The following is a 57,671-nucleotide window of genomic DNA, read 5'->3' as shown; positions in this document are numbered from 1 at the left end:
AACTTCAATTTTCTTTTTCGCTCTGTGGGGAGCTCAGTATGGCTTATCTGCTTTAGCAGGTGGTCTCATTGCTGTACTCCCTAATTTTGTATTCGCAACCCTTGCTTTCTCTCATGCGGGAGCTAAAGCGTCAGGAAAAGTCGTTTGGATGTTTTTCTTGGGGGAAGCGGTAAAGTTGCTGCTAACCATTGTGTTGTTTGCCATCGCATTTGGCATGCTAAAAACGCCATTTATGCCGTTATTTAGCTGTTATTTGTTGGCATTACTAATACCTTGGACAGCCCCTTTATACTTCAAGCAAAATTAAGTGAGATTAATCATGGCGACAACTGGTGAAGCATTAACTGCTTCCGAGTATATCCAGCATCACCTGACTAATGCGAAAATGTGTTCTGCCGATGGCGGAATTGCTTTTAACTATGCATGTCAAGATGCCGGGTTTTGGACTTGGCACATTGACTCACTTTTGTTTTCAGTAGGTCTTGGGGTTCTATTTTTGTGGGCATTCTTCAAAGTAGGACAAAAAGCAACAACTGGCGTTCCAGGTAAATTTCAATGTTTCGTTGAAATGTGCGTGGAAGGTGTAGATAAAATCGTTAAAGACTCATTTCATGGGCGTAACGCTGTTATAGCACCATTAGGTCTGACTATCTTTGTCTGGGTTTTCCTGATGAATTTAATGGACTTAATTCCAGTTGACTTTGTACCTGAAGCCGCAAACAGATTTTTAGGTGTTCCTTACCTTAAAATTGTACCAACAACCGACTTAAACGTAACTCTTGGTTTAGCCTTGAGCGTGTTCGCGTTGATTGTTTTTTACAGTATTAAAGTAAAAGGATTTGGTGGTTTCACAAAAGAAATGACCTTACAACCTTTCAATCATTGGTCTTTGATTCCAGTAAACTTAGTATTGGAAACAGTGACTTTGATTGCGAAGCCGATTTCATTATCACTTCGTCTGTTTGGTAACCTGTATGCAGGTGAGTTGATCTTTATTCTGATAGCACTGATGCCTTGGTGGGCTCAGTTTGCATTATCAGTGCCTTGGGCTATTTTCCATATTTTGGTTATTGTGCTGCAGGCGTTTATCTTCATGATGCTTACGATTGTATATCTAAGCATGGCACATGAAGAACATTAATTTAATAAAATTAGTTATTTATCGGAGATAAAATGGAAACTGTAATTAGCTTTACAGCAATAGCTGTTGCGATCATGATTGGCTTAGCAGCGCTAGGTACTGGTATTGGTTTTGCTATCTTAGGTGGTAAATTCTTAGAAGCTTCAGCTCGTCAACCAGAACTTGCTCCAGCATTACAAACTAAGATGTTCATCGTAGCTGGTCTACTTGATGCGATCTCAATGATTGCAGTTGGTGTTGCATTATTCTTCGTATTCGCTAACCCATTCTTAGGTCAATTAGCTGGCTAATCGCCCCCTTAGAAGGAGTTGTCGTTATGAGTATTAACGCTACCCTGCTAGGCCAAGCGATTTCTTTTGCACTCTTCGTGTGGTTTTGCATGAAGTTTGTATGGCCGCCATTGATGAACGCTATCGAAGAACGCCAGAAGAAAATTGCCGATGGGCTAGCTGATGCAGGACGTGCTGCAAAAGATCTAGAGTTGGCTCAAGCGAAAGCTAATGAGCAACTAAAAGAAGCGAAGGCGACTGCTAATGAAATTATTGAGCAAGCTAATAAGCGTAAAGCTCAAATAGTTGAAGAAGCGAAAATTGAAGCTGATACAGAGCGTGCGAAAATCATCGCTCAAGGTCAAGCTGAAATTGAAAACGAACGTAATCGCGTTAAAGATGACTTGCGTAAGCAAGTTGCTACTCTTGCTGTAACAGGTGCAGAGAAAATTCTTCAACGTTCGATTGATCCAGAAGCTCACAGTGACATAGTTAATAAACTTGTTGCTGAAATTTAATTAAGGAATCGGAGTTATGGCTGAAATAAGCACCATTGCTCGTCCTTATGCAAAGGCAGCTTTTGATTTTGCTGTTGAACATAAAGCAATTGAAGATTGGGCAGAAATGCTGAACTTCGCGGCATTGGTTAGTGAAAACGAATCAATTCAACCGTTGCTTGGTGGTTCATTGGCTAGTGCTAAACTTGCCTCACTATTTATTGAAGTATGTGGTGAGCAGGTAAACGCACAGGGTCAAAACCTTATAAAGGTTATGGCTGAAAACGGTCGTTTAGAGATACTGCCAACAGTCTCTCTACTTTTTGCTGAGTACCGCAATGAATGGGCAAAAGAAGTTGAAGCAACTGTTGTTTCAGCGACTGAGCTAAGTTCTGAGCAGGAAGAGCAAATTAGTGTTTCTCTTGAGAAACGTCTCGCACGCAAAGTTAAGCTGAATTGTAGTGTAGATGCATCGCTTATTGGCGGTGTAATTATTAAATCAGGCGACTTAGTCATTGATGGCTCTGTTAGCGGTAATCTATCGCGCTTGTCTGATAAGCTACAATCGTAATTGGGAGTTTGAGCATGCAACTGAATTCCACTGAAATCAGCGATCTGATTAAGCAGCGGATCGAGCAGTTCGACGTCGTTAGTGAAGCTCGCAACGAAGGTACAATCGTTGCAGTAAGTGACGGCATCATTCGCATTCACGGCCTTGCCGATGTAATGCAAGGTGAAATGATCGAACTGCCTGGTGGCCGTTTTGCAATCGCGTTGAACTTAGAACGTGATTCTGTCGGTGCCGTAGTAATGGGTCCTTATGCTAATTTAGCAGAAGGCGCAAAAGTTAAAACTACTGGTCGTATTCTTGAAGTACCAGTAGGTCGTGGTTTATTAGGCCGCGTTGTTAACACCCTTGGTGAGCCAATTGATGGAAAAGGACCAATCGACAACGATGGTTACTCTCCTATTGAAGTGATTGCTCCTGGTGTTATTGAACGTCAGTCTGTAGATCAACCAATCCAAACTGGTTATAAAGCCGTTGATGCCATGATCCCTATTGGTCGTGGTCAACGTGAATTGATCATTGGTGACCGTCAGACTGGTAAAACAGCGATGGCTATCGATGCAATTATCAACCAGAAAGATTCAGGCATTAAATGTGTATACGTAGCGGTAGGGCAAAAAGCTTCTACAATCGCTAACGTTGTACGTAAGCTTGAAGAGCACGGTGCATTAGCTAACACTATCGTTGTAGTTGCAACAGCTTCTGAAGCTGCAGCATTACAATACTTAGCACCATACTCTGGTTGTTCAATGGGTGAATACTTCCGTGACCGCGGTGAAGATTCTTTAATCGTATATGATGATCTATCTAAGCAAGCAGTTGCTTACCGTCAGATCTCTCTACTATTGAAGCGTCCACCAGGACGTGAAGCATACCCAGGTGATGTATTCTATCTACATTCTCGTTTATTAGAACGTGCTTCACGTGTAAACGAAATCTATGTAGAGAAATTCACTAACGGTGAAGTAAAAGGTACAACCGGTTCTTTAACTGCGTTGCCTATTATTGAAACCCAAGCAGGTGATGTATCTGCATTCGTACCGACTAACGTAATTTCGATTACTGATGGTCAAATCTTCCTTGAAACTGACTTATTTAACTCAGGCTTACGTCCTGCTGTTAACCCAGGTATTTCAGTATCTCGTGTTGGTGGTGCGGCTCAGACTAAGATCATTAAGAAACTGTCTGGTGGTATTCGTACCGCGTTAGCACAGTATCGAGAGCTTGCTGCGTTCTCACAATTTGCATCTGACTTAGATGATGCAACTCGTGCTCAACTTGAGCATGGTGAGCGTGTTACCGAACTTATGAAGCAAAAGCAATATGCTCCTATGAGCATTGCTGCCCAAGCTATCTCAATCTTCGCAGCTGAAAAAGGCTACTTGAAGAGTGTTGAATTAAGTAAAATCGGTAGCTTCGAAGCTGCTCTGCTTTCATTCATGAACAGCGAACATGCTGAGCTTGTTAATACTATTAATGCTTCTGGCGATTACAACGCAGACATTGAAAGTCAATTAAAAGCGGGCATGGACAAGTTCATTGAAACCCAAACCTGGTAATAATTATCGAGGTGTCTTTGGGCACCTTCGGTCCCAGATTGGAGAGTAGAAATGGCCGGCGCTAAAGAGATTAAAACCAAGATCGCGAGTGTTAAAAACACTCAAAAGATCACTTCTGCTATGGAAATGGTTGCTGCCAGCAAAATGCGCAAAGCGCAGGAACGTATGGCATCTAGCCGCCCGTATGCAGAGCATATGCGTAAGGTGATCGGTCACGTAGCGCAAGGTACTCTTGAATATAAACATCCTTATTTGGAAGTTCGAGATGCCAAGCGGGTTGGTTACATTGTTGTGTCAACCGACCGTGGCCTTTGTGGTGGTCTGAACGTCAACCTTTTCAAAAAGGTTGTATCAGACGTGAAAAACTGGAAAGAACAAGGGGCAGATGTTGAATTTTGTCCTATTGGCGCACGTAGTGTTCAGTTTTTCAAAAGCTTTGGTGGAGATATCTCTGCCCATGCCTCAGGTTTAGGCGATGCGCCTAAGTTAGCCGATTTAATCGGTACCGTGAGAGTTATGCTTCAAGCTTACAACGAAGGTAAATTGGACCGTCTGTTTATTGTATTTAACAAATTCGTTAATACAATGACCCAGACTCCTGTGATCGAGCAGCTGCTACCTTTGCCTAAATCGGAAGAAGAAGTAGCTAAGTATCCTTGGGATTATATTTACGAGCCAGATCCAAAAGATATTTTGGAAGTTTTACTGACACGTTATGTTGAGTCTCAAGTTTACCAAGGTGTTGTTGAGAATATTGCGTCTGAACAAGCTGCCCGTATGGTAGCGATGAAGGCAGCAACCGACAACGCAGGCGATTTGATCAGCGATTTGCAGTTAGTTTACAACAAGGCACGACAAGCCGCGATTACGCAGGAATTGTCGGAGATTGTTTCAGGCGCTGCAGCGGTTTAGGTTAGGTAACGAAATCAAGTTTAGAGGATTAATCATGAGCACAGGTACTGTTGTCCAAGTAATTGGCGCGGTTGTGGACGTAGAGTTTCCACAAGATTCTGTACCTCAGGTATATGACGCTCTGAAGATCACAGGTGAAGGAACTTGTAATGGTTTGGTGCTGGAAGTTCAGCAGCAACTAGGTGGTGGTGTTGTTCGTGCCATCGCTATGGGTTCTTCTGATGGTCTGCGTCGTGGTCTAGAGGTCGTAAACTCAGGTTCACCAATTTCTGTTCCGGTTGGGGTTGCAACCCTTGGCCGTATCATGAACGTATTGGGTGAGCCTATCGATGAATGTGGCGACATTGGTGAAGAAGAGCGTTATGAAATTCACCGTGAAGCTCCTTCATACGAAGATCAGTCAAGCTCAACAGAACTTTTAGAGACTGGTATCAAGGTTATCGACCTTGTATGTCCTTTCGCTAAAGGTGGTAAAGTTGGTTTGTTTGGTGGTGCTGGTGTTGGTAAAACCGTCAACATGATGGAATTAATCAACAACATCGCAAAAGCACACTCAGGTCTTTCTGTATTCGCTGGTGTTGGTGAGCGTACTCGTGAGGGTAACGACTTCTACTACGAAATGAAAGATTCTGGCGTTCTCGACAAAGTAGCCATGGTATATGGTCAAATGAACGAGCCTCCAGGAAACCGTTTACGTGTAGCATTGTCAGGTTTGACAATGGCTGAAAAATTCCGTGACGAAGGTCGTGACGTACTGTTATTCGTTGATAACATCTACCGTTACACCTTGGCCGGTACTGAAGTATCTGCACTGTTAGGTCGTATGCCTTCTGCAGTAGGTTACCAACCAACACTAGCTGAAGAAATGGGTGTTCTACAAGAACGTATTACTTCAACTAAGTCTGGTTCTATTACCTCTGTACAAGCGGTATATGTACCTGCGGATGACTTAACCGATCCGTCACCAGCAACAACCTTCGCTCACTTAGATGCGACTGTTGTACTGTCTCGTAACATTGCTTCGCTAGGTATTTACCCAGCGGTTGACCCATTGGATTCGACTTCACGTCAATTAGATCCATTAGTAGTTGGTCAAGAGCATTACGATGTAGCAAGCGGCGTACAAACTGTACTTCAACGCTACAAAGAGCTGAAAGACATTATTGCTATCTTGGGTATGGATGAATTATCTGATGAAGATAAAACAACTGTATTCCGCGCACGTAAGATTGAGAAATACTTATCTCAACCTTTCTTCGTAGCAGAAGTCTTTACAGGTTCTCCTGGTAAGTACGTTTCTCTTAAAGACACTATCCGTGGCTTCAAGGGCATCTTGAGTGGTGAGTTCGATCACATTCCAGAGCAAGCGTTCTACATGGTTGGTTCAATCGACGAAGCTGTCGAGAAAGCTAACAAAAAGAAATAACTGAGCATTAGCTTAGTATTTTAGGAGATCTTGATGGCAGCCATGACAGTCAAACTTGATATAGTAAGTGCAGAGAGCAGCATGTACAGCGGTGAAGTAAGCTTCTTAGAAGTGAGCGGTACCGAAGGTGAGTTAGGCATTATGCCTAACCATGCTCCTTTGCTAACTAAGATCAAACCTGGCATGGCGCGCATGATTAAGCAAGATGGTAGTGAAGAAGTGATGTATCTTTCAGGTGGTATCCTGGAAGTACAACCTGATTCAATTTCTGTTCTTGCTGACGTCGCTATGCGTGCCAATGATATTGATGAGCAAGCTGCACTTGAAGCTAAGCAACGTGCTGAAGCGAATATCGCTAACGCAGGTGCTGACTTCGATTATGAAGCTGCAACAATCGAATTAGCTAAATCTTTAGCTCAACTTCGTGTTGTTGAAACCATCAAAAAGAACATTGCCAGATAAAGGTTATTGTTTTAAAAAGGCGACCCTAGGGTCGCCTTTTTTGTGTCTGATGTTTAGTTCTGAAACAAATGATCTTCAAAATTCATATATAACAACCTCTGTAAACCTTCATTTAAATATCTTAGTTTCCAGCTTCAATAAAACTGCGTTAAAATAACCACAATTATAGTGAATAGTAGTTCAAGGAAACCTGATGTCATTAAATGTAGTTATTCTAGCCGCTGGTAAAGGAACACGGATGCGTTCTGACTTACCAAAAGTTCTTCACCCTATTGCGCATAAAAGTATGGTGCAGCACGTTATAGATACGGCAAACTCATTAGGCAGCGAAGCTATTCAGCTTGTTTATGGTTACGGCGCAGATAAATTACAGAATGCGTTAGGCGAGCAATCTGTTAATTGGGTGCTACAAGCAGAGCAGTTAGGTACAGGTCATGCTGTGGCGCAAGCAAACCCAAATATTAGTGATGACGATACCGTTCTTATCCTTTATGGAGATGTACCGTTAATTCAACAGTCTACTCTTGAAAAATTATTAGCAGCTCGTCCGCAAAATGGTATGGCAATTTTGACGGTTAATTTGGATAACCCAACAGGTTATGGTCGTATTGTTCGTGAAGGTGGCAACGTAGTCGGTATTGTTGAGCAAAAAGATGCCAATGCTGAGCAACTACAAATTCAAGAAGTGAATACTGGCATTATGGCTGTGCCAGGTAAACAACTTAAATCTTGGTTAGGTCGCTTATCAAATGCCAATGCTCAAGGCGAATATTACTTAACCGATATTGTTGCCATGGCAAAAGAAGATGGTGTAGCGATTGATACAGCTCAACCTGAGTCAGCTGTAGAAGTTGAAGGTGCTAATAATCGCGTTCAATTGGCACAATTAGAGCGCGCTTATCAAGCCCGAAGCGCTGAAAAGCTAATGCTTGAAGGTGCGAACTTGCGTGATCCTGCTCGAATTGATATCCGCGGTGATGTGAGCGTGGGTATGGATGTGATGATTGACGTTAATGTTATTTTTCAAGGTAAAGTTACCTTAGGTAATAATGTCACTATCGGTGCTGGCGCCATTTTAATAGATTGCGATATTGCAGATAATGCTGAAATCAAGCCTTACTCTATCATTGAAGGTGCCAAGCTTGGTAAAGCTGCAAGTGCAGGGCCATTTGCCCGATTACGCACTGGCGCAGAACTTAAACAAGATGCCCATATTGGTAACTTTGTTGAGATGAAAAAAGCCGTATTAGGTGAAGGTTCAAAGGCGGGTCACTTAGCATATTTAGGTGATGCTAAAATTGGTTCCGGAGTGAACATAGGTGCAGGTACAATTACGTGTAACTATGATGGTGCTAATAAGTTCTTAACGACTATTGAAGATAATGTATTCGTTGGTAGTGATTCGCAACTCATTGCGCCTGTGACTATTGGAAAAGGCGCCACATTAGGTGCAGGTTCTACTATTGCTAAAGATGTGGGTGAAGGTGAACTTGTGATAACTCGCGTTAAGCAACGTCATATTAGTGGATGGGCAAGACCTGTTAAACTCGCTAAATAACATAGAAATTTAAATCACCTTTATCTAAACGGTCTGTTAAATAACAGGCCGTTTTTTTATGTCTGCTGTAATCAGATAAAAATTAATCGAAATATTGTTAATAAAGTTTCGATTGATTATAATTATCTTTCGAAACGAAACTTATGGTTAATATGAACAAACGTAATACTCAGCAGCGTAGACATAATATTATCAGTATTTTATCTCAACAAGGTGAGGTAAGTGTTGATGAGCTTTCGTTACGCTTTGAAACTTCTGAAGTCACTATTCGAAAGGATCTAGCGACTTTAGAAGAAGCTGGACTGTTATTACGTCGTTATGGTGGCGCAGTTGCTGTTCCAGATGAAGCTACACAACAATTCAGCGCTAAAATTGCCCCGAACAAGTTATCGATAGCTAAAAAGGCTGCGCAATTAATCACGGATCATAACCGCATTATCATTGATAGTGGCAGCACCACATCTGGTTTAATCCAGCAGTTAGATACTAAACGTGGCTTACTGGTGATGACTAACTCATTACAATTAGCAAATTCTGTCAGAGAGCTAGAAAAAGAGCCGACATTATTGATGACCGGTGGCACTTGGGATCCGCATTCAGAATCGTTTCAAGGCCAAATCGCTGAGCAAGTTTTACGCTCGTATAATTTTGACCAATTATTTATCGGTGCTGATGGCATTGATCTTGAGCGTGGAACAACTACGTTTAATGAGCTAACAGGGTTAAGTAAGGTAATGGCTGAAGTATCACGCGAAGTCATTGTCATGCTTGAGTCAGATAAATTTGGCCGCAGGATCCCTAATCTTGAGCTAGCTTGGGAAAACATCAGTGTTTTAGTTTCTGATGATAGATTACCAGCAGAAATGATCGACAAAATTACTCAACATGGTGTCAAAGTGTTATTGGCCCCGTACAAGAAATAAACCAAATAAGATTTATATTTAAGTATTAAAAATAGGTATTAGCATATGTGTGGGATTGTAGGCGCGGTAGCGCAAAGAGATGTAGCTGAAATTTTAGTTGAAGGCCTAAAGCGCCTTGAGTACCGTGGATACGATTCAGCTGGTGTTGCAATTATTAACCAAGGTGAACTTGGTCGCACACGTCGTGTAGGTAAAGTGCAAGAGTTAGATGACGCTTTAGCTAATGAAGCTTTAGCTGGCGGAACTGGTATTGCTCACACTCGTTGGGCTACACACGGTGAACCAAGTGAACGCAATGCTCACCCACACTTATCTGATGGTGATATTGCCGTTGTTCATAACGGTATCATTGAAAACCACAATAAGTTACGCGATATGCTTAAAGGGTTGGGGTATACCTTTGCATCAGATACCGATACAGAAGTGATTTGTCACTTAGTTCACCATGAATTAAAAACAAGTGAAACATTACTTGCAGCTGTTCAAGCGACAGTTAAACAACTTGAGGGTGCTTATGGCACGGTTGTGATTGACCGTCGTGATAGCGAGCGCATGATTGTTGCTCGCAGTGGGAGTCCATTAGTTGTGGGTTATGGTCTGGGTGAAAACTTTGTCGCATCTGATCAATTAGCATTACTACCAGTAACTCGCTCATTTGCCTTTTTAGAAGAGGGTGATGTCGCTGAAATTACCCGCCGTGAAGTCCATATTTTTGATGTTGATGGCAATGCGGTAGAGCGTGAAGTTAAAGAGTCTGAAGTGACTCATGATGCTGGTGATAAAGGTGAATACCGCCATTACATGCTTAAAGAAATCTATGAGCAACCAACTGCAATAGCTCATACACTTGAAGGCCGAATAGCAGCAGGTAAAGTGTTAGATTCAGCATTTGGTGAAAATGCTGCTGAATTCTTAAAAGATATCAAGCATGTTCAAATCATAGCTTGTGGTACAAGTTATCATGCCGGTATGGCAGCACGTTACTGGCTAGAAGATTGGGCCGGCGTGTCTTGCAACGTAGAAATTGCATCAGAGTTCCGCTATCGCAAATCTCACATGTTCCCGAACAGTTTATTAGTGACTATTTCGCAATCAGGTGAAACCGCAGATACATTAGCAGCTATGCGCTTAGCAAAAGAGATGGGGTACAAAGCAACGCTAACCATTTGTAATGCTCCTGGCTCATCATTAGTGCGCGAATCAGATATGGCTTATATGATGAAAGCGGGCGTCGAAATTGGGGTCGCTTCAACTAAAGCCTTTACAGTGCAACTTGCTGGATTACTAATGCTGACAACAGCGATTGGACGTCATAACGGTATGACTGAAGAGATGGAAGCTGAAATAACTCAAAGCTTGCAATCTATGCCTGCTAAAGTTGAACAAGCACTAAGTTTAGATGATGCCATTGCTGAATTGGCAGAAGATTTTGCTGATAAGCATCATGCATTATTCTTAGGTCGCGGCGATCAGTACCCTATCGCAATGGAAGGTGCGCTTAAGCTTAAAGAAATCTCATATATTCATGCCGAAGCTTATGCATCGGGTGAGTTAAAGCATGGCCCATTAGCGTTAATTGACGCTGACATGCCTGTTATTGTCGTTGCGCCAAATAATGAATTACTCGAAAAGCTTAAATCAAATGTAGAAGAAGTTCGTGCTCGCGGTGGGTTAATGTATGTATTTGCCGATAAAGATGCAGAGTTTGAATCTGACGACACAATGAAGGTTATTCCTGTACCACATTGTGATGAGTTTATGGCGCCATTGATTTACACCATACCATTACAGTTACTGTCTTATCACGTGGCCCTAATTAAAGGTACAGATGTCGACCAACCACGTAACCTTGCTAAATCTGTAACTGTTGAATAAGCCTGAATAGCCTTATTTATCTATTTTAAGCCTCCTTATTGGAGGCTTTTTTATTTCTATCATCCGCAAAATAGCAGTTTTTCTGTGATTAACTTTCAAAATTGATGTTTATTGATCGCTTTTATTTCGTTGAACAACTCGATTCTTTTTATCCTTTGGTTTAACTAAAGCTCTTGTGTTGTTTTATTTTTGTGGTGCTTGTTTTTGTTATGAGTACATGTGGTTTTTGCGGTTGATTTTTTGTTGATACATTTGTTGTTTTTGGGTTGCTTTTAAGCCTGTTTTATATGGTTTTTTTCATTTAAATATTATTGTTATTTTTGAGGGTACATAACACTTGAGTCTGCTTTAAACGAAGATACACTGCAGGCAACTACACGTTTAATGAGTTCAAAATGTATGGAAGTTTTCATCAGTTTATTAGGTATGTGTACCTTAATCGGTTTAGCTATTTTATTGTCTGAGCGTCGCAGTGCGATTAAACCAAGAACGGTTATCGGTGCGTTAGCCTTTCAAGTAGCCTTTGGTGCTTTTGTTATGTATTTACCCATGGGCCAGAGCATGCTTGATGCGGCATCAAATGGGGTGATGCATGTCATTAATTATGGCAATGAAGGTCTCGCTTTTGTTTTTGGCGATCTGGCTAAGTTTGGTGTTGGCTTTATCTTTGTCATTAACGTGCTATGTGTTGTGGTCTTTATCAGTGCCCTGATAGCCGTGCTGTATTACCTCGGTATTATGCAGCTTATTATTGGCGTTATTGGCGGCGGACTATCAAAACTACTAGGTACTAGCCGCGCAGAATCTCTCTCTGCGACAGCAAATATTTTTGTTGGCCCTATCGAGGCGCCATCTATGGTTCGCCCTTTTGTAAAGCATATGACTCGATCTGAATTATTTGCCGTCATGACAGGTGGTTTAGCTTCTGTCGCTGGTGGCACCATGATTGGTTATATCCAAATGGGTGTTGATATTAAGTATGTGCTAACAGCTGCCTTTATGACGGCACCGGCAGGGTTATTGTTTGCCAAGTTGATGTGGCCAGAAACTGAAACGCCGCGTAATGACATTAAAAAGGTGATGGAAGAGCAAGAGGATAAACCAACAAACGTCCTTGATGCAGCAGCTAATGGCGCAGCAATGGGGATGCAGCAGGTACTAGCCGTATCAGCACTATTAATCGCATTTGTAGGTCTTATCGCCATGGTTAATGGCTTAATTGGTGGTATTGGTGGCTGGTTTGGATATAGCGAGCTGACGATGCAAGCTATTCTTGGCTACTTTTTAGCGCCGTTAGCTTGGATTATGGGAGTGCCTTGGAGTGAGGCTACTCAAGCTGCATCATTCATCGGTCAGAAAATGGTGATTAATGAATTTGTTGCCTATATCGACTTCTTAAAAGTGTCTGATGATTTATCAGAGAAAACTCAAATTATCATTAGCTTTGCATTGTGTGGCTTTGCCAATTTAGGGTCGTTAGCCATGGTGATAGGTGGTTTAGCGGCATTATGCCCTGAACGTCGTCATGACTTGAGTGCAATCGGTATGAAAGCCTTAATTGCTGCAGCGCTTGCCAACCTAATGAGCGGCACTATTGCTGGCTTATTATTTAGCTTAGCTAACTAACTTAGCGAATTAGCTTGGTAAATAAACTTAGTAAAAAAATAGATTAAACCTTATGCCTGTTAGGTAAACAGGCTTTATCGGAGTAATAAGATGACACCACATATCAATGCCCCTGAAGGCGCATTTGCTAAAACAGTATTAATGCCTGGCGATCCGTTGCGCGCTAAATACATCGCTGACAATTTTCTTGAAAATGCGGTTTTAGTGACAGATGTTCGTAATATGCTGGGTTATACCGGTGAATTTAATGGTAAGCGTATTTCGGTTATGGGATCTGGCATGGGGATCCCATCGATTTCTATTTATGCCAAAGAGCTGATTACTGAGTATGGTGTTGAAAACATTATTCGTATTGGTTCTTGCGGGGCTGTTAGTGACAAAATCAAATTAATGGACGTTGTTATGGCAATGGGAGCCAGTACTGACTCAGCTATTAACCGTACACGTTTTGCTAACACTGATTTTGCCATGATTGCGGACTTCAACTTGCTGCGTTTAGCTGCTGATGCTGCCGAAAAACAAGGTGCTAATTACCATGTGGGTAATTTGTACTCTTCTGATTTATTTTATAGTGATGATGACACCCGTTACGACCTAATGGAAAAATACGGCATTTTAGGTGTCGAAATGGAAGCTGCTGGCTTATATGGCGTAGCTGCAGAATATGGTGCTAAAGCGCTCGCAATGATGACGGTAACAGACCATTTAAGACAAGGTTTACATTTGACCGCTGATGAGCGCCAGCAAACCTTAAATGACATGATTAAACTTACCCTAGAAGCGGTAAGCCATTTAGATTAAAACTGTTGAATTTAAGTCGTTTGTAAGCTTTGATTTAAGTTTAATAATTAAAATGCCACTAGCAGTCTTTACAAACTATCAGTGGCATTTTTGTTTATTCAATAAATCATAAAGTATCTAAGTGAATGTTGAGGTTATCTCATCCCTAAACTAGCGACACTGCTATCTTGAGTGTATTGAATGGCTTGTGCGCATAAGCTTTTCTTTTGATTATCATCAGATGAATTGAATTGTGAAATATAACGCTCTAATTCATCGCTCGTAGTTTGCGTCATCATCATGTCTTCGATACTGGTTTTATATTTTACTGCCATTAGCTTTTTGATTATATCGGCTTTGGTTGCTGATTCTTCAGAATCAATATCGCTATAAAATACATCGCAGACCATTAATCCAGCCATGCCAATCGCATCATCAGTTGAAAGTTGTTGTGCAGCAGATGCTGATCCTATAAGTACACAGCTAATGACAGCTGCAGAGAGCAATCTTTTCATTTGTTACCTCTATTAAAGCTAAACTCTTCTAAAAAGTTGAATTCATTTTTAGCAAGAGTAACTAAATAGCTATATCTATATTGTTACTGAGCTCTATAGCTTGGTCATTTTTAGTCTTTTTTATCTATTAAAGGGGCTGAAAAGCAATTTATGCAGCAGTTTTGCTGCTAAATAGAGCAAAATCGCTAGATGTAGGTTTTTACTATATGGGCAATTACATGGGTAGGCTTATTGGTAATGTGCTGTCTGATGTTGTGTTTCACACTTTATGGTATTGAAGTTTTTGTGTTAGTGGTATTTGTCGTAATTGTCCGATAGTTTTTAATGAGTATTCCAAGCATAAGCATCAATGGTTTTATAACGCTTAGACCTTTCATTAATTTAAAGATTAAAATGCCGTTTAAAAATCAATCGGTATTTTTGTTTCTTACTAGTCAGCGAGCTACTAGCTACTAGCTTTTATAATGTTAAAGCGGTTTAAAAACCAAACTTGCCGTTAGTATTTTTCCATTCGCTTTCTGCAGGGATTGGTTCGATGGTGTCCCAGTGCTCTACAATCTTGCCATTTTCCAGGCGAAATAAATCATAAAATGAAACATGTTTGTTCATAAAGGTGCCTTCGCTAATGGATAACACAAAGTTACCTTCACCTAGTATTTTATGGTTTTTACTAACAACCATAGGCATATTGGCTGCTGCGAGTTCACCTAATGCCTTGCCTAAACCACTAAGTCCATCAGCAATACCTGGATTATGTTGTATGTAGGCATCGTCTTCATTATCAATGAATTGATTGATCTTAGACATGTCGCCATTCATAAGAATCGTTTTGACAAAGTCAGCCACAATGGCTTTATTCTCATCAGTTTTGTTTAAATCAGTTATTTCTGTAGCACCATCCAGTTGGGTTCTTCCGCTGGCATTTGCAGGGGCTATTTCTTGTAAGTTGTCCCAATGTTCAACAATTTTACCTTCTTCAAAGCGGAATACATCAAAGCCTGCTTTAGGGCCAAAGAAATTATATTCTGTGTGAGTGAAGGTGTAATCACCATCTTGAAATGAGCGTTTAACACTTGCCTTAGCGCTACCTTCTGGAAGTTGTTGTAATACTGCGCCAAAACCCGCTAAACCATCTTCTACCGCTAAATTATGTTGGATATATTTTTCAGGATTGATGTACCCAATGGCTGATTGATCACCTGTCTCAATGCTTGAGATAACGGCAACAGTTTTTTCTTTATTAGACACTTTGCTAGACATTGTAGATATCTCCTGGGTAGCGGAACATGCGATTAAACTCATTATGCTTGCAGTGATAAGAGTATGTTTGAATAGGGTAGAAACTGTTTTCATTGTTTTGTCCTCTGTTTGCTTGAGAACAATATTAGAGAAGCAAGGTGAATGTTGGCAGAGTGTATATGAGTGTAAAAATGGTGAATATCGAACTTCAGAGAGCTTTAATACTTTTATGCTAACTGTTTTAAAAACTGACTTGGTGTAGTACTAGTTTGATTTTTAAAGTATTTAACGAAATTACTAGCATCTTCAAAACCAAAGTCATATGCGATTTGTTGAGATGGTTTTTGGCTAATAACAATATGACGCTTGATTTCTACAACAGTAAAGGCATCGATCATTTGTTTGGCTGTTAAACCTGTAGCGAGTTTACAAATTTGATTTAAGGTTTTGTAAGTGACATTAATTTGGTTTGAATACCAGTTTGCATCACGGGTTTTACGCGTGTTTTGTTGCATTAGCTCGAAAAAGCGCGCCAGCTTTATACTTTGTTCTTGGGATAATTGGTCGTGTTTTGCTTCTGGTCTAAGTCGATGGAGTATTAACGCCAATGCAGAGAATAAATACATCACTACTAGTTGTTCTGTTTGTGGCTGATTTATTTCGGCTATCATCTCATTGATTAAGGTTTCGGTTCTATGACATGTCTGTGCATCTAATTTAAGTTGTGGCGAGTGTTGTTGATTGAGGTGGGTGGGAGTGTATTTGGGCAGGCGCATATTGGCATGCACATGATCAAGAAAGGCTTGTGTAAAAATAAGTACCTTACCCTGTGGCTTTGAAGAAAAGTCAAAGGCATGAACCTGTTCTCGTTGGACGAACAACAGTGAACCTGCTTCAAATGGGTAGTTATTGAAATCCACCATATGCTCCCCTTCACCCTGCTCAAAATAAATGAGCATAAAGAAATTTACTCTATGGGGGTGCTGTGGATTATGATCAATATCCGTTCTTTGGTATATCGAAGCTAAGTCGATAACTTCCAGTTCCTCATCATCAGATTGTTGATGATTAAAACCAATATTGGGTATATTCAATATATAACTCCACTTATTTCAGAGTAAAAGTGTAGTGGATAGCGCCATAGTCTAGCAACTTATTAAACTCTCTAAGGTTATGTCTGTTAAATAAGGACATTTATTACTTCATGGTGACTTTGCCACCAATCATTTTATAAGCTGGGGTTCCGCGAACTAAGGTATCTCGAGCAAAAGGAGTTTCACATTGTGGACACACACAAGGTGTTTTAGTGTAATCATCAACAATCCGTTCTTTAAAACACTTAACTAATGCGCCTTTGCCACCTTTACGATATTTAAATAGTTGGGTTTTGCATTTAGCACAAAATATATCAACGGTGCGGGTCGGTCCTTTAGCATTTGGTTTAGCCAAAATAACTCCTAATATGGTTAAGGATTAAATGGTAAATCAAACGCAGTAGAGTTGATAGTGACTAGAACCGATAACCAAAATTGGCGGTTACAGTATTCGTATCAAACTTCTGGTAGGTATAAACCAAAGAAAACTCATAATTTGATGTAAAATCATATCGCCAACCTAATGCTGCTAAGGCACCAATACCTTCATTATCTGTATCTACATTTTCATCGTCATATCTTAAATTTGCAATGACATGATATTGGGCTGCACCTAGCTTAAATAGAAAAGAAGAGCGTTGTGAAACTGGAGTTGAATATACGGCTGCTAGACGAAGACTAGATACTTTATCAATATAAGCGCTGGTTAGCGGAGATAAAACAATGGAGCCTGTTATTTTTTGGTACATGTAGCCTATTTCGCTTCCCCAACTAGGGTTGAATTGATAACGGTAAGCGACTTCATAATGATGTTTTAAGTTTAATCTCTCTTCATCAAACCCATGCACTTCAGCCCATCGAGATACGCCTAAGCCACCACCTAAACTGATAACGTGGTGCGAGTCGTCAATAACTTCCTCTGCTGTGGTCAAAGAAGGAATTAGCAACGTCATGATGAGGAAAATGTATCTCACTTTAAGTGTCCTTGAAATATCAGCCTTAAAAATTGGCGTGCCTTTATATCAAGGTTAAAAGTCAGTTAGCATGTCATTGACGAAGTAGTTTTTTGTTGATGAAACTATTTGCCTGATTAAATTAAAAAGCCTTCAATATCATATTGAAGGCTTTATAATTTCGAACTATTTAGTGACAATTTTATACAATCGTATTAACCAAATTCACCACTAACATAACCCTGAGTGCGTGAGTCTTGCGGGTTATTAAATACTTGGTGTGTCTCACCTTGCTCTACTAATTCACCCATCCAGAAGAACGCAGTTCTATCTGAAATTCGTTTAGCTTGGTTCATCGAGTGAGTCACAATAACAATGGTGAACTTTTTACGTAACTCATCCATCAACTCTTCAATTTTATGAGTTGCGATAGGATCAAGTGCACTGGTTGGCTCATCCATTAAGATAACTTCTGGCTCCATTGCAATAGCACGGGCAATACATAAACGTTGTTGCTGACCGCCTGAAAGACCAAATGCTGGTGTATTTAAACGATCTTTCACTTCTTCCCATAGTGCTGCACCGCGTAATGAGTCTTCCACTACTTGGTCAAGTACCGCTTTATCTTTAACCCCTTGGGCTTTAAGTCCAAATGCGATGTTTTCATAAATGCTCATTGGAAACGGGTTTGGCTTTTGAAAAACCATACCAACGCGCATTCTAAGCTGTTTAACATCAACATCTGCGTAAATATCTTCACCTTCAAATGCCACTGTACCGGTAATTTTTACCCCAGCAACTAAATCATTCATTCGGTTTAGGGTTCTTAGTAGGGTTGATTTACCACAACCAGATGGCCCAATTAGTGCCGTTACCTGACGAGACGGAATGTTAATTGAGATATCTTTTAACGCGTGGTTCTCACCGTAGAATAAGTCTAAGTTGTTTACTTGTAATTTGTTCATTATCTGGCCTTTATATAACACGACTTTTTACGTGTTATTTACTGTTCGTTTTATGAGTACTGCGTGCTTTGTGCACATATCTCATGATGTAATGACTATTTATTGCCGATTGTTTAAGGCGTTTAAGTAAATAGTGATTAGATTTATTTATTTAATCGACCTGCAATCACTTTGGTCGCTAAGTTCAGCATTAATACGAGTACAATCAAGATGGTTGCAGTCGCATAAGCCTGATCCCACTCATGTTGAGTAAATAACTCTTGAGTTAACTTATATAAATGAACAGTCAATGTTCGGCCTGAATCCATTACAGAGTCAGGTATTTGAGTCACCATACCGGCAGTTAAAAATACCGGTGCTGACTCTCCAATTACACGGCCAGTACTTAAAATGACTGACGTAACAATGCCTGGTAATGCGCTGGGTAAAATTAAACGCCAAATGGTGTAAATCTTACTACTACCTAATGCGTAACCACCTTCACGGTAGCTCATCGGTACTGCCATTAATGCTTCTTCAGTCGTACGGATAATTACGGGTAAAATCAGCATGGCTAACGTCAGTGCCCCCGAAAGGATTGAGAAGCCTAAACCTAAGGTAGTGACAAAGAATGTCATACCGAATAGGCCATAAACAATTGACGGAATACCAGCTAATGATTCAGTACAAAAGCGAATAACCTGAACAAACTTGCTACCAGGCGCTGCGTACTCAGTAAGGTAAATAGCCGTCATAATGCCAATCGGTGCGGCGAAAGCTAATGAAAGCAATACCATATAGACCGTTGAGACTATCATCGCCCAAATACCAGAAGCTTCACCAATACGAGTGTAAGAACTTGTAATGAACTCCCAGCTTACATGGCTTAAACCATTTGAAAGAATGTGCCAAACAACCCACAACAGAAATAAAATGGTTACACCTGCTGCAGCCCAAATAGCGCCATGCAGTAATTTATCTTGGTTCTCTCTCGACAGTAATGACTTCGAGTTTGATTGAGTAAACTTAGACATGATTAGTACGCTCTCTTGCGATTTAGATATAGCAGTGAACCGTTAAGTAGCACAATAAAAGCTAATAACACGATTCCTGTTGCATACAATGCACTTGAATGGATGCCAGTTGCGTATGACATTTCCATTGCGATGTTTGCTGTTAATGTTCTCGCTGGCTCAAGGATTGAACCAGGCATTGCTGGAGCGTTGCCCATTACCATAATAATGGCCATGGTTTCACCAATTGCACGTGCAACACCAAGTGCCACACCCGTTAAAATGCCACTTTTAGCTGCAGGAATTAATACTTTAAAAATACTGTAAACATGTGATGCCCCAAGTGCTAATGCACCTTCTTTATAAACAGAAGGTAAGGCTCTTATTGAGGTCTCTGAAATAGTAATGACAGTTGGCAAAATCATGATTGCCAATACTATGATTCCTGCTAATAGGGTGTTACCAGCAGGAATATTAAATAGGGTTTCGATAGCTGGGACAATAATCACCAACCCGAAAAAGCCGTAAACAACAGATGGAATACCAGCGAGTAGTTCAACAGCGGGTCTAACGAGATCAGCTAACCATTTGGGAGCAATTTCTGCGAGGAATACCGCAGTAAGAATTGCGATTGGAACACCAATCATAACGGCGCCAGCAGTAGAGATGATTGAGGCGACAATCATCGGGAGTATGCCATATAACGCTGGTGGCAACCATTCTTTACCTGTTACAAACTCAGTAACGCCTGCTTCTTTAAATGCGGGTAAACCTTCGTTAAATACAAACCATCCAATGGTGGAAACAGATAGAACGCCAACCATAGCGCAACATAGGAATAGGCCATGAAAGAAGATTTCTTTAATGTCTATGGCGTTTTTAGGTGCAAGTTGCAGTCCTTGTGGTTGGACTTTAGTTGCTGTATTCATCATATGCCTCGAGGTCGTACTGATGATTAAATAATTTTAATATTTGTTAGAAACTACAAAAGAGGAGCATAAGCTCCTCTTAAGATATTTCGTTCAATAATTACTGAACGCGGATGTAACCTTCTTCAGCAACAATGCTTTGACCGTCATTTGACATGATGAAGTCTAGGAAGCCTTGTGCATTTGGATGTGGCTGGTCATTCACTAATACGATGAATGGACGAGCGATTTGGTAGTCGCCAGCTGCGATGTTTTTATCAGTAGCTTCAACACCACCAACACTAAGAGCAACTAAAGAGTCATCAACTGAACCTAGTGAGATATAACCAATAGCAAATGGGTTGTTAGCAACGATTGTTTTAATCATGCCGTTACCGTTACCTACTTGAGCAGTAGGAGTAATAGCCGTTACTTTATGGCCGTTTACTGTACGTTGTAAGTCCATGATTTCTTCGAAAGCACCACGAGTACCTGAACCGTTTTCACGAGTTACTACAACGATAGGACGTGCTTCGCCGCCAACTTCGCTCCAGTTTTTGATTTCACCGCGGTAGATTTTTGAAATTTGATCTTGAGTTAAGTCTTGAACAGGGTTTGCTTTGTTTACTGCTGCAGCAATACCGTCACGAGCAATAACGATTTCTTTTGTATTGTCGTTTAGTTCATTTTCTTTAATGTTACGAGAAGACATACCAATCATGCTGGTGCCGTCTTTCGCAGCACGAATACCTGCAGAAGAACCTGTGCTTTGCACTTCAACGTTCTTTTTCGCTGTGTTTTGATAATTCTCTGCTAGCACTTCCATAACGTGTGCAACAGATGTTGAACCAGATACTGTAACTGTACCAGCTTGAACAAGAGGTGCCGTCATTAAACCAACAGCAGTTAATAAACCAATCACTTTTTTCATCACAAGTTCCACTTATTATTTGGACTTAAATTTGTACTTAAATACCCGTCTTGGATATTGGAAGTTAGGGTGCTTCTTTCAACGCTGTAATTTGAAGCGAGTGCATTAAGACAGATCAATATGACAGTTAAGTTACAATGGAAAATGTCGCTATCTTTTCTATAGGTGGTATCTAAGCTGATGTTTTTGATATGTTATTTAACTGTTAAGGTTTTATCTTTATTAACTATAATTCAGTAAAAAGTTATCAGGCTTTCTTAAATCAACTTAAACGTCGCAAGATATTACTTATGCTGGCTGGTGGTGCTGTTTGGATCTTGCAGGGGCGTAAATAAAAGTTTTGTGTTAATAGTCTTTTAAGTCTATTTTAAGTTTGGTGGCGCGATAAATGCTATATTGTGCACAAATTAATTCTCACTAATTATTTTATTAAAGTTTTATTACAGTCGAGCTTAATTATCGATTTAGTTATAAAACTCACAAAGCTTATAACTTTGTCTTTTATTCCTGAAAGGCAAAACATCAAAACACTCTAACTTAATTTCTTAAAGGCGGGCTTTATGACAACCGAGATGATCATGATTGGAATGTCTATTCTGGTTGTTATTGGCATTCTATTACATCATCCGTCTCGAACTCTTGGTATTCCGTCGCTATTTATTTTTATGGGTGTAGGGCTGTCACTGGGCAATGGTGAATTTAACTTTGTATATGACAACTTAGAGAAAACCGCATGGATAGGCGGGCTGGCTTTAAACGTGATTGTATTTGTGGGTGGTTTGAATACTTCAACAGCAAAAATAAAGGTGGCTTATAAAGAAGGAGGTGTTCTAGCTTCGTTCGGGGTTATTTTTACGACAATAATCTTTGCAACCATTTTATATTTATTGCTCGATTTTGACTTTATTATTTGTTTACTCTTTGCGGCTGTGGTTTCTTCTACCGATGCGGCTGCGGTATTTTCAATTCTGGAATCTAAAAAGCTTAAGTTAAAAGAAGAAACCGATACTGTGTTGGAGTTTGAATCAGCAACCAATGACCCAGTTGCTATGTTGATGGTGATTGTATTAACTGAAATGGCATTATCATCAACTCAATCGGTATCACTTTCTTCACTTAGCCTCGATTTGGTTACTCAGATCTTAGTCGCAGTCGTTGCAGGGTTCTTAATCGGCAAAATTGCGGTTACTTTATTGAATAAAATTAGTTTATCTGAGTATGGTTTGATCCCTGTATTTGTCTTAGCCAGCTTTATCATTGCTACCTATGGTGCAGATTTATTAGGCGGTAATATCTTATTGGCTTCTTATATAGCAGGTGTGGTGATAGGCAATGGTATTAAACGTGGTCAACAAGTTAACTTGCACTTCTTTAATAGCTTGTCTTGGCTGGCACAGGCATTGATGTTTATTGTGTTGGGACTTCAGATTTTCCCACAAACATTAATGACAGTATTTTGGGCTTCAATTATCCCAGGTTTATTATTGATATTTGTAGCAAGGCCTTTAGCCGTGCAGATGTGTTACTTACCTTTTGTAAAAGCAAGTTGGAAAAAGCGTCTATTTATATCAATGATTGGCTTAAAGGGGGCGACACCTATTGTGTTTGCACTTATACCGGCGGCTGCAGGTGTACCAGGTGCTATTGATATAGTCCATATGGTGTTCTTTTTTGTCTTGTTCTCTATCTTCATTCAAGGCGGTGCAATAGCGCCATTAGCGAATAAGCTCGGCTTAGAGAAAGAGACTCCGCCAAAATAGTAGCAATCTACTAATTACACATTAAATTGAGGTTATGCTGTGGCAGCATTAGCCAAATCATTAGCCTCAATTTTATTCCAAACTTTGTCATGAAAATAAAACACTACAGTGTTTACAGCTGGCTCAATCAAGGCGACGGCTCCACCAATAACAATGCTGCCAGTTAATAAATAAGTGATAGTAAAGGCAACGCTAAAGTGCAAAATAGCAAATGTGATAGTCTTTTTCATGAGATAACCCTCGTAAGTAATATTGTTTAATCGAATTAATGATAACAATTCTCATTACTATTTAAAGCTTTTTTTATCAATTACAACAAAAGGCTTATTCGATTAGGATTTAAACCATCTTTTAATGATGTGAAAACATCTGCAAATGAGAGGGTCCCATTTATTAATGGCTTATAGATTTATTAATGGCTTATAGATAGTACAAGTTGGTGTTTTGGCAGGAATTGCGAATATTTGTTCAGATAACAGCTTAAACCCTCCCAATTAATGAGAGGGTTATCCTATGATAGGATTAAGCAGGCTGTATATGGACTAATGCTTTATTAGAGTTAATAGTGCCAAGGAAACTTAGAAAAATCTTGATCGCGCTTTTCAAGAAATGCATCACGACCTTCTTGAGCTTCGTCAGTACCATAAGCTAGACGTGTCGCCTCACCAGCAAATAGTTGTTGGCCAACCAATCCATCATCAGGCAAATTGAATCCGTATTTAAGCATGCGCATTGCTGTTGGTGATTTACTGTTGATTTCTTTTGCCCACGATAAGGCTTCGGTTTCTAATTCAGCATGAGGAATTGCACGGTTAACCATCCCCATATCAAATGCTTCTTCTGCTGTGTAATTAAAACCAAGGAAGAAAATTTCACGGGCACGCTTTTGACCAATCATTTTAGCTAAATATGCACTGCCATAACCAGAATCAAAACTACCAACGTCTGGATCTGTTTGTTTAAATACGGCGTGTTCTTTTGACGCTAATGTTAGGTCGCAGACCACATGTAAACTATGGCCGCCGCCAACAGCCCAACCTGGTACAACCGCGATAACCACTTTAGGCATAAAGCGAATAAGGCGTTGTACTTCTAATATATGTAAGCGGCCCATACGTGCAACATCAGGTTTGCCTTCTTCGACGCCTTCATATTTATAACCGTCTTTGCCACGAATACGTTGATCACCGCCAGCACAGAAAGAAAACTGCCCTTTGGCTGATGGTCCATTACCCGTTAGTAATACACAGCCAACATCAGACCACTGGCGAGCATGATCTAAAGCGGTATAAAGCTCATCAACGGTTTTTGGGCGAAAAGAGTTAAGACAATCAGGACGATTGATTGCAATACGAACCGTACCTTGGTCTTTGGCGCGATGATAAGTGATGTCTTCAAAGTCGAAGCCATTTACAGTGTCCCAAAGTGTTGGGTCAAATATATCAGAAACCTGTTGTGTCATTTTACTAGCCTTTTTCAATCGAATATCCAAAGGCTAGGCTGAATTAAATCTCAGGTCAATTGACAGATGTCAGGAAAGTTAAATTTATATTTTATCGCAGATTAATTGCAGGTTTTCTTTGCCAAAAATAGGGTGTCTTGCACCAAAACCGCAATACTCACTATCAAAAGCAGCAACTGTGCTGTTATCAGTAAAAATAGCTTTAAATTCTAAAGCCTCTTTTGATGTTAGTCTTTCGAGAACACCAGACGGCATAGAAATCACTTTATCGCTCTTTCTAATAATTTTAGTGCCTGTCATCGACGTCACTTTTTCATCAGCGCTGTCTAGTACCGATTGAATTTCAGCAATCGGTTCATCTAACTTATCTGTTTCAGTCGCAAAGTAGTAAATAACTGCACCAATCAGTGCAATAAGGATCCAACCTCTCATCATTTAGTCCAATTAAAGTGAATAACCATGAATAATACGAGTATAATATACTCAATTAACACTCTATACACGAGTGTGCAGCAGTTGATAGTGTTTTTTATTTAAAACCGATAACTTATTTCGGCAACTGCTACTTATTTTGCCCCTTTTATGAGTAGTAAGGCATTAAGATGACCCAAGAATCTACACCTAAAGATTACGCCAAACAAAAACGGATTAAGATTCACCAACCCGACGCTAGTAAGGCTGACAGATTTAATCCAAGTAATAGTATTTATGTGCGCGCCGTAACTGGTTTGTGGACCACAGTAAGAAGGCGTATTGGTTGGGCAACAATGTCATTTTTCTTAATATTACCTTGGCTACCTTGGGGTGACAGACAGGCTGTTTGGTTTAATTTAGCTGAGCAGAAGTTTCATATCTTTGGGCTGACTATTTGGCCACAAGATTTAACCTTGTTGGCAGCACTATTTACTATTGCAGCATTTGGCTTGTTCTTTGTTACGACTTACCTTGGCAGGGTGTGGTGTGGCTACACATGCCCACAAACCGTTTGGACGTTTATTTTTATTTGGTTCGAAGAAAAATTTGAAGGAGCACGTAATAAACGAATCAAACTAGATCAAATGCCATGGAGCTTTAATAAGTTATGGCGAAAGACAGCCAAACATACCTCCTGGATCCTCATTTCGTTATTAACCGCAATGACATTCGTGTCTTACTTCGTACCCAGTCGTGAAGTGTATGTAGATGTATTCACCCTGAATGCCGACTTAAGTATTTATTTCTGGGTGGTCTTTTTTACCTTTGCTACATATGGAAATGCAGGTTGGATGCGTGAAATTATGTGTATTCACATGTGCCCGTATGCTCGTTTTCAAGCTGCTATGTTTGATAAAAACACATATATAGTGGGTTATGACACTAAGCGCGGTGAAACAAGAGGGCCAAGATCTCGTAAAGCTGACCCTAAAGAAATGGGCTTAGGTGACTGTATCGACTGTGACTTATGTGTTCAAGTTTGCCCAACAGGTATCGATATTCGTAATGGTCTTCAATATGAATGTATAAACTGTGGTGCTTGTATTGATGCTTGCGACACAACAATGGAACGTATGGGCTATGACAAAGGCTTAATTAGTTATACCACCGAAAATAAGCTTGAAGAGATCAAAGAAACCATCGTAAGACCGAAGCTTATTGGTTATGGGGTGGCATTAACTGTGATGATCTTGGTATTCGTTTATGCCAGTGCCACTATTGCTCCATTACGGATGGACGTTATTCGAGATAGAAATGCACTTTATCGGATAACCAATGATGGTCTAGTTGAAAATACCTATACCTTGAAGTTGCTTAATAAAACCGAGCAAGCACAAGAATACCAACTTTCAATGGACGGTTTAGATTCATATGAATGGAATGGACCGAACCAAGTTGCAGTTAAAGCTGGTGAAGTTCTGACATTACCTATTAGTATTGCCGTTGATCCCGGTTTATTAGAACGAACAGTCACTAATATTAACTTAGTGGTTACTGCAACTATCGAAGGCAAGGTCGTTATAATCAAACAAGAATCAAGATTCTTTGGTGAGTAAATGACGTTATAGCAAGAAAAAGGGACTGTTTAGTCCCTTTTTTATGCGTTTCGTTTGAAAAAGCGGCTGTCATTCATATTTCTGTCATTTTCTTTCAAAAAGCCCTTGCGGTGTTTCATAATCTCCCTATAATGCGCATCCACTGACACGGCAGAGCGCAACAGCGAAACACTGAGTCAGGTTGATTTGAGAAGGTTTTAACCACTTCAAATTAACGGCAAAAAGAAGTTTGAAAAAACACTTGACGCCAACGAGGGAAAGCGTAGAATACGCATCCCTGACCAACACGGTCAACGCTCTTTAACAATCAAACAAGTAAATCTGTGTGGACACTCACAGGTGTTGAGTTAATCGAAATTGTCACTTAGGTGGCAATCAAAATTATTATCAATGTAACGATGAGTGTTCATAGCAATATGTAACAAACAGGATGTAGATTCTTCCGAGTCTGCATAATGTAATCAGAATTCATTGAGCCGAGACTTAGTCTCAAAAAACTTTAATTGAAGAGTTTGATCATGGCTCAGATTGAACGCTGGCGGCAGGCCTAACACATGCAAGTCGAGCGGTAACAGGAAGAAAGCTTGCTTTCTTTGCTGACGAGCGGCGGACGGGTGAGTAATGCCTAGGGATCTGCCCAGTCGAGGGGGATAACAGTTGGAAACGACTGCTAATACCGCATACGCCCTACGGGGGAAAGGAGGGGACCTTCGGGCCTTTCGCGATTGGATGAACCTAGGTGGGATTAGCTAGTTGGTAAGGTAATGGCTTACCAAGGCGACGATCCCTAGCTGTTCTGAGAGGATGATCAGCCACACTGGGACTGAGACACGGCCCAGACTCCTACGGGAGGCAGCAGTGGGGAATATTGCACAATGGGGGAAACCCTGATGCAGCCATGCCGCGTGTGTGAAGAAGGCCCTAGGGTTGTAAAGCACTTTCAGTAGGGAGGAAAGGTAGTGGTTTAATACGCCATTACTGTGACGTTACCTACAGAAGAAGGACCGGCTAACTTCGTGCCAGCAGCCGCGGTAATACGAGGGGTCCAAGCGTTAATCGGAATTACTGGGCGTAAAGCGTACGCAGGCGGTTCATTAAGCCAGATGTGAAATCCCCGGGCTCAACCTGGGAATTGCATTTGGAACTGGTGAACTAGAGTCTTGTAGAGGGGGTAGAATTTCAGGTGTAGCGGTGAAATGCGTAGAGATCTGAAGGAATACCGGTGGCGAAGGCGGCCCCCTGGACAAAGACTGACGCTCATGTACGAAAGCGTGGGGAGCAAACAGGATTAGATACCCTGGTAGTCCACGCCGTAAACGATGTCTACTCGGAGTTTGGTGCCTTGAGCACTGGGCTCCCAAGCTAACGCATTAAGTAGACCGCCTGGGGAGTACGGCCGCAAGGTTAAAACTCAAATGAATTGACGGGGGCCCGCACAAGCGGTGGAGCATGTGGTTTAATTCGATGCAACGCGAAGAACCTTACCTACTCTTGACATCCAGAGAATTCGCTAGAGATAGCTTAGTGCCTTCGGGAACTCTGAGACAGGTGCTGCATGGCTGTCGTCAGCTCGTGTTGTGAAATGTTGGGTTAAGTCCCGCAACGAGCGCAACCCCTATCCTTATTTGCCAGCGCGTAATGGCGGGAACTCTAGGGAGACTGCCGGTGATAAACCGGAGGAAGGTGGGGACGACGTCAAGTCATCATGGCCCTTACGAGTAGGGCTACACACGTGCTACAATGGCGTATACAGAGGGTTGCAAAGCCGCAAGGTCTAGCTAATCTCACAAAGTACGTCGTAGTCCGGATTGGAGTCTGCAACTCGACTCCATGAAGTCGGAATCGCTAGTAATCGTAGATCAGAATGCTACGGTGAATACGTTCCCGGGCCTTGTACACACCGCCCGTCACACCATGGGAGTGGGCTGCACCAGAAGTAGATAGTCTAACCTTCGGGGGGACGTTTACCACGGTGTGGTTCATGACTGGGGTGAAGTCGTAACAAGGTAGCCCTAGGGGAACCTGGGGCTGGATCACCTCCTTACCTATACGACTAACTTGATGTTTGTTGAGTGTTCACACAGATTGCTTGTTACTCCTTTATGGAGTTGAGCGAAATGCGCCGCCAGCCGGTTAGCATTGTTCTTTAACAATTTGGAAAGCTGATAGTATTTAATTGCATGAGTCTGTCATGTTAATTAATTACAAATCGTATTATTGGGAAGTTAATCCCTTTTCGATAATACATTGAGTTCTCAAAACACTTTATTAAGTGTCTTGAATATTCTAAAAACTAAGGCGAATTTGTGTACTCGTAAGAGATGCAAATTAGTAATAAACCAGCTAGTTACGATACGACTGTTAAGGCTATGGGCTTTAACAACAGTTTGTTTCTTTTAGAAACTTATTTGGGTTGTATGGTTAAGTGACTAAGCGTATACGGTGGATGCCTTGGCAGTCAGAGGCGATGAAGGACGTAGTAACTTGCGAAAAGCGTTGGCGAGCTAGTAACAAGCATTTGAGCTAACGATGTCCGAATGGGGAAACCCGGCCACATAAGTGGTCATCATAACGTGAATACATAGCGTTATGAGGCGAACCTGGGGAACTGAAACATCTAAGTACCCAGAGGAAAAGAAATCAACCGAGATTCCCCTAGTAGCGGCGAGCGAACGGGGATTAGCCCTTAAGTCTATGGGGTGTTAGTGGAATGTGTTGGAAAGCACAGCGGCACAGGGTGATAGCCCCGTACATGAAAACTAACCATAGATGAAATCGAGTAAGGCGGGACACGTGACATCCTGTTTGAATATGGGGGGACCATCCTCCAAGGCTAAATACTCCTGACTGACCGATAGTGAACCAGTACCGTGAGGGAAAGGCGAAAAGAACCCCTGTGAGGGGAGTGAAATAGAACCTGAAACCGTGTACGTACAAGCAGTGGGAGCGGTTCTTGAGACCGTGACTGCGTACCTTTTGTATAATGGGTCAGCGACTTACATTTTGTAGCGAGGTTAAGCGAATAGCGGAGCCGTAGGGAAACCGAGTGTTAACTGCGCGTTTAGTTGCAAGGTGTAGACCCGAAACCGAGTGATCTAGCCATGGGCAGGTTGAAGGTTGAGTAACATCAACTGGAGGACCGAACCGACTAATGTTGAAAAATTAGCGGATGACTTGTGGCTGGGGGTGAAAGGCCAATCAAACTCGGAGATATCTGGTTCTCCTCGAAAGCTATTTAGGTAGCGCCTCGAGCGAATACCACTGGGGGTAGAGCACTGTTAAGGCTAGGGGGTCATCCCGACTTACCAACCCTTTGCAAACTCCGAATACCAGTGAGTACTACTCGGGAGACAGACGGCGGGTGCTAACGTCCGTCGTCAAAAGGGAAACAACCCAGACCATCAGCTAAGGTCCCAAAGTTATTGCTAAGTGGGAAACGATGTGGGAAGGCTTAGACAGCTAGGATGTTGGCTTAGAAGCAGCCATCATTTAAAGAAAGCGTAATAGCTCACTAGTCGAGTCGGCCTGCGCGGAAGATTTAACGGGGCTAAGCAATACACCGAAGCTATGGGTTTGCTCTTATGAGCAAGCGGTAGAGGAGCGTTCTGTAAGCGGTTGAAGGTGAAGGGGTAACCCACACTGGACGTATCAGAAGTGCGAATGCTGACATGAGTAACGATAATGGGGGTGAAAAACCCCCACGCCGAAAGACCAAGGGTTCCTGTCCAACGTTAATCGGGGCAGGGTGAGTCGACCCCTAAGGCGAGGCCGAAAGGCGTAGTCGATGGGAAACGGGTCAATATTCCCGTACTTCTGCTAACTGCGATGGAGAGACGGAGAAGGCTAGGCTAGCGCGGCGTTGGTTGTCCGCGTTTAAGACTGTAGGCTGTTCACTTAGGCAAATCCGGGTGAACACTAGGCTGAGAGTTGATGACGAGTCCCCAAGGGGATGAAGTAGTTGATGCCATGCTTCCAGGAAAATCTTCTAAGCTTCAGGTTAGTAGGAATCGTACCCCAAACCGACACAGGTGGTCGGGTAGAGAATACCAAGGCGCTTGAGAGAACTCGGCTGAAGGAACTAGGCAAAATGGTACCGTAACTTCGGGAGAAGGTACGCTGCTGGCGGTGATGAGACTTGCTCTCTAAGCTGCTGGCAGTCGCAGATACCAGGTGGCTGCAACTGTTTATCAAAAACACAGTACTGTGCAAAATCGCAAGATGACGTATACGGTATGACGCCTGCCCGGTGCTTGAAGGTTAATTGATTGGGTTATCTTCGGAGAAGCTCATGATCGAAGCCCAAGTAAACGGCGGCCGTAACTATAACGGTCCTAAGGTAGCGAAATTCCTTGTCGGGTAAGTTCCGACCTGCACGAATGGCGTAATGATGGCCACGCTGTCTCCAGCCGAGACTCAGTGAAGTTGAAATTGCGGTGAAGATGCCGTATACCCGCGGCTAGACGGAAAGACCCCGTGAACCTTTACTATAGCTTGGCACTGAACATTGAACCTACATGTGTAGGATAGGTGGGAGACTTTGAAGCTTCGTCGCTAGATGGAGTGGAGTCAATCTTGAAATACCACCCTTGTAGTTTTGATGTTCTAACCGCGGCCCCTTATCGGGGTTCGGGACAGTGCCTGGTGGGTAGTTTGACTGGGGCGGTCTCCTCCCAAAGAGTAACGGAGGAGCACGAAGGTTGGCTAAGTACGGTCGGACATCGTACGGTTAGTGCAATGGCATAAGCCAGCTTAACTGCGAGACATACACGTCGAGCAGGTACGAAAGTAGGTCATAGTGATCCGGTGGTTCTGTATGGAAGGGCCATCGCTCAACGGATAAAAGGTACTCCGGGGATAACAGGCTGATACCGCCCAAGAGTTCATATCGACGGCGGTGTTTGGCACCTCGATGTCGGCTCATCACATCCTGGGGCTGAAGTCGGTCCCAAGGGTATGGCTGTTCGCCATTTAAAGTGGTACGCGAGCTGGGTTCAGAACGTCGTGAGACAGTTCGGTCCCTATCTGCCGTGGGCGTTGGATGATTGAAGGAAGCTGCTCCTAGTACGAGAGGACCGGAGTGGACGAACCGCTGGTGTTCGGGTTGTTATGCCAATAGCATTGCCCGGTAGCTACGTTCGGAATCGATAACCGCTGAAAGCATCTAAGCGGGAAGCGAGTCCTAAGATGAGTCATCCCTAGGAATTTAATTCCTCTAAAGAGCCGTTCGAGACTAGGACGTTGATAGGCAGGGTGTGTAAGCGTTGTGAGGCGTTGAGCTAACCTGTACTAATGACTCGTGAGGCTTAACCATACAACCCAGATAAGTTTTACCAGAAATGAGTCCAATCATTTCTTGGCACTGCCTACATCCATGTAGGTGTATCTGAGTTGATGGTAACTAGATTTATTACAAAAGACTTAGTGAAGAATTTAAAGCGCTTAATGAAGTGTGAACTCAAAGAAACAAACCAGCTTTCCGAATTTAGTTAATTGCGACAGCAGTTAACAGCCAAATTTGCTTGGTGACAATAGCATTGTGGTACCACCTGATCCCATCCCGAACTCAGTAGTGAAACGCAATAGCGCCGATGATAGTGTGGGGTCTCCCCATGTGAAAGTAGGTCATTGCCAAGCGCCTAATACGACGAACCCCGCTACGATGTAGCGGGGTTTTTCTTTGCCTGAAAAAAAGTAAACTGCAGGTTTAGACACATCACCAGCTGATAGTGTGGTTAATATGCCCATGTATCCTTACAAGGATTATAAAAGTCAGTCATAACCAAGTGCCTAACTTCTCTTAATCGAGAGCATAAAGCTTGTTACTCACGTAACGGGCTTTTTTGTGTCTAAAATTTGTGATTTGTCAGTTCTGTTTGATGAATACGGATCATATGGGATTCTAATTTTGAGGCAGGCTATTAATATTAACTAGCTTCTCACTACTCTTTAAGTGAGTAGAACGCGAAATCCCTCGGCGCTTGAATATTTTTAAATCATCAACGATGTACATTGATGAATAGTCTATATTTATCAGACAAATGAACTACAAACTCGCTATGTTTTGCCTGAAAAGACTTTTATGGTTGTTGATTGTTGTTGTCTTTAGTATGTTACGTAAGCGGTACATTCTTATTAACAATTAGTGGTGTTATTTTGCCAAAGCGACCTTCTTTTTCACTATCTTTTTTAGTGCCCTTTTTTCTATGTTCACTGTACTTATTATTAGTCAGCGGTGAGTTTTATTATGAAAAAGAAGAACTACGTTCAGAATTAGCCGAAAATGAGTCTGCTCAAATTCAAAAAGATTTATTTAGAATGATCCATGTAGTTGAATCTGCTTTAGCAATTCAAGATATTTCTAGAATCGAGCAAGAAGTCTCTTTAATTTCAACAGACAGTAATATGATGGTATATGTCATATTGGATGCATCTAGCCGAATAAAGTTTGCTAATCACGTTATATGGCGTGAGAGTGATGCCAAAAATGTCATTGAAGGATACTCCGATGCGCGACATCAAGAGGTGGTAGCAGCTGAAACAGCATTCTTTAATATCAATTATGATCGCCTTTCCATCCAAGCTTATTACCCCGTTAATACCGCAGCAAAATACAGTTATTCCAGTGCTGTTGATGTTATTTATCTTGAATATGATATTTCTTCATTGATTGCAGACGCTTCTGATCAGCTTCAAAAAAGGTTTATCTATATCTGGGGGGTTGGCGGCATACTAGTTATTTTCTTTTGTTGGGCTCTATATTGGCTACTTGTAAGACCAATCAAGCAACTTACTAAAAGAGCTAATAATGTGCTTCAGTTTAAGCCTGATAAAACCAGAATTAATTGTTTAGTAGAAGAGGTATATTGCCTTGGTGAGTCACTCCTTAAGGTTGAGAAACACCTTATAGAAAATAATAAAAATGTAACTAACTCAGAGCAACGATGGTTATATTCTATAAGCGGTAATAGTAATGGAATTTGGGACTGGAACACTGATACTAATGAAGTGTTTATGTCTGATAACTGGAAAGAAATATTAGGTTACAGACCTGACGAAATAACTAATTGCTATGAATCTTGGGAGACGCGCTTACACCCAGATGAAAAGAATACCGTGCTGAGGGCAATAGAAGACTGTTTAGCTGGAAACACCTCCCATTATGAAAGTGTTCACCAGTTACAGAACAAATCTAATGAATTTATTTGGGTGTTAGATAGAGGGCAAATCATACAGTGGGATGAGCAAGGAAAGCCCATTCGAATGATTGGCTCTATTACAGATGTCACTCTAGAACTTAAGAATCAGAAAATCACTGTCGAAAGGCAAAGCCATGTTGGGGTGTCAGATATTATTGATAGAGAGGCTTTGGCAAATGAGCTATTTGATTTGCAAGCATATGCTCGAAAATCGAATCAACATTGCACTATGCTACTGATCAATCTCAGTAATATTAAATTGGTCAATGAAGCTGTTGGTGAACAGTTAGGTGATCGATTATTGATGCAAATATCAGCAAGACTTGCCGGTGCATTTTCTGCTAGTTGTCTACTGAGCCGTTTAGGTGATGATGAATTTGTCATTGCAGCCAAGAATTTAGGCACGAGTCTAGAGCATGCCAATAAACGAGCTTTATCACTTGCCAGCGAAGTGCGTCAGGTTGTGGGAAGAAGTTTTACTTTATCAGGACAAACAGTATCTGTATTCACTAAAGTGGGCATGGTTGTGTTTGATGGTAAGGAGTCTTTAGAGCCCAGCCAGTTATTGTCTCGTGCAGATAAAGCGCTTGGTAAAGCCATAGAAAGCCAAACTAATGCTTGTGTGTTGCATAGCTTACAGCTTGATGGGAGTCACCATGAGCCTCAAAAGCTACAACAAGAATTGAAGAAAGCGATTAAACAGAAACAAATGTCGTTAGTGTATCAACCGGTTGTTGATATTGAAGGGAATACGGAAAGCGTTGAAGTATTAATGCGTTGGTATCACCCTGAGTTTGGTTTTATCAGCCCTAAGCAATTTATTCCGGTTGCAGAATTATCAAACTCTATTTTTGAATTAGAACTATGGATGTTAGACGAAGTTTGCTCATTCATCGAGAGTTTACAAAGAACAGAAATTACCTGTCCGTGCTTTTCAATTAACATATCTTCAAGACACTTCCATCAGGATATGTTTGTACAAGTTATTCAAGCCAGAATTCAACAGCATAATATTAGCCCTGAATTTATTCAGTTTGAGTTATCTGAAGATATATTTTCGATTAATGCGGCTACAGCAAAAGATAAAATATTGAGCTTACAGCGTGCGGGGGTTCGTATTGCCTTAGATGACTTTGGTTCCGGCCTATGTCCATTGCATCGACTGCATGGCATCCACTTTTCTCAGGTAAAATTTGCAGCTAACTATATTAAAGATATTACAATCTCTGAAGAGTCTCGAAATATATTTACATCGTTGATTAATCTAACTAATCAGCTTAAATACCCTGTGGTGGTAAAACAAATTGAAGATCGTCAACAACTCACGACCTTAACTCAATTAAAAAGTAATTTATTCCAAGGGTATGTTATTAGTCGTCCATTGACTCAGCAAGATATCAAGCACTTGCTAGAGTCTGAATTGACTTTAAGTGTGGTTTGGAAAGTGCCTTTTAATTAAAGACTAGCCATTAGGAGTGTTTCTGTATTAATACTGTTCTAGGAAGGTGATTAAGGTTCGTAAAGCTTGATTACGGGCATCATCGGCTTCAATAAATACTTCATGTTGGCAGTTAGCTATTCGGCGGATCTGACAATGCTTATTCTCAGCTCTATTTTGTGCTGCATTATCTACAATTTCATCATCAAGAGCCTGTAAAACCATTATTGGTTTAATACTTAACGCTGCAGCTTTTGTTGCTCTATCTGCGGCATCCATTGCTTCTAGTAACCAACGGTTTGTTGGTGAGCCTAACTGGATGTTTGGATTTTTCTGAAAGACATCTAGGATTTGTTGATATCGATTAGGGCTGTTAGTGAGATGGTTTTTTTCAAATGCAACGGGCTCATAATCCGCTCCACCTAAGACATAGTTGGGCTGTTTATGAGGTTGTTTATCACTACATGTATCAAGTAAACCTGCTAATGAACGGATAAAGGCCTTATTAAATGGCAGTTTGATACCATACATTGGTGCTGAGAATACCGCGGCATTAAAGGTTGCTGGATATTGCTCCATATATAAGGTGCCAATGGTTCCGCCCATTGAATGCCCAACAAGGTATAAGTTGTCATGCTTGTTGGGTATGACTATTTGTTCAATAAAGTCATTTAAGTCATCGATGTAGGTTTGAAACTTATCAATATGCCCTTGATGGCGATTTGTGGCCATTCTTGATGACAAACCTTGGCCACGATGGTCCAAAATATAAATGCTATAACCATGCTGATAAAGGTCAAACATCAACTCTTTATATTTAAGATAGCTTTCAACTCGACCACTACTGATGACAATAGCTTTTGAGCTATCAGAATGTTGAATGTAAGCAAAAGCTAGGGAAACGTCATTTTTTTCCAGTGTAGATTGGGTAACTGATTGCCAGAATTGTTGTTGCTCATCATTATTTAGTTGTTGTTCTGACGAAAAAAGCACTATGGATACCTCTAGTTTATGACGTATTAATTGAGATTGTATATTGAAGACTGGAGCAGTGTAGCAAACTAATGTGACCAGTTTTAGATAAAGGGTTAGATGGGATGGTTTAGTTGAGGAATGTTGACTGAAAATACTTTCAGCCAACATTATTGATAAAGATATTTAAGACTGGGCGGCTTTTTGCTCTTCAATAAATTCATCGACTTTTTGTTCGAGAATTTCCATAGTCACAGAGCCATTTTGCAATAAAGCATCATGGAATAACCGAATATCAAAATCTTCACCTAGCTCTGATTCAGCTTTATTACGCAATCTTTTTATAGTCAGTTCACCTATTTTGTATGAAAGAGCCTGCCCTGGCCATGAGATATAACGATCGATTTCGGTCGTGACGTTATGCATTGATAAAGCGGTGTTACTCGCCATAAATTCGATGGCTTTATCTCGACTCCAACCTTTAGTGTGCATTCCTGTATCGACAACCAGTCGTGCTGCTCGCCACATTTCATAAGTTAACCGACCAAAGTTACTATAGGGATCTTGATAAAAGCCTGCTTCAAGTCCTAAATACTCTGAATATAATCCCCAGCCTTCGCCGAAAGCTGAAATATAGCTATAACGTCTGAAGTTAGGTAAATCAGTTAATTCTTTATTAAGCGATATTTGTAAGTGATGCCCAGGGACAGCTTCGTGTAGAGTCAGTGCTTCCATCTCGTAAAGTGGGCGTTTATCTAATGCATAGGTGTTAACCCAGTAGTAACCCGCTTCGTCATCACGATTGGATCCTGAGTAACGACCAGTGGTGTATTTAGGGGCAATTTCAGCAGGAACGGGTTTAATTCCATAAGGAGTGCGAGGCAGTGTGGCAAAGTATTGTGGCAAAATCGCATCAGCTTTTTTGGCGATATAGGCGGCTTCTTTTAATAACTCTTCAGCTGTTTTTGGATAAAATTGCGGATCGGTTCTTAAAAAGTGCAAGAACTCAGCAAACGTACCTTTAAATTCCACATCAGCAATAACTTGCTCCATCTCGGCTCGAATACGGGCAACTTCTTGTAAACCAAGTTGATGAACCTCATCTGCTGTCATATTCAGAGTGGTGTAGTACTCGACTCTATTTTGATAAAAAGCATTGCCATTAGGCATATCTTTAGCTGCAATAGATGTGCGTGCATTAGGAATATATTCCTGTGTCATATAATCAAAAAACTGCTGATACAGTGGCAATACTTTCTCTTTGACGACTGTTTCCCCTTCGGCTGCTAACTCTGCTTTTTGTGCATCGGTAAAATGTTCCGGGAAATCAGTAAAAGGTTTGTAATAGCCGCTATCTTCTACATCAACAATATAAGCACTAATGCTGTCTTCGAAGCCATTTAAAGTCACTTTTGCTGGAGTGATGCCGCTGTTTGAGCCTTGTTGTAGCCAAAAGGTTTGCTGAGCAAAATACTTGGGTAATGCATTCAGTTTTGCTAAATAGTTTTGGTAGTCTGCTTCACTATGAAGTCTGCCATTGGCTATCGAAGCAATATAAGCGTGAAAACCACTTTCTGCTGTTATTGGCAGGTAGTGATCTTTATAAGTGTACATATCAACATCGTTTTGTAGCTGATATTGCAGGATTTGAGCGTTTATTTTATCTGTTTTAGATAGCTTATCCTTGTCTAGTTGCTTTAAAGAGGATAATAAAGTTTTTTGGCGTAAGTTTTTTTCCGCTAGGGTTTCTGGCGATAAATCAGATAGCAATGCGGCTTTAGTTTCGTCACCCAATGAATAAGCCATCTGAGGTGAGTAATCTAATTTAATTTGCCATGCGCTATCTATAATTGCTTTTAGGCTCATATCTTCAACAGCTGCACTTTGGGTTTGCTTTGGTGTGCTGGTATTTGTCTCAGCTTTTTGAGTATCACCGAGATAATATTGAGCTTTTGAACCCGTTGTCATTTTACAGCCAGTCACAGCCAGCATAATTATCGCAGGCAAGATGAGCTTACGCATGATGAATTCCTTTATCGCCAATAAATTACAAATTATTTAGTAGTTACAACATACCAATTCAACCTAACGTACGCTAGCTGTATCAGTGGAAATATTTGTTACCGATTATGCTATTCAGGCGATAAAAACGTCACCTTTTTGTGGATGCATGTTAAACTTCGACCTGCTAGGTGTTCATTATATAAAAAACACATTTAGCTCAAAAAATTAATAGGGGTAAATAATGATCAATACATCCATTCCATTAGTTGATTTACACCGTCATTTAGATGGCAATGTTAGAGTCAAAACCATCTGGGAACTCGGACATCAGCATGGAATTAAGCTACCAGCAGACTCGTTAGATGCACTGGCACCTTTTGTTCAAATCCAAGGTAAAGAAAACAGCTTAGTAGCTTTTTTAAAAAAGCTTGATTGGATGGTTGCTGTATTGGCTGACTTAGATGCCGTTAAACGTGTTGCATATGAAAACGTAGCAGATGCTGCTATTTCAGGTTTAGATTATGCCGAATTACGCTTTAGCCCTTATTACATGGCAATGAACCATAATTTACCTATTGAAGGTGTTGTTGAAGCCGTAATTGATGGCGTTAAAGCTGGTATGAAAGAGCACGCGGTTAAAATTAACCTTATTGGGATTATGTCTCGCTCATTTGGCCAAGAAAAATGCCGCTTGGAGCTTGAAGGTTTATTAGCTCATCGTGACGCGTTAGTGGGTATGGATTTAGCTGGTGATGAATTAGGTTTCCCTGGTGACTTATTTAATGAGCATTTTAAACGTGTTCGTGATGCTGGTTTACATATTACTGCTCATGCAGGTGAAGCAGCAGGTTCTGAGAGTATGTGGCAGGCGATTCAAGAGTTAGGTGCAACACGTATTGGTCACGGTGTGAATGCGATTCATGACCCTAAGATGATGGAATATTTGGCAAAGCACGCTATTGGAATTGAGTCATGCCCAACTAGTAACTTACATACCTCTACAGTTGCTGATTACGCCTCACATCCATTTAATCAGTTTCTAGATGCTGGCGTATTAATTGGTTTAAATACCGATGACCCAGGTGTGAGTAACATTGATATTCAGCATGAGTATCGCATCGCTAAGTCTGAGCTTAAATTATCAGATGACCAAATTAGCCAAGTACAACGTAATGGCGTAGAAATGGCATTCTTATCAGATAGTGAGCGCAAGGCTTTATACGCATCAAAGTTATAAATGACAGGTTAAGTTGTTTATAAAAATAAAAAAACCGCTGAATATCAGCGGTTTTTTTATTGGATGAAACTAATCATATAGAAATGATTAGCTCAGACAGTTAAATCACACGAGAGAACTGTTGCTGACGTGCTTTTTGACGGTAATAAACGTCAAAGCACATACAGATATTACGGATTAACAAACGGCCCGTAGGGCTAATCGTTAACTTACGGTCAGTAATATCAACCAATTTGTCATCGATGAAGGTTTGTAGCAGTTTTAAATCTTCTGCAAAGTATTCTTCAAAGTTAATATCAAATTGTTGCTCAATCTTAGTGAGATCTAAGTCGAAATGACAAATCATTTGCTTAATCACTACGCGACGAATTTCATCATCACGATTTAAGCTACAACCTTTCCATAATGCATGACCAGTTTCGTCGATAGACTCATAGTATGGACGAATGTCTTTTTGGTTTTGAGCGTAACAATCGCCAATTTGACTGATTGATGAGACTCCTAAACCAAGCAAGTCACACTCTTCTTGAGTGGTGTAACCTTGGAAATTACGATGAAGCTTACCGGCATTTTGTAATTTAGATAATTCATCATCAGGCTTAGCAAAGTGATCCATACCGATGAATTGATAACCAGCACCAGTAAGAGATTCAATGGTTTGGTGCAACATATCAAGCTTTTGTTGCGGAGAAGCCATATCTTCATCTTTAATTTTACGCTGAGCGGCAAAGCGCGATGGTAAATGAGCGTAGTTAAAGATAGATAAACGATCAGGCGATAACTCAATCACACGTTTAATCGTTTCAGCAAATGTTTCAGGAGTTTGATGCGGTAAGCCGTAAATCAAATCGGCATTAGTCGATACAAAGCCCATATCTTTTGCTTTCGCCATTAAGTCAAAGATGAATTGTTCATCTTGCTCACGGTTTACGGCAACTTGTACTTTTTTGTTGAAGTCTTGAACACCGATAGAGATACGGTTAAAACCTGCTTCTTTTAAGGTATCAAGCATGGTTAGCTCGATTTCACGCGGGTCTACTTCAATAGAGAACTCGCCTTCGTCTGCAAAGTTAAAATGACTTTTGATTAACTTAGACAGAGTTAAAATCTGTTCAGGGTTTAAGAAGGTCGGTGTACCACCACCCCAATGCATTTGGGTAACAGTGTAATTTTTGAATAAAGGAGCACGTTTTACGATTTCGCTCGCAAGGTATTCGATGTACTGATCTGCTTTATGTGCATGACGAGTAATGACTTTATTACATCCACAGTAATAACAAAGCTTGGCGCAGAAAGGAATGTGAATATATAAAGACAGCTTGTCACTTTTACTGGTTTCAATTGCTGAGAGTAGATTTTGCTCAGTGAAACTGTCGTCAAACTCTAGCGCCGTTGGGTACGACGTATAGCGTGGACCACTGTAGTTATATTTTTCGATCATCGACTGATCCCAACTTATTTGTGTGGGCTGCTTCAAGGCACGTTCTCCGAGTAAATTAGCAATAGACGAAGTATGCAGTCATCTTAGACAAAAAACCTTGAACTACGTTGTAAATTTTGAATTTGATGTTGCTAGAAAGGCGGTATTTAGTCTGAAATCTGTGAAGTTTTGTGAAATTGTGCAATGGCTCACAGCCTCAACTAATCACTTGAGGCAGAAACCAGTCTCATATTAACGTATTGATAATAATGAGACTTGTTATCAAATGGGTGTGTTAGCAGTTAATAAGCTCTAATGAATGAAATGAAATTCTGTGATTTTTTTTGCGTCATCCTGTAAGCCTTGTTCCAGTTTAGCTTCAGACTTCATCCGCGCTAAATCTAGCTTCATTCGCTGCTGTTTGGCTAATGCTTTACGTTCATCTTTAATCGGATGCGCTTTGATACAGTCGTAATGCTCAAAAATGCTTGGGAACTCAACAGCCATTTGTTCAGACATTGATAATGCTTCAAATAATTTAGCGATACGCATAACACCTTCTGAAGGCTCACATCGCTCCTCTAACATCGCAGCAGCAATATATTTAATATCATCTAGTATCTGCTGTTTCTTAGCTTTAGCTTCATTTAAGCGTTGTTGATTAGCTTCAGAGGCTCGCTGTTGCTGTTTGTTAACCTTTAATAAGAGATAACCTGCGTAACAAGCTAAAAGTACTATAACGATGACGGCGAGAGCAATAACAAGGCTAGACACAAATTATCCTTAATCAGAGGTTTAAATATAGAGCATAAAACATAGAAAAATGGCACACCAAATTGGCATGCCACCTATTAATGATTTAAGACTGGTAGTCTTTTAATACATCAGCACCAGTTTCAAAGCGTTCGTATAAATCATCATCAGAAGCTGGCTTCTTGCCGGTATTAACATTTTGTGCAGGAAGCTCTTCAGCATCAGAAATGCCAAGTTTTTCCATTAATGCTTCCATTTTAGCAAGCTGACCATTCAACCATTTCTGATCATCAGCTGAGAGGTCTTTACCTTCTTCTAAAAGGTCCAATAAATTATTGAATCTAGGATCGTCTTCTAGTTTCAGTAATTTTTGCTCATCAGTTAGCTTAGGCTGTTTAACTTTAGCTACTGGTGCTGCAGTCGCTTCGGCTGACTTTATTATTAATGGCACAGGCTTTTTGCTGCCATGACGAGGGTCATTACTTTTACTGGTCGTAACATGCGGTGATTGTTGCTCAATCAAGGCTTCGTTGTGACGACTGCCAGACTTATGACCGTTATCTTTTTTTCTGCTGCCAGTGACTTTACGATCAGCCTTTTTGACTCTTGGTGCTTGTGTAGGGCCGTTTTCGCCGCCCTTGCGCGATTTTTTACTACGAGCCATCAGTGATCTCATGTGGTTGTAAAAAGTTGGCTAGATAGATAATCATCCACCTTGCACTAAATAAGGATGCGCTTTATATCAGACTTTGATGTTTTTTGCATCAATACGAGCTCTTTTGCTGCAAATAATAGCTTAAAATCGCTGTTTTGTGCTAAATACTCAAAAGTTTGTTGTTGATAAAAGCTGACATGGGTTGGGTTGTTCTTAAAGTGCCACTTAGAAAAATGAGTTAAGTCAGTCAGCAATGAGGTACTTATTGCTAACCAACCATCATCTTTTAATAAATTTGATATTAATGACCATTCTTTGAAAGGTTGTTGAAAATGCTCTAAAACGCGATAACAACAAACAAAGTCATATTGCTGATTGAACACTTGTTGATCTGTTTTGATAAAGGGGTCGTATTGAAACAGCCGATGTCCAGCCGATTCAATCTTTTCTAAACTGCTCTTATCCAATACCCTGCCAAAGTTAAGGCCTGTTAGGGGACCATTTTGATGAGAGCTGATTTGGCTCAGCAAAGGTTGAATGAATTGGACTAGTTGTTTTTGTTTGGAGGCTTTATTTGCACGACCATATCGCTGTAGTTGCGCGGCTGGCATCATATGTGATTGAGGGTTAGCGAATACCAGTTGGCATTGAGGACAGCTGTAGAAAGCTCTTTTTTTATCTTGAATAAAAAACTCAGCAGTTTGACTGCACAACGGGCATTTAATCATTGAAGTCAGATGTGATCCAAACAAAGATGAAGATTATCAATCAATAACAGATTTCTTGAAAAGAAGAAATAAAAAAAGGTGGCAGTAAACTGCCACCTTACAAAATAGTGTTTATCACACCAAATTTTTATTCCAAGTATCCATACTTGCTATGTGACTATCCCGGTCAATATCCATCTTATTTTTAGAGCTTTCCATGCATTTTTTATTGTTATTGGTCATCTATGACCTTTTTTTAAATCCTGTTGCCGTCCTGACCACAGCTTCCGTAGATGGTCTTCAATGACTCATCAATATCCTAGTTGTCTTCAATGACATTAGTAAACAATCCATGTTTAAAAGTACCTTCCAGTGATAACAAGCCTCCGCAAGTGCATCCTAAGCAATTAGCTTCCTATGCCGCTACTTTAATCCTTAAAGTAGATTCCTTATGGGGTTTTATCTCTGTTGCGTAAGGGAGTGCTATTTAAGCGAGTCGACCAATTGGTCTGTTCCTTACAAATTCTATATGACCTGGATTTCAAGCTGAAATCACGACTCTTATTATTATTAGTGAGTGGTCTTATTTATATTATTGTTATTTATTAATTTTATTCTTATATCTTAAATGTAAACGTATCCGAAATCTGTAAGTTGGAATTAATATTTTTGTTCTTACAGCTGGGTTCATCTCGGTACGGGGCTATTTAACCCTAAATCCGTGATCTCTGTCAAGCATGAATGTTATAAAGTTTACGTAAACGTCAACTTCCGGTTGTAAAAAAGGGTGAATAATCACCCTTTTAGCTTCATTTAAATATGAAGAAAAAATTACTTAAGACTTGAAATATATTGAGATAACGCTTCAATATCACTGTCAGATAACTTTTTAGATACATCTTGCATCATGCCATTCAAGTCATTGTTACGTTTTGTATCACGGAACATGTTGAGCTGGATTTTGATATAATCAGCATGTTGACCACCAATAGCAGGGAAGCCAGCAAGCTCGCCACCTTTACCATCTGGTCCGTGACATGCCATACATGATGTAATACCACGAGCCATGTCACCGCCTTTATAAAGGGCTTCACCTTCGGTTGGCACATTGGCTACATCTGCTACATTTAATGTCTGACTAGCATAATATGCAGAAATATCTTTAATATCTTGTTCTGATAAAGTCGCTGACATACCAATCATGGTAGGATCACTACGACCTTCTTTGCCGCCGCTTTTAGCCGCCGCTTGGAAATCATGTAATTGTTTTTCTAGATAAGATGCGTGCTGTCCGGCCAATTTAGGCCAAATAGGAGCAATGCTGTTACCGTCAACACCGTGACAGGCAGAACACATAACTGATTTAGTTTTACCCGCTTCCACATCACCTTCAGCGATTGCAGGCGTTGATATAGCGGCAAATACAGACAGCGCAAGAGCTAACTTTTTCATGGCGTTCCAACTTCTTATTTAATTTATTGTCCTGAGCTTACTAGGATGACCCGCAAGCGTGGTAAAATCTACAAACTGTGATCAGGCTAATATTTTACACGAAAATGTGGAAAAGTAAGCAAATCTTACATAATTAAGGTATTACCCCAAATTTATTGGAGCAAATCGTGTCAGAAACGCGTATAGATTTTCGAAAAACCAAGTTTTTAATTAGTGCACCAGATATTGCACACCTTGATGAGTATTTACCTGGTGATACCGGAGTAGAAATTGCGTTTGCTGGCCGCTCTAATGCAGGTAAGTCAAGTGCACTGAATGCTTTGACCGAGCAAAAAGGCTTAGCGAGAACCAGTAAAACCCCGGGTCGTACCCAGTTAATCAATGTGTTTGAATTAGATGAAAACCGTCGTTTAGTGGATTTACCAGGCTATGGTTTTGCTAAAGTGCCGTTAGCACTTAAAAATAAATGGCAAAAAGCCTTAGGTGAATATCTGCAAGAGCGCGCTTGTTTAAGTGGTGTTGTTGTACTGATGGATATTCGTCACCCGTTAAAAGATTTAGACATGCAAATGATCGAATGGGCAGTTTTGAGCGAAATCCCAGTGTTAGCTTTACTAACTAAATCAGATAAGCTTGCGCAAAATGTGAAAATGAAAACCGTTAATGCTGTGCGAAAAGAGTTAGCTGAATTCGGTGATTGGGTAAAAGTAGAACCATTTTCTTCAACGAAGGGAACTGGAAAGCCGAAAGTATTAGGCATTCTTAATGAATGGTGTAACCCAAGTTGGCTAACAGAAGCAGAGCAAGAAGCTGAACAAGATCCTGAGTAAATTCATTGCTTGTTAGCTAGTACGTTACCTGTATTTAAGCCGCTAAGTTTATCTAGATGAACTTAGCGGTTTTTTTTATGGCCTCTTGCCGAGAGGTTTATGCCCGAACTGGTTTTTAATCAAAAAAAACCGACGACATATTGTCATCGGTTAAAAAAATAGCTCTTTTGGGGAGAAGCTAAATTCAACAAGACTCAAGTGCCATCTACTCATCGACGACTCTCAATAAGAGAATAGTAATCGTTTTTCATTCAAATTTAAAGTATTTACTCTAAAATAAATTTCAGGCAAAAAAAAGCTCCAACATATTAAGATGCTGGAGCGCCATAATTCGGCTTGTCACTATTTCTAGTGAAATAAAAAGGTCTGAAAGATGGAACATCTTAACCTCTGTACCCTACGCAGAGAATAATACTCCATTAGCCTTAAAATAAAAAACTGTTTTTTATATAAATGAACAATAATGTGAAGTTTGCCACATTTGACGTTGGTTTTTTCATCTTGTTGATGGGTTTTAAGCCTAAAAACAACAATCCCGTAGTGGTAAAACTACGGGATTGTTTGTTTAGTGAAGCAAATTGATGGAATTCGCTTTTTTAATCTTGAGCTAAATGGGTAAGTTAATGAGCTTCGTCCCAGTTGTCCCCTAGACCAGCTTCAGCTAATAAGATGACATCTAAACTCGCGGCTTGCGCCATCAATTCGCACACTTTTGTTTGTAAGGCTTCAGCTTGGCTTTCTTCGACTTCAAAGACTAATTCATCGTGAACCTGCATCATCATGGTGATTTCGCCATGGGTATCATTCTTAATCCATTGATCAATACTGAACATCGCTTTTTTGATGATATCGGCTGCAGTACCTTGCATAGGAGCATTAATTGCTGCGCGCTCAGCTGCTTGACGACGCATCGCATTTCTATCTTTGATATCAGGTAGATATAAACGTCGGCCATACAGTGTTTCTACGTAGCCAACTTCAGCAGCTAAGGCTCTGGTATCTTCCATGTATTTAAGGACACCAGGATAACGAGCAAAATAAGTGTCGATATAGGTTTGTGCTTCTTTACGTGGAATATCTAATTGCTTAGCTAAGCCAAACGCTGACATACCGTAAATTAATCCAAAGTTAACCGCTTTTGCTCGGCGTCTTTGCTCTGTGGTGACTTCTTCAAAATGCACCCCAAACACTTCTGCAGCAGTTGCTTTATGAATATCTTTATTCTCAGCAAAGGCCGTTAATAACCCTTTATCTTGAGATAAATGAGCCATAATGCGTAATTCGATTTGAGAATAATCGGCAGCTAAAACTTTACGACCTTCAGGGGCAATAAAGGCTTGTCTGATCCGGCGACCTTCTTCTGTACGAATTGGAATATTTTGTAAGTTAGGCTCACTTGATGATAAGCGACCTGTTGCAGCATTAGCTTGATGATAACTAGTATGAACACGACCAGTTTCTGAGTTGACCATCAAAGGCAGCTTGTCAGTATAAGTGCTTTTAAGCTTAGACAGACTTCTGTGCTGTAAAATGAGCTTTGGTAATGGGTAGTCTAAGGCCAGTTCAATTAATACATCTTCAGCTGTAGATGGCGCGCCTTTTGGCGTTTTTTTGATGATCGGGTATCCGAGTTTTTCAAAGAATAAAGCCTGTAGCTGCTTAGGAGAACTCAAATTAAACTTTTCACCTGCAATGTCGTAGGCTTTTGTTTCAAGCTCATCAATTTTTTGGGCTAGCTCATCGCTTTGTTGGCTCAATAACATACTATCAATGAGTACACCTTGACGTTCTATGTCTGATAATACTTGGATTAATGGTAATTCTAGTTCGTCAAACACTGATGTTAATGAAGGCTCTTTTTCCAACCTTGGCCATAAGTGTTGATGCAAACGTAAGGTGATATCGGCATCTTCAGCGGCATAAGGGCTAGCAGTCGCTAAGTCAATTTGATTAAAGGTAAGTTGCTTAGCCCCTTTACCAGCAATCTCTTCGAAACTGATATTTTTATGACCTAAGTACTTAAGAGCTAACCCGTCCATGTCGTGTCGTGAAGCAACTGAGTTAAACACATAGGACTCAAGCATAGTGTCAAAGCGCACGCCTTTAAGGGTAATACCTGCATTTGCAAAGATACTGATATCGTACTTAAGGTTTTGGCCAACTTTTTTGATGGTATCACTTTCAAGAATGGGTCTTAATTGCTCTAAAGCGTAATCAAGTGATAGCTGCTCTGGCGCATCTAAATAGTCATGAGTTAATGGTAGGTAAGCAGCTTTTCCGGCTTCTACTGCGAAAGAAATACCCACCAATTTAGCTTCCATATAATTAAGGCTAGTGGTTTCAGTATCTACAGCAATTAATTCCGCTTTTGATAGTTTGGCAACCCACTTGGCTAGCTCCGCTTCGGTGAGAATAGTTTCGTATTCGGCTTCAACAGCAGGAGCTGGTGGCGTAACATCCTCAGTATTTGAGGTCGATGTCGCTGTTGAAAAGCCAGATTTGTTGTCTAATACTTCAGCTAACCAACGTTTAAACTCCATCTCACCATATAGTTTTGTAAGTTCGTCACGATTTTGAGGTTTAATCTCAAGTGGCTCCCAATCATCATCCCATTCAACATCGGTTTTGATGGTAGCAAGATCATAAGACAGCTGAAGCATTTCTTTATTTTCTTCAATCTTTTTAGGCATTGTCTTAGAGCCGCGGAAAGTGACATCTAATACACTGTTAGGATTTTCGATAAGTTTATCGACTCCGCCTACTCCAGTAAGCATCGCTAAAGCCGTTTTCTCACCCACTCCAGGTAGTCCAGGAATGTTGTCGGCCTTGTCGCCCATCATGGCAAGTAGGTCAATAATGAGTTCAGGTCCGACACCAAATTTTTCAGTGACCTCAGCAGGTCCCATGATGGTATCTGTCATGGTGTTGATTAGTGTGACATGCTCGTCAACAAGCTGAGCCATATCTTTATCACCAGTACTAATTAAGGTGGCTCGACCCTCTTTACTGGCCTTTAGCGCGATTGTTCCAATGACGTCATCAGCCTCTACACCTGGAATGCAGATTAAAGGTAAACCCAACGCATGAATAATGGCATGTAGTGGCGCAATTTGTGAACGTAGATCATCCGGCATCGGCGGACGTTGGGCTTTATATTCGCTGTACATATCATTACGGAATGTTTTGCCTTTGGCGTCAAAGACCACAGCAATATGACTGGGGTTGTAACGGCTCATTAAGCTGCGAAGCATGTTGACTACACCGTAAACAGCACCTGTTGCTTCGCCTTTTGAATTAGTCAAATGCGGTGGTGCATAAAATGCGCGATAAAGGTAAGAAGAACCATCCACAAGGACGAGTGGGTTATTGGGGATTGTTGGCATAGTCTGTTTTCATTTTCAGTATTCTGAGATGCCCTTAGAATGCCACATACAAGGATTTTCGGCCACGGGAAATTAACTCTCAGCCTGTGGATAAGTCTGTGAGTGAATTAATATATCATCTAAGGCTGTTTTAATTACGACTGGGAATAAAACTCTTAAGTTATTGATTAATTTTTATTTTTAATAATTTTGTGAGTTAAATAGTAGTTTTAAAAAATAATCCGATTATGTGGACTTTTTTAATATTCTTATTGATTTACTCGATTATTTGGTACAGTTTTTAAGCCGTGAAATAAATTCGAGAAACTAAGTTAGCACGTTTTTTAATCAGATCAATAGATTTGTTGAAAAAAGTTAAATTAATCTCTTTTCCAAGGAACAAAAATGAAAAATATTGCAGTGCTTCTCAGTGGGTGTGGTGTTTATGATGGTGCAGAAATTCATGAATCGGTATTAACGCTACTGGCATTATCTAAAGCTGGGGTTAATTATCAATGTTTTGCGCCTGATATTGAGCAAATGCACGTTGTTAATCACCTTAATGGCGAAGTTAGTGCTGATGTAACACGAAATGTATTGCAAGAGTCGGCCCGTATTGCTCGTGGAGAAGTGCTTAATACAACTGAGCTTGATATCAGTCAGTTTGATGCCTTGATAGTACCTGGCGGTTTTGGTGCGGCTAAGAATTTATGTGATTTTGCAGTGGCAGGAAGTGGCAGCAAGCTGCACCCAGAAGTCGAACGCTTCATTCAAGAGTTTGTATTAGCGAAAAAGCCAATTGGTTTCATGTGTATTGCACCAGTAATGATGCCCGAACTTTATTCAAATGGAATTAAAGGAACTATCGGTAATGATATCGGCACTGCGCAAGCTTATACCGAAATGGGTGGGCAGCATGTTGATGCGACCGTGGAAGATATTGTTATCGACGAGCAGAACCTTGTGGTATCAACACCGGCATATATGTTGGCTAATTCAATTGCCGAGGCCAATACAGGCATAGAAAAGCTAGTAAATCAGGTTTTAAAGATGACATAGTCATCTTAGTAGCAATTATGGATGAACTTCAAGCGCTGCAAGTTCCAGGCTTCAGATAAGTACTAATCAATATTTATCTGCAGTTAGGTTAACTCAATGGATCATAAGCAAGGAAGCAATATGAAACGAACGGTTCAAAACTCACCAGCAACAATGGCTTTTATTTCAGGAACAATCTTTGGAATACTGGTTATTTTGATAGCTTATTACTTAGCTTAGTTCTAGTAGTATTAACTATAGAGATAACTTAAGTCTTCAGCTAGAGACTTTGCGGCTATCAAATGCTCCTTGAGCCAATCCAACCAGTAAACCACCAATATGGGCGCCGTTTGCGATTGGCATCCCTAGTAAATCAGTAAAGCCCAATACTAACCAGATCAGCATAAAGGTCATGTAGCTATTTGGAATACCTATGCCAGACTCTGGGGCGCGTTGACCCATTATCCATGTGTAACCCACCACTGCGTATACTACACCCGATAGTCCGCCGAAATTGGGACCTGTCATCATGTATTGCACTAGACTTGGTAAGCTACCCGCAACGATCAGTAAGAAAATCAGTGGCCGGGTGCCAAGTTTGGTTTCAATTTTACCGCCTAAATACCACCACCAAAGCAAATTGAAAATAAGATGCATGGCTGAAAAGTGCATTAAGCTTGGGGTGAATACTCGCCATATTTGGCTAAAGTCACTGCTAGGCACAGCGCCAAAAAATGACAGCTGCGTAAATACCGCGTTGGCTAAGCCTAGGTTCATCGCGGCAAAGACAACAACACAGATAAAAAAAGTGATCAGTGTGAGTGGGCCTGCACCAGTAATAAATTGCTGTATTAGTCCTAATGATGAAGAGCCATAATCTAACTTAGTTTGAGTGGATCCATTGTCCCATGAGGCTTCTAGATATTTTTTCTGATATGGGTTTTGCTTAAACTGTTCAAATTCGTATTTAGCTTGCTCGGCTTTGTCTTCTTGATATACAACCAATGCCACACCATGCTCATTGACGATAGGCACGCACTCAATATCTAACCCTTTCAAGTAGTCGATAAAGGCTTGTGCTGCTCTTGCGTGAGGTAGTTGGCCGATTTCAATCATGCGTGTGCAGCACTCCAAGCTGTAAAGCCACCATCAAGGCTATAAACATCGTCAAAACCTTGTTCAATTAAATAACCAGCAGCCCCTTGGCTACTTATCCCATGATAGCAAACCACAACGAGCGGGTTATCCATATCTGCATCTGCCATAACGTGAGCAATGTTTTCATTGGTGAGGTGAATTGAACCTTCAATATGACCGGCTGCGTAACTGGCAGCGTCGCGAATATCGACAATTTGAACATCATCAGAATCTGCTGTCATGTGGATAAGTTCATTGATTGAAAGGTGCTTGAAAGTGCTCATGCTATACCGCTGTAGTTGAAGTGAGATAAGAGTGAATAACTAAAGTATCTAATAAGGGGCTGCCTAGATACAACCCCTTTATTCATTTGGTAATTGATTACGGTAATTTATAACTAGGGATTAATCCCAGTTTAAAATGACCTTTCCTGACTGGCCTGAACGCATAGCGTCAAAGCCTTGTTGGAAATCATCTACCGAGAAATGGTGAGTGATGATAGGTGATAAGTCTAACCCTGACTGAATAAGACTGGCCATTTTATACCAAGTTTCAAACATCTCACGGCCATAAATACCTTTAAGGATTAAGCCTTTAAAGATAACTTTGCTCCAATCAATGGCCATTTCACCGCCAGGAATACCTAGCATAGCGATTTTGCCACCGTGATTCATAGTATCAAGCATAGAGTGAAATGCAGAAGGCACGCCTGACATCTCTAAACCCACATCAAAGCCTTCAGTCATGCCAAGCTCATTCATGACATCTTTTAAGTCTTCTTTAGCCACGTTTACAGCGCGCGTTGCACCCATTTTTCGAGCCAAATCGAGGCGGTATTCGTTGACATCAGTAATCACCACATGACGAGCGCCAACATGCTTACACACCGCTGCAGCCATAATACCAATAGGGCCAGCACCGGTGATCAATACATCTTCACCGACTACATCAAATGACAGCGCGGTATGCACCGCATTACCAAATGGGTCAAATACTGAAGCGAGGTCATCGGAAATATCATCAGGAATTTTAAAGGCATTAAATGCTGGAATGACAAGATATTCAGCAAACGCGCCATCACGGTTAACACCGACACCTGAAGTGTTGCGACATAAATGAGTACGACCGCCACGACAGTTACGACAATGGCCACAAGTAATATGGCCTTCACCTGAAACACGATCGCCAACAGTAAACCCGCGGACCTCTTGACCCATATCGACAACTTCACCGACATACTCATGGCCGACAACCATAGGCACAGGAATGGTGTTTTGTGACCACTCATCCCAGTTGTAGATATGCACATCAGTACCGCAAATGGCGGTTTTACGAATTTTAATCAATAGGTCGTTGTGACCCATTTCTGGCTTAGGTGCATCAACCATCCAGATGCCTTCTTCAGGCTTTAACTTGCTTAATGCTTTCATTGTTTCGACCTTACATTCAACCTTAGCTTTGACCTTAAATAATGCCCATTTCTTTACCAATACGGGTAAAGGCTTCAATCGCTTTATCGATTTGAGGACGTGTATGTGCAGCAGACATTTGCGTGCGTATACGCGCTTGCCCTTTTGGCACAACAGGGAATGAGAAGCCAACAACATAGATGTTTTCTTCTAAAAGGCGATTAGAGAAGTCACCTGCTAATTTTGCATCGCCAATCATCACAGGGATGATTGCGTGGTCAGCACCAGCTAAGGTAAAGCCTGCTTTGGTCATTTCTTCACGGAAATAACGGCTGTTTTCCCATACTGCTTCACGTAGTGCGTGGCCTGACTTAAGCATTTCAAGCACATGAATTGATGCGCTTACAATTGAAGGTGCTAATGAATTTGAGAACAAGTAAGGACGAGAGCGTTGACGTAACCAGTCAATGACTTCTTTTTTACCAGAAGTAAATCCACCTGATGCGCCGCCTAATGCTTTACCTAATGTACCAGTAATAATGTCTACACGATCCATGACTTGGCAAAACTCGTGAGTACCACGGCCGTTTTCACCAACAAAGCCTACAGCGTGAGAATCATCAACCATTACGAGTGCGCCGTACTTATCAGCTAAGTCACATACGCCTTGTAGGTTAGCAATGACGCCATCCATTGAGAACACACCGTCAGTGGCAATTAGAATGTCACGTGCGCCAGCTTCTTTAGCGGCTTTTAACTGAGCTTCAAGCTCGCTCATGTCATTGTTGGCATAACGGAATCGCTTAGCCTTACATAAACGCACACCATCAATAATTGAAGCATGGTTTAGTGAGTCAGAAACAATCGCATCTTCAGGGCCAAGTAGCGTTTCAAATAGGCCTGCGTTGGCATCAAAACAAGAAGAGTACAAGATAGTATCTTCCATGCCTAAAAATTCGCTAAGGCTATTTTCTAACTGCTTATGGATATTTTGGGTACCGCAAATGAAACGAACAGATGCCATACCGAAGCCGTGGCTGTTCAATCCGTTTTGTGCAGCATTAATTAATTCAGGGTGATTTGCGAGACCTAAATAGTTGTTGGCACAGAAGTTAATCACTTCTTCACTATTTACGTTAATAGCTGTTTTTTGAGCTGAAGTGATGACGCGCTCACTCTTATATAAGCCTTCAGCTTTAACATCGACAAGTTGTTGATTTATGCGGTCGTAAAATGAGGTAGAGGCCACCTGATTTCTCCTAAATATAGTTTTAATATGGAAATCGCTTGGCGGCATTCTAACCTTAATCTTAATGGCTCTACAGTGTTTTTTTTAACCTGAATAGCGACATAAAAATGATTAGGGCTAGGGCTGCTTTCACATTAGATATACTAATCCATAACAAGCGAAAGCTAATTATAGGTTTATGAATGACTTAGTGTGTTAACAAAACAGAAGGCCGCCTTTTTATGACTCTATTTTAGTCCTAAAAAGGCAGTTTGTATGTGCTGGAGGCTGAGCAATAAATTAAGACTTTAAGCGGCAGCATCACGCTCTTGTGAAGCAACATCGAGGTAATGTTGTTCAAGACGAGTAAAAGTCGCTTCAGACCCTGGAGCTGAGTACGCTTTAAATATCATCAATACTCGCAGTAAACCTTCATAAAGGGTGGCTTTAGTGATAGTTGAAGTACTTGATTGGGTCAATTGGTAGCTAATCCAAAAGCTCACCATCATTTTAATGGTGTCAGCTAACGCGGTAACTTTACTGTCTTCGATCTCAAGAAAACCGTCGCTAATTAATTTTCTTAATACATTGCTTGAACGACTAAGAACTTGCTCTTGGGCGGTTAAATAGCGCGCTTTTAGGGCTTCGTCACGACTAAGAATGTCGGCAAGGTTGGCGTACATAAATCTAAATTGCCACAAGGTATAAAACATTGCATCGAAATAACCCATCAATAGCTCAATGTCGACACTGGTATCTTCGTATGGTTTAAAGCCTGACTCTAGATGACTTTCGTATAAGGCAAAAATCGAATTGATAATGTCTTCTTTATTACGGAAATGATAATAAAGATTGCCCGGACTAATGTTAAGGTGCGCAGCAATATGATTGGTGGTGATATTACGTTCACCATGTTCGTTAAAGAGTTCAAGACTGGCAAAAACTATTTTATCGCGGGTTTTCATATCGATTCCAATTATCAATTGCTAAATATAGGAGTCTTAACGACTCAATAAGACGCTTAGCGCATATCCTTATGAATATTATCTCAAACCACATCAATATCTGGTCAGTTCAGAAGACACACAATCACATAGGGCAAGTTTATTGAAAATATTCTTTAATAGCCCCAATGGATTCAGCATCAATTGTTTGAATGTTGAATTTTTCGTGGTTATTCAACCTAGCTCACTGAGCTGAGTTTATGTTGAATGATCACATATTTATGTGGTTTGGGTTTATGTTAACATTGTGTTTATCTGACAAGCAAAATTGATTAAGACTCTTTCATGACTCGTGGCCTATATTCTTTCGTACTCTATCTCCTTTCTCCGCTTGTGGTGATGTATTTGGCATTTCGGAGTATTAAAAGTCCTGATTACCGTAACCGCTGGGGCGAACGTTTTGGTCTTAAGACACTCTCACAATCAGACGTGCTGATCCACAGTGTTTCTATGGGTGAAACCTTAGCAGCAATTCCGCTGATCAAAAATCTAATGGAAACCCACCCAGAGTTAACGTTCACGATAACCACGACTAGCCCAACAGGCTCTGCTGAAGTTGCTAAAGCATTTAGTGAACAAATGGGTAAGCGAGTTCAACATTGTTATTTACCGTTTGATTTTAGTGTTTGCGTGAAGCGTTTTTTAGGGCAAGTGCAGCCAAAGTTATGCATCATTATGGAAACTGAGCTTTGGCCTAATTTGCTTCACTTCGCCAAACTTAATAAGGTTCGATTAATACTGGCTAATGCTCGTTTGTCTGCTAAGTCTGCCGCCAAATACGAAAAACAGTCTAAATTAAGTAGGCCTATGCTGGCTTCGCTAGATGCAATCGCTGTTCAGACCAAGTTGGAAGCCGAGCGATTTGGGTCTTTGGGAGTTAATCCTGAAAAAATAGCGGTATGCGGTAGTTTGAAATTTGATTTACAGATTGATGAAAGTAAATACCAACAAGCAAAAACTTTACGTCAGCAATGGCAAAGAGTCGATGCACCTGTCTGGGTCGCTGGCAGTGTTCACCCTGGTGAGTTTGAAATGATGCTTAAGGCTCATGAACAAGTATTAGCTCAATATCCGCAAGCCTTGTTAATTATGGCGCCAAGACACCCAGAGCAGTTTAATGTCGCAGCGGTAGCAACAACTCAGCATGGTCTTTCATTATCAAGACGCAGTATGAATGAAGCGGTAACCGAGCAAACTCAAGTTTTACTTGGCGATACGATGGGAGAGTTGTTGATGCTATATGGCGCAGCCGATTACGCTTTCATCGGAGGGACATTAATTGAAAATGGCGGCCACAACCCGCTTGAGCCTGCTGCGATGGGGTTACCTGTGAGTGTTGGACCCCACCATTGGGATTTTGCTGAAATTACAGCGTTATTGAACCAAGCTGGTGGACTCAAGGTGGTAGAAGGTGCGGATACGTTAGCCAAACAATTGCTGTTAATGTTTGCTGATAAACAACAACACCAACAAGCTGCCCAAGCTTGTTTGACCGTCGTTAGTCAAAATAAAGGCGCGTTAGCTCAGCAATTACAGCTTATTGAAACTCAACTACAGTTGAGTGAATTTTAAAGAAAGCTGGGTTAGCTCTTTTCACTCATATGTTGATTGTAACCTGCCAAAAGTTGCTGCCAGTTTTGATCGTTAAATTTTAAACTCGGCAGCTTAGTTTTCTCTTTGTTAAATGAGCGCAATAAACGATTTAAGTTTGCTTGTTGCCAACTTGAATGAGGCGTTTTGATTTCGCCTCTATCAAAATCAATCAGATAGAACTGTTGGTTAGCAAACAGGATATTTTTGGCATTAAGATCCGCATGATAAACCCCACGAGCATGAAATTGCGCAATCGTTTTACCGAGAGTTTGCCATTGCTCAGCTGTTAGATCCGATTTTGTTAGCAGGGCTACTAAGTCATCTGCACCGTTAACTAATTCTATAAATAAATCTGCACGATACCAGATACCAAAACGTTCAACGTTGGCGCTAATCGGTCTTGGGACAGGGAAACCTTCTTGGTGAAGTGTTTCTAAAATCGCTAATTCTGCAATCGCTCGAGTGCGCTCAAAACCGGTAAAGACATAGGCATCTTTACTGAATTTTTCGATTAACCCACCACGCCAATAATGTCTTAATACCCATTGCTGGGTTCGGTATTGGACAAACCAAGTAGTGTAACGCCCTTTAGATTGACCAATAATGGCATCGTTTGTTTGCCAATATTCTGGACTAAACTGAGCGGGCGTAAGGTCTTTAGCGAGATCATCGCACCAAGCGATAACACCTTTGTTGGTTGATTTTATTTGCATAAGTGGATTACAAAGCTTTGATTTGTCGGTGGCTATAAAGCTTATTCTACATTAAGATCGAACTCTTGTACTTACTCTGGTTAATTGCGCCCATGAAAGCTGACTATGCATCAATGACATCCCTGTGTTTACTTCGTTTATCTGCCATCGGTGATGTTTGCCATGCAGTGGCGATGGTGCAAGCTATTCAAAAACAATACCCGCAATTACATATCACTTGGGTGATCGGTAAAGTGGAATATCAACTGTTAAAGCACTTGCCCGGCGTGCAATTTGTTATATTTGATAAGTCCCAAGGTTGGCGTAGTTATGCTGCATTAAGAAAGAGTCTAGCTGGACAGAAATTCGATGTGTTATTGCATATGCAGGTTGCGCTAAGAGCGACCATTGCATCGTTAATGATTTCGGCCAAGATCCGCATCGGTTTTGATAAAGCCCGTGCTAAAGAAGGCCAGTGGTTAGTGACGAATAAAGCGGTAGAGCCACTAGCAACACCTCATGTGTTAGAAGGCTTTATGGGATTTGCTAAAACCATTGGCGTTAAAGATTTAACCCCTTGCTGGAACATTCCTGTCCCTGATTCAGATACACAATTTGCAAACGAACTCATTGCTGAAGGTGAAAAGGTATTAGTCATTTGCCCTGCCGCCAGTAAAGCTGAGCGCAACTGGCTACCAGAGCGTTATGCTGCAGTTGCGGATTACGCAGTATCAAAGGGCTACCGTGTATTGTTATGTGGTGGACCTAGCCAGCTTGAAGTTGAGTTGGCTAAGCAAATAACGGGTTTTGCCACTCAGCAAATTGAGAGCTTTATTGGTAAAACCTCATTGACTCAATTGCTCGCGGTATTAAAAAATGCTTCAGTGGTGATAGCGCCAGATACTGGCCCTGCGCATATGGCTGTGACTCAAGGAACACCTGTTATTGGGTTATACGCTCATTCAAACCCAGGTAGAACTGGGCCTTACAACTCATTAGATAATGTGGTGAGCGTTTATGATGAAGTGATATTGGAGCAAAAAAGTGCCCCAATAAAGTGGGGCACTCGTGCAAAAGGCGAAGGTTTAATGACGCGAAT

The 57,671-nt window shown here is 40.9% G+C and carries 49 protein-coding genes and 3 rRNA genes (2 of these 52 only partly in view); 25 read left to right on the top strand and 27 right to left on the bottom strand.

Features of this window, described 5'->3' with window-relative positions:
- The 14 genes from AC0L4E_RS19010 to deoD form a co-directional block, all read left to right on the top strand.
- A protein-coding gene (locus tag AC0L4E_RS19010; RefSeq protein WP_153915775.1) for an ATP synthase subunit I crosses the window boundary here: on the top strand, window positions 1-307 show its 3' portion. The gene continues 77 nt to the left of window position 1, outside the view; 307 of the gene's 384 nt are visible here — the last part of the coding sequence; the start codon falls outside the window, past its left edge; it ends in the stop codon at window positions 305-307.
- 12 nt (window positions 308-319) lie between these two features.
- Window positions 320-1,141 (top strand): F0F1 ATP synthase subunit A, encoded by an 822-nt coding sequence (gene atpB, locus AC0L4E_RS19005; protein ID WP_220754405.1) that lies wholly within the window; start codon window positions 320-322, stop codon window positions 1,139-1,141.
- 32 nt (window positions 1,142-1,173) lie between these two features.
- Window positions 1,174-1,431, top strand: coding sequence for a F0F1 ATP synthase subunit C (atpE, locus tag AC0L4E_RS19000; RefSeq protein WP_012157432.1), 258 nt, complete (start codon window positions 1,174-1,176; stop codon window positions 1,429-1,431).
- A 26-nt stretch (window positions 1,432-1,457) separates the two neighbouring features.
- A complete protein-coding gene (gene atpF / locus AC0L4E_RS18995; protein WP_055025454.1) occupies window positions 1,458-1,928 on the top strand; it encodes a F0F1 ATP synthase subunit B in 471 nt (156 codons plus the stop codon).
- A 16-nt stretch (window positions 1,929-1,944) separates the two neighbouring features.
- A complete protein-coding gene (atpH, locus tag AC0L4E_RS18990; RefSeq protein WP_220754406.1) occupies window positions 1,945-2,478 on the top strand; it encodes a F0F1 ATP synthase subunit delta in 534 nt (177 codons plus the stop codon).
- Between the two features lie 14 nt (window positions 2,479-2,492).
- Entirely contained in the window at window positions 2,493-4,034 is a 1,542-nt protein-coding gene (atpA, locus tag AC0L4E_RS18985) for a F0F1 ATP synthase subunit alpha (RefSeq protein WP_220754407.1), read from the top strand.
- Window positions 4,035-4,085: 51 nt separating this feature from the next.
- On the top strand, window positions 4,086-4,946 hold the full coding sequence (gene atpG, locus AC0L4E_RS18980) for a F0F1 ATP synthase subunit gamma (RefSeq protein ID WP_220754408.1): 861 nt from the start codon (window positions 4,086-4,088) through the stop codon (window positions 4,944-4,946).
- A gap of 34 nt (window positions 4,947-4,980) precedes the next feature.
- Complete coding sequence (atpD, locus tag AC0L4E_RS18975; protein WP_102529139.1) at window positions 4,981-6,372, top strand: F0F1 ATP synthase subunit beta; 1,392 nt, start codon at window positions 4,981-4,983, stop codon at window positions 6,370-6,372.
- A 33-nt stretch (window positions 6,373-6,405) separates the two neighbouring features.
- Window positions 6,406-6,834, top strand: coding sequence for a F0F1 ATP synthase subunit epsilon (locus AC0L4E_RS18970; RefSeq protein WP_473681080.1), 429 nt, complete (start codon window positions 6,406-6,408; stop codon window positions 6,832-6,834).
- A 193-nt stretch (window positions 6,835-7,027) separates the two neighbouring features.
- Window positions 7,028-8,392, top strand: coding sequence for a bifunctional UDP-N-acetylglucosamine diphosphorylase/glucosamine-1-phosphate N-acetyltransferase GlmU (glmU, locus tag AC0L4E_RS18965; RefSeq protein WP_473681078.1), 1,365 nt, complete (start codon window positions 7,028-7,030; stop codon window positions 8,390-8,392).
- Between the two features lie 152 nt (window positions 8,393-8,544).
- On the top strand, window positions 8,545-9,315 hold the full coding sequence (locus AC0L4E_RS18960; protein WP_473681076.1) for a DeoR/GlpR family DNA-binding transcription regulator: 771 nt from the start codon (window positions 8,545-8,547) through the stop codon (window positions 9,313-9,315).
- A 45-nt stretch (window positions 9,316-9,360) separates the two neighbouring features.
- Window positions 9,361-11,190: a glutamine--fructose-6-phosphate transaminase (isomerizing) gene (glmS, locus tag AC0L4E_RS18955; RefSeq protein ID WP_473681074.1), complete on the top strand. Its 1,830-nt coding sequence runs from the start codon at window positions 9,361-9,363 to the stop codon at window positions 11,188-11,190.
- A gap of 399 nt (window positions 11,191-11,589) precedes the next feature.
- A complete protein-coding gene (locus AC0L4E_RS18950; RefSeq protein WP_473681072.1) occupies window positions 11,590-12,816 on the top strand; it encodes a NupC/NupG family nucleoside CNT transporter in 1,227 nt (408 codons plus the stop codon).
- 90 nt (window positions 12,817-12,906) lie between these two features.
- A complete protein-coding gene (gene deoD / locus AC0L4E_RS18945; protein ID WP_473681070.1) occupies window positions 12,907-13,617 on the top strand; it encodes a purine-nucleoside phosphorylase in 711 nt (236 codons plus the stop codon).
- A 134-nt stretch (window positions 13,618-13,751) separates the two neighbouring features.
- Here the strand turns inward: deoD and AC0L4E_RS18940 are convergent, their stop codons facing one another.
- The 9 genes from AC0L4E_RS18940 to AC0L4E_RS18900 all read right to left on the bottom strand — a co-directional run bounded on the left by AC0L4E_RS18940 (window position 13,752) and on the right by AC0L4E_RS18900 (window position 21,193).
- Complete coding sequence (locus tag AC0L4E_RS18940; RefSeq protein ID WP_473681068.1) at window positions 13,752-14,111, bottom strand: hypothetical protein; 360 nt, start codon at window positions 14,109-14,111, stop codon at window positions 13,752-13,754.
- Window positions 14,112-14,588: 477 nt separating this feature from the next.
- Window positions 14,589-15,371 (bottom strand): nuclear transport factor 2 family protein, encoded by a 783-nt coding sequence (locus AC0L4E_RS18935; RefSeq protein ID WP_473681066.1) that lies wholly within the window; start codon window positions 15,369-15,371, stop codon window positions 14,589-14,591.
- Window positions 15,372-15,577: 206 nt separating this feature from the next.
- Window positions 15,578-16,444 (bottom strand): AraC family transcriptional regulator, encoded by an 867-nt coding sequence (locus AC0L4E_RS18930; RefSeq protein ID WP_473681064.1) that lies wholly within the window; start codon window positions 16,442-16,444, stop codon window positions 15,578-15,580.
- Window positions 16,445-16,547: 103 nt separating this feature from the next.
- Complete coding sequence (locus AC0L4E_RS18925) at window positions 16,548-16,799, bottom strand: hypothetical protein (protein ID WP_473681062.1); 252 nt, start codon at window positions 16,797-16,799, stop codon at window positions 16,548-16,550.
- Between the two features lie 61 nt (window positions 16,800-16,860).
- Window positions 16,861-17,418, bottom strand: coding sequence for an outer membrane beta-barrel protein (locus tag AC0L4E_RS18920; protein ID WP_473681060.1), 558 nt, complete (start codon window positions 17,416-17,418; stop codon window positions 16,861-16,863).
- A 194-nt stretch (window positions 17,419-17,612) separates the two neighbouring features.
- Window positions 17,613-18,362, bottom strand: a complete 750-nt coding sequence (gene pstB / locus AC0L4E_RS18915; protein ID WP_473681058.1) for a phosphate ABC transporter ATP-binding protein PstB — start codon at window positions 18,360-18,362, stop codon at window positions 17,613-17,615.
- A gap of 143 nt (window positions 18,363-18,505) precedes the next feature.
- On the bottom strand, window positions 18,506-19,375 hold the full coding sequence (pstA, locus tag AC0L4E_RS18910) for a phosphate ABC transporter permease PstA (RefSeq protein WP_299573366.1): 870 nt from the start codon (window positions 19,373-19,375) through the stop codon (window positions 18,506-18,508).
- Between the two features lie 2 nt (window positions 19,376-19,377).
- Window positions 19,378-20,283 carry a phosphate ABC transporter permease subunit PstC gene (gene pstC, locus AC0L4E_RS18905; RefSeq protein ID WP_220754421.1) on the bottom strand — a complete coding sequence of 302 codons (906 nt, stop codon included), beginning with the start codon at window positions 20,281-20,283 and terminating at the stop codon, window positions 19,378-19,380.
- Window positions 20,284-20,383: 100 nt separating this feature from the next.
- A complete protein-coding gene (locus AC0L4E_RS18900) occupies window positions 20,384-21,193 on the bottom strand; it encodes a phosphate ABC transporter substrate-binding protein (protein WP_299573363.1) in 810 nt (269 codons plus the stop codon).
- A gap of 560 nt (window positions 21,194-21,753) precedes the next feature.
- On the opposite strand from AC0L4E_RS18900, the gene AC0L4E_RS18895 reads away from it, so the two are divergent.
- Window positions 21,754-22,953 carry a potassium/proton antiporter gene (locus AC0L4E_RS18895; protein WP_473681055.1) on the top strand — a complete coding sequence of 400 codons (1,200 nt, stop codon included), beginning with the start codon at window positions 21,754-21,756 and terminating at the stop codon, window positions 22,951-22,953.
- A gap of 32 nt (window positions 22,954-22,985) precedes the next feature.
- On the opposite strand, the gene AC0L4E_RS18890 is transcribed toward AC0L4E_RS18895, so the two are convergent.
- The 3 genes from AC0L4E_RS18890 to AC0L4E_RS18880 form a co-directional block, all read right to left on the bottom strand.
- Window positions 22,986-23,183 carry a DUF2061 domain-containing protein gene (locus tag AC0L4E_RS18890; protein WP_299573357.1) on the bottom strand — a complete coding sequence of 66 codons (198 nt, stop codon included), beginning with the start codon at window positions 23,181-23,183 and terminating at the stop codon, window positions 22,986-22,988.
- A gap of 329 nt (window positions 23,184-23,512) precedes the next feature.
- Window positions 23,513-24,415 carry a 1,4-dihydroxy-2-naphthoyl-CoA synthase gene (locus AC0L4E_RS18885; RefSeq protein ID WP_473681053.1) on the bottom strand — a complete coding sequence of 301 codons (903 nt, stop codon included), beginning with the start codon at window positions 24,413-24,415 and terminating at the stop codon, window positions 23,513-23,515.
- A gap of 84 nt (window positions 24,416-24,499) precedes the next feature.
- Window positions 24,500-24,847 carry a hypothetical protein gene (locus AC0L4E_RS18880; RefSeq protein ID WP_473681051.1) on the bottom strand — a complete coding sequence of 116 codons (348 nt, stop codon included), beginning with the start codon at window positions 24,845-24,847 and terminating at the stop codon, window positions 24,500-24,502.
- Window positions 24,848-25,017: 170 nt separating this feature from the next.
- On the opposite strand from AC0L4E_RS18880, the gene ccoG reads away from it, so the two are divergent.
- The 4 genes from ccoG (at window position 25,018) to rrf (ending at window position 32,079) form a co-directional block, all read left to right on the top strand.
- Window positions 25,018-26,445, top strand: coding sequence for a cytochrome c oxidase accessory protein CcoG (ccoG, locus tag AC0L4E_RS18875; RefSeq protein WP_473681049.1), 1,428 nt, complete (start codon window positions 25,018-25,020; stop codon window positions 26,443-26,445).
- A gap of 500 nt (window positions 26,446-26,945) precedes the next feature.
- A 16S ribosomal RNA gene (locus AC0L4E_RS18870) occupies window positions 26,946-28,489 on the top strand.
- 375 nt (window positions 28,490-28,864) lie between these two features.
- A 23S ribosomal RNA gene (locus AC0L4E_RS18865) occupies window positions 28,865-31,756 on the top strand.
- A gap of 207 nt (window positions 31,757-31,963) precedes the next feature.
- Window positions 31,964-32,079, top strand: a 5S ribosomal RNA gene (gene rrf, locus AC0L4E_RS18860).
- The 16S, 23S and 5S rRNA genes sit together here, the layout of an rRNA operon.
- Here the strand turns inward: rrf and AC0L4E_RS18855 are convergent.
- Window positions 32,068-32,190, bottom strand: coding sequence for a hypothetical protein (locus AC0L4E_RS18855; RefSeq protein ID WP_473681047.1), 123 nt, complete (start codon window positions 32,188-32,190; stop codon window positions 32,068-32,070). The two genes, rrf and AC0L4E_RS18855, sit on opposite strands and share 12 nt — an antisense overlap.
- 408 nt (window positions 32,191-32,598) lie before the next feature.
- On the opposite strand from AC0L4E_RS18855, the gene AC0L4E_RS18850 reads away from it, so the two are divergent.
- Entirely contained in the window at window positions 32,599-35,100 is a 2,502-nt protein-coding gene (locus AC0L4E_RS18850; RefSeq protein WP_473681045.1) for a sensor domain-containing protein, read from the top strand.
- Between the two features lie 27 nt (window positions 35,101-35,127).
- Here the strand turns inward: AC0L4E_RS18850 and AC0L4E_RS18845 are convergent, their stop codons facing one another.
- Together AC0L4E_RS18845 and AC0L4E_RS18840 are read right to left on the bottom strand one after the other, a co-directional pair.
- The gene (locus AC0L4E_RS18845; protein WP_473681043.1) at window positions 35,128-36,072 is read right to left on the bottom strand and encodes an alpha/beta fold hydrolase; all 945 of its coding nucleotides are present in this window, start codon (window positions 36,070-36,072) and stop codon (window positions 35,128-35,130) included.
- A gap of 165 nt (window positions 36,073-36,237) precedes the next feature.
- Window positions 36,238-38,073, bottom strand: coding sequence for a DUF885 domain-containing protein (locus AC0L4E_RS18840; protein ID WP_473681041.1), 1,836 nt, complete (start codon window positions 38,071-38,073; stop codon window positions 36,238-36,240).
- A 223-nt stretch (window positions 38,074-38,296) separates the two neighbouring features.
- Between AC0L4E_RS18840 and add the strand changes: the two genes are divergently transcribed.
- On the top strand, window positions 38,297-39,292 hold the full coding sequence (gene add / locus AC0L4E_RS18835) for an adenosine deaminase (RefSeq protein WP_473681039.1): 996 nt from the start codon (window positions 38,297-38,299) through the stop codon (window positions 39,290-39,292).
- A 100-nt stretch (window positions 39,293-39,392) separates the two neighbouring features.
- Here the strand turns inward: add and hemN are convergent, their stop codons facing one another.
- The 5 genes from hemN to AC0L4E_RS18810 all read right to left on the bottom strand — a co-directional run bounded on the left by hemN (window position 39,393) and on the right by AC0L4E_RS18810 (window position 44,279).
- The gene (gene hemN, locus AC0L4E_RS18830) at window positions 39,393-40,769 is read right to left on the bottom strand and encodes an oxygen-independent coproporphyrinogen III oxidase (RefSeq protein WP_473681037.1); all 1,377 of its coding nucleotides are present in this window, start codon (window positions 40,767-40,769) and stop codon (window positions 39,393-39,395) included.
- Between the two features lie 255 nt (window positions 40,770-41,024).
- Window positions 41,025-41,486: a DUF2489 domain-containing protein gene (locus AC0L4E_RS18825; protein WP_473681035.1), complete on the bottom strand. Its 462-nt coding sequence runs from the start codon at window positions 41,484-41,486 to the stop codon at window positions 41,025-41,027.
- Between the two features lie 85 nt (window positions 41,487-41,571).
- Entirely contained in the window at window positions 41,572-42,129 is a 558-nt protein-coding gene (gene yihI, locus AC0L4E_RS18820) for a Der GTPase-activating protein YihI (protein ID WP_473681034.1), read from the bottom strand.
- A gap of 56 nt (window positions 42,130-42,185) precedes the next feature.
- Window positions 42,186-42,848, bottom strand: a complete 663-nt coding sequence (locus tag AC0L4E_RS18815) for a methyltransferase domain-containing protein (protein ID WP_473681032.1) — start codon at window positions 42,846-42,848, stop codon at window positions 42,186-42,188.
- A gap of 810 nt (window positions 42,849-43,658) precedes the next feature.
- Window positions 43,659-44,279 (bottom strand): c-type cytochrome, encoded by a 621-nt coding sequence (locus AC0L4E_RS18810; protein ID WP_473681030.1) that lies wholly within the window; start codon window positions 44,277-44,279, stop codon window positions 43,659-43,661.
- 167 nt (window positions 44,280-44,446) lie between these two features.
- On the opposite strand from AC0L4E_RS18810, the gene yihA reads away from it, so the two are divergent.
- Complete coding sequence (gene yihA, locus AC0L4E_RS18805; protein ID WP_473681028.1) at window positions 44,447-45,109, top strand: ribosome biogenesis GTP-binding protein YihA/YsxC; 663 nt, start codon at window positions 44,447-44,449, stop codon at window positions 45,107-45,109.
- 620 nt (window positions 45,110-45,729) lie between these two features.
- On the opposite strand, the gene polA is transcribed toward yihA, so the two are convergent.
- Window positions 45,730-48,492 (bottom strand): DNA polymerase I, encoded by a 2,763-nt coding sequence (polA, locus tag AC0L4E_RS18800; RefSeq protein ID WP_473681026.1) that lies wholly within the window; start codon window positions 48,490-48,492, stop codon window positions 45,730-45,732.
- Between the two features lie 384 nt (window positions 48,493-48,876).
- On the opposite strand from polA, the gene elbB reads away from it, so the two are divergent.
- Window positions 48,877-49,530, top strand: coding sequence for an isoprenoid biosynthesis glyoxalase ElbB (elbB, locus tag AC0L4E_RS18795; RefSeq protein WP_473681024.1), 654 nt, complete (start codon window positions 48,877-48,879; stop codon window positions 49,528-49,530).
- Between the two features lie 255 nt (window positions 49,531-49,785).
- Here the strand turns inward: elbB and glpG are convergent, their stop codons facing one another.
- The 5 genes from glpG to AC0L4E_RS18770 all read right to left on the bottom strand — a co-directional run bounded on the left by glpG (window position 49,786) and on the right by AC0L4E_RS18770 (window position 54,248).
- Entirely contained in the window at window positions 49,786-50,625 is an 840-nt protein-coding gene (gene glpG / locus AC0L4E_RS18790; RefSeq protein WP_473681022.1) for a rhomboid family intramembrane serine protease GlpG, read from the bottom strand.
- Window positions 50,622-50,930, bottom strand: a complete 309-nt coding sequence (gene glpE, locus AC0L4E_RS18785; protein WP_473681020.1) for a thiosulfate sulfurtransferase GlpE — start codon at window positions 50,928-50,930, stop codon at window positions 50,622-50,624. The genes glpG and glpE overlap by 4 nt, the downstream gene beginning before the upstream one ends.
- 120 nt (window positions 50,931-51,050) lie before the next feature.
- Complete coding sequence (gene tdh / locus AC0L4E_RS18780; RefSeq protein ID WP_473681018.1) at window positions 51,051-52,076, bottom strand: L-threonine 3-dehydrogenase; 1,026 nt, start codon at window positions 52,074-52,076, stop codon at window positions 51,051-51,053.
- Between the two features lie 34 nt (window positions 52,077-52,110).
- Window positions 52,111-53,304, bottom strand: coding sequence for a glycine C-acetyltransferase (locus AC0L4E_RS18775; protein ID WP_473681016.1), 1,194 nt, complete (start codon window positions 53,302-53,304; stop codon window positions 52,111-52,113).
- Window positions 53,305-53,591: 287 nt separating this feature from the next.
- A complete protein-coding gene (locus AC0L4E_RS18770) occupies window positions 53,592-54,248 on the bottom strand; it encodes a TetR/AcrR family transcriptional regulator (RefSeq protein ID WP_473681014.1) in 657 nt (218 codons plus the stop codon).
- Window positions 54,249-54,572: 324 nt separating this feature from the next.
- On the opposite strand from AC0L4E_RS18770, the gene waaA reads away from it, so the two are divergent.
- The gene (gene waaA / locus AC0L4E_RS18765; RefSeq protein WP_473681012.1) at window positions 54,573-55,859 is read left to right on the top strand and encodes a lipid IV(A) 3-deoxy-D-manno-octulosonic acid transferase; all 1,287 of its coding nucleotides are present in this window, start codon (window positions 54,573-54,575) and stop codon (window positions 55,857-55,859) included.
- Between the two features lie 11 nt (window positions 55,860-55,870).
- Here the strand turns inward: waaA and AC0L4E_RS18760 are convergent, their stop codons facing one another.
- Entirely contained in the window at window positions 55,871-56,593 is a 723-nt protein-coding gene (locus AC0L4E_RS18760) for a 3-deoxy-D-manno-octulosonic acid kinase (protein ID WP_473681010.1), read from the bottom strand.
- Window positions 56,594-56,685: 92 nt separating this feature from the next.
- Here AC0L4E_RS18760 and AC0L4E_RS18755 point away from each other — a divergent pair, with 92 nt between their 5' ends.
- Window positions 56,686-57,671: the 5' portion of a glycosyltransferase family 9 protein gene (locus tag AC0L4E_RS18755; RefSeq protein WP_473681008.1), read on the top strand. The gene runs 43 nt beyond the window's last position; only the first 986 of its 1,029 coding nucleotides appear in the window; the start codon lies at window positions 56,686-56,688; its stop codon lies off the right edge, out of view.

This window comes from Shewanella sp. GJ50-10, assembly GCF_055808815.1.
Note: the sequence above shows the minus strand (reverse complement) of the source record. Positions and strands in the feature narration are given on the sequence as shown.

What these genes read in the sequence shown, in the direction of transcription:
- AC0L4E_RS18950 (WP_473681072.1), top strand. Translation starts at nt 11,590, where the DNA reads ATGGAAGTTTTCATCAGTTTATTAGGTATGTGTACCTTAATCGGTTTA.
- atpH (WP_220754406.1), top strand. Translation starts at nt 1,945, where the DNA reads ATGGCTGAAATAAGCACCATTGCTCGTCCTTATGCAAAGGCAGCTTTT.
- elbB (WP_473681024.1), top strand. Translation starts at nt 48,877, where the DNA reads ATGAAAAATATTGCAGTGCTTCTCAGTGGGTGTGGTGTTTATGATGGT.
- yihI (WP_473681034.1), bottom strand. Translation starts at nt 42,129, where the DNA reads ATGGCTCGTAGTAAAAAATCGCGCAAGGGCGGCGAAAACGGCCCTACA.
- glpE (WP_473681020.1), bottom strand. Translation starts at nt 50,930, where the DNA reads ATGAGCACTTTCAAGCACCTTTCAATCAATGAACTTATCCACATGACA.
- AC0L4E_RS18970 (WP_473681080.1), top strand. Translation starts at nt 6,406, where the DNA reads ATGGCAGCCATGACAGTCAAACTTGATATAGTAAGTGCAGAGAGCAGC.
- AC0L4E_RS18890 (WP_299573357.1), bottom strand. Translation starts at nt 23,183, where the DNA reads ATGAAAAAGACTATCACATTTGCTATTTTGCACTTTAGCGTTGCCTTT.
- add (WP_473681039.1), top strand. Translation starts at nt 38,297, where the DNA reads ATGATCAATACATCCATTCCATTAGTTGATTTACACCGTCATTTAGAT.
- tdh (WP_473681018.1), bottom strand. Translation starts at nt 52,076, where the DNA reads ATGAAAGCATTAAGCAAGTTAAAGCCTGAAGAAGGCATCTGGATGGTT.
- glmU (WP_473681078.1), top strand. Translation starts at nt 7,028, where the DNA reads ATGTCATTAAATGTAGTTATTCTAGCCGCTGGTAAAGGAACACGGATG.
- atpG (WP_220754408.1), top strand. Translation starts at nt 4,086, where the DNA reads ATGGCCGGCGCTAAAGAGATTAAAACCAAGATCGCGAGTGTTAAAAAC.
- deoD (WP_473681070.1), top strand. Translation starts at nt 12,907, where the DNA reads ATGACACCACATATCAATGCCCCTGAAGGCGCATTTGCTAAAACAGTA.
- AC0L4E_RS18880 (WP_473681051.1), bottom strand. Translation starts at nt 24,847, where the DNA reads ATGAGAGGTTGGATCCTTATTGCACTGATTGGTGCAGTTATTTACTAC.
- glmS (WP_473681074.1), top strand. Translation starts at nt 9,361, where the DNA reads ATGTGTGGGATTGTAGGCGCGGTAGCGCAAAGAGATGTAGCTGAAATT.
- ccoG (WP_473681049.1), top strand. Translation starts at nt 25,018, where the DNA reads ATGACCCAAGAATCTACACCTAAAGATTACGCCAAACAAAAACGGATT.
- pstC (WP_220754421.1), bottom strand. Translation starts at nt 20,283, where the DNA reads ATGAATACAGCAACTAAAGTCCAACCACAAGGACTGCAACTTGCACCT.
- waaA (WP_473681012.1), top strand. Translation starts at nt 54,573, where the DNA reads ATGACTCGTGGCCTATATTCTTTCGTACTCTATCTCCTTTCTCCGCTT.
- atpA (WP_220754407.1), top strand. Translation starts at nt 2,493, where the DNA reads ATGCAACTGAATTCCACTGAAATCAGCGATCTGATTAAGCAGCGGATC.
- AC0L4E_RS18895 (WP_473681055.1), top strand. Translation starts at nt 21,754, where the DNA reads ATGACAACCGAGATGATCATGATTGGAATGTCTATTCTGGTTGTTATT.
- AC0L4E_RS18935 (WP_473681066.1), bottom strand. Translation starts at nt 15,371, where the DNA reads ATGTCTAGCAAAGTGTCTAATAAAGAAAAAACTGTTGCCGTTATCTCA.
- AC0L4E_RS18960 (WP_473681076.1), top strand. Translation starts at nt 8,545, where the DNA reads ATGAACAAACGTAATACTCAGCAGCGTAGACATAATATTATCAGTATT.
- AC0L4E_RS18810 (WP_473681030.1), bottom strand. Translation starts at nt 44,279, where the DNA reads ATGAAAAAGTTAGCTCTTGCGCTGTCTGTATTTGCCGCTATATCAACG.
- pstB (WP_473681058.1), bottom strand. Translation starts at nt 18,362, where the DNA reads ATGAACAAATTACAAGTAAACAACTTAGACTTATTCTACGGTGAGAAC.
- AC0L4E_RS18760 (WP_473681010.1), bottom strand. Translation starts at nt 56,593, where the DNA reads ATGCAAATAAAATCAACCAACAAAGGTGTTATCGCTTGGTGCGATGAT.
- AC0L4E_RS18840 (WP_473681041.1), bottom strand. Translation starts at nt 38,073, where the DNA reads ATGCGTAAGCTCATCTTGCCTGCGATAATTATGCTGGCTGTGACTGGC.
- AC0L4E_RS18815 (WP_473681032.1), bottom strand. Translation starts at nt 42,848, where the DNA reads ATGATTAAATGCCCGTTGTGCAGTCAAACTGCTGAGTTTTTTATTCAA.
- atpE (WP_012157432.1), top strand. Translation starts at nt 1,174, where the DNA reads ATGGAAACTGTAATTAGCTTTACAGCAATAGCTGTTGCGATCATGATT.
- AC0L4E_RS18855 (WP_473681047.1), bottom strand. Translation starts at nt 32,190, where the DNA reads ATGGGCATATTAACCACACTATCAGCTGGTGATGTGTCTAAACCTGCA.
- AC0L4E_RS18770 (WP_473681014.1), bottom strand. Translation starts at nt 54,248, where the DNA reads ATGAAAACCCGCGATAAAATAGTTTTTGCCAGTCTTGAACTCTTTAAC.
- AC0L4E_RS18940 (WP_473681068.1), bottom strand. Translation starts at nt 14,111, where the DNA reads ATGAAAAGATTGCTCTCTGCAGCTGTCATTAGCTGTGTACTTATAGGA.
- polA (WP_473681026.1), bottom strand. Translation starts at nt 48,492, where the DNA reads ATGCCAACAATCCCCAATAACCCACTCGTCCTTGTGGATGGTTCTTCT.
- AC0L4E_RS18900 (WP_299573363.1), bottom strand. Translation starts at nt 21,193, where the DNA reads ATGAAAAAAGTGATTGGTTTATTAACTGCTGTTGGTTTAATGACGGCA.
- pstA (WP_299573366.1), bottom strand. Translation starts at nt 19,375, where the DNA reads ATGTCTAAGTTTACTCAATCAAACTCGAAGTCATTACTGTCGAGAGAG.
- atpB (WP_220754405.1), top strand. Translation starts at nt 320, where the DNA reads ATGGCGACAACTGGTGAAGCATTAACTGCTTCCGAGTATATCCAGCAT.
- atpF (WP_055025454.1), top strand. Translation starts at nt 1,458, where the DNA reads ATGAGTATTAACGCTACCCTGCTAGGCCAAGCGATTTCTTTTGCACTC.
- glpG (WP_473681022.1), bottom strand. Translation starts at nt 50,625, where the DNA reads ATGATTGAAATCGGCCAACTACCTCACGCAAGAGCAGCACAAGCCTTT.
- atpD (WP_102529139.1), top strand. Translation starts at nt 4,981, where the DNA reads ATGAGCACAGGTACTGTTGTCCAAGTAATTGGCGCGGTTGTGGACGTA.
- AC0L4E_RS18885 (WP_473681053.1), bottom strand. Translation starts at nt 24,415, where the DNA reads ATGACACAACAGGTTTCTGATATATTTGACCCAACACTTTGGGACACT.